This window comes from Sphingomonas flavalba (assembly GCF_047553045.1).
Lineage (GTDB): Bacteria > Pseudomonadota > Alphaproteobacteria > Sphingomonadales > Sphingomonadaceae > Sphingomonas_L > Sphingomonas_L flavalba_A.
Window position 1 is genome coordinate 731,868 of sequence record NZ_CP180208.1, and the last position, 56,727, is coordinate 788,594.

The following is a 56,727-nucleotide window of genomic DNA, read 5'->3' on the forward strand; positions in this document are numbered from 1 at the left end:
GAAGCGCGATTGCGCCGGCCGGATGGGGGGCGGCTGCACCGGCTTTGGCATCTATGGCACGCCGAAGCTTAGCCTGAAGACCAACCTGACCTACAATAGCGGCCCGCTGACCTTGCGCGGAAGCATGCGGCGGGTCGGTGTGCTGAAACTGTATCCGGGGGTCACCGCGGCGGTGCAACGGACCAGTCCGCAATACTATTTCGATCTGTCGTCGCAGTTCCGGATCACCAGTTTTGCCGAAGTGGTGGCTGGCGTCGACAACATCTTCAACAAGAAACCGCCGATCATGGGGACCGTTCTGGCCGGGGACGCCAATACCGACCCGTCTCTCTATGACGTCATTGGTAGCCGTTATTTCCTTGGGGTGCGCTTCAAATTCTGAATTTTGCCGAAACGCATCCGGGCATTGGACTATTTGATCTAGGAGAGACGAATATGCGTAGCGAAAAAAGCCGCATACGGGGGGTAAAGATCGCGCTGTTGTCGATGATGGCGTCGGTCGCCTTTGGTGGCGCAGCCGCCATTGCGGCCGATCCGCCGGGCGCGATGCAGGCGGACCCGATCCCCAACCGCACCGAGGGCGTCGGCCCCTACAACCGCGTCATCCTGCGCAACGTCTATTACATCGACGGCACCGGGGCGCCGGCGCAGGGGCCTGCCGACATCGTTCTGTCCGGCGACAAGATCGCCGAGATCAAGACGATCGGCGCGCCGGGGGCGATCAATCCCAACGCCCGCGCCGCCAAAGGTGACTATGAGGTCGACCTGACCGGACATTACGTGATGCCCGGTTTCGTCGACGCCCATGTCCACCTGCACACGCTGAGCCAGGGTCAGAACGTCCCGTCCGAATATATTCTGAAACTGTGGATGGGGCATGGCATCACCACCGCGCGCGATCTGGGCAGCGGCGGCCCGATCGAGTGGCTGAAAGCGATCAAGGAACGCAGCGCCCGCAACGAGATCGTCGCGCCGCGCCTGCACATCTATCCGTTCTTCCACGACATCCGCCGCGGCCAGTTGATCAATGACGCGACCACCGCGCGCGCCACCATTCAGGAAGCGAAGCGGCGCGGCGCCGACGGCATCAAGTTCATCGGCGGCGCGAAGGACGTGTTGTTCGCCGCGATCGACGAAGCGAACAAGATCGATCTGCGGACAACAATGCACCACGCCCAGCCGGTCGTCGCCTATGCCAATGTGCTCGACACCTCGGCGCAGGGGCTGGAGTCGATGGAGCACTGGTATGGGCTGCCGGAGGCGATGTTCACCGACAAGCGGCTGCAGGCCTTCCCCAACGACTTCATCAACAATGACGAAATGATGCGCTTCGGTGAAGCCGGGCGGCTGTGGGAGCAGGCGGCCAGGCCCGGATCCGACAAGTGGAATGAGGTGATGGACAAGCTGCTCGAGCGTGACTTCGCGCTCGTGCCGACCATGACCGCTTATCTGACTGGCCGCGATTTCATGCGGATGAGCCGCGCGGAATGGCATGCCGAGTACACCATGCCCGCGCTGTGGGATTTCTACCGCCCTAGCCGCATCAACCACGGCGCCTACTGGTTCGACTGGACCAGCGATCATGAAATGGCGTGGAAGAAAAATTATCAGCTCTGGATGAAATTCCTGAATGATTACAAAAATAAGGGCGGCAAGGTCGCGGTCGGCAGCGACAGCGGTTACATCTACAACCTCTACGGCTTTGGCTACATCCAGGAGATGATGCTGCTGCTCGAGGCCGGTTTCAGCTCGCTGGAGGTGATCCACGCGGCAACCCAGGTCGGCGCGCAGGTGCTGGGCGTCGAGGATCAGGTCGGCACGATCCGCGTCGGCCGCAAGGCGGATCTGGTGGTGGTGAAGGGCAATCCGCTCGCCAACTTGAAACTGCTGTTCGGCACCGGGACGATCAAGCTGAACGACGACACCGGCAAGGTCGACAAGGTCGGCGGCGTTTCGCTGACGATCAAGGACGGCATCATCTACGATGCGGCCAAGCTGCGCGCCGATGTGCGTGAAATGGTCGCCCGCCAGAAGACCGAACGCGGCATGCCGCAAGGCGTGATGACCATCCACAACGGCGCGGAACTGCCCTGACGGCACCCTCGCCCCCACTTGCTCCACGATGACGCTGGAAAGGACCAATGGCGATGAAGACGTTTCGTCTATCCCCCTCTCTGCTCGCCATTGCCCTTTGCGGCGCCGTCGTGGGGCATCCCGCCGCGGCCGAGACGGTGGTCCAGCCGGCGGCCGGCGCCGGCCCGATCCCGCTGGGCACCACCAAGCCGGTGACCGGCAAGCGCATGATCGTGCGCGGCGGCATCATGGTAACCGGACGCGGCACGCCGGCCAGCGGCCGGGCCGTGCCGCCGGAAGGCCCGGTCGACATCATCATCGAACAGGGGCGGATCGTCGACATCGTGCCGTTCGACGCGGTGTCGGCCCGTTCCGGGCTGGCGACCCGGCCGACCGGCGACGTCATCATCGACGCCACCGGCAAATATGTGCTGCCCGGTCTGTTCGACCTGCACGCCCATATCCCCGATACCCGGCAGGCCGGCGCGCAATCCTATGCTTACGCGTTCCGCCTGTGGCTGGGGCATGGCTTCACCACCCTGCGCGATGCCGGAGCAAGCAATTTCCCGGCACTGGTCGAACAGAAACGATTGTCCGATGCGCACGGTATCATCGCGCCGCGCATCCAGATCTATAAGCGTTGGCCGAACACGGCGCGCACCCGCGACAAGGGGCATACCCCCGACGAAGCCCGCGCACTGGTTCGCCAGTATCGGTCGCAGGGGGCGGATGGCATCAAGATCAGCCACGGTCCTGGCACCTATCCGGACGTGATCGCCGCGATCACGGACGAGGCGGCCAAGCTGGGCATGGGCGGCGTGATGGTCGATCTGAAAGTATCGGAAGCCGATGCGCGGGTCGCGTCGCAGGCCAGCGTGACCAGCATCGAGCACTGGTACGGCGTGCCCGACGCCGCCCTGCCGGGCACTCAGAATTTCCCCTACGATTATAACTATCTCGACGAATTGCAGCGTTTCCGTCAGGCCGGCTATCTGTGGAAGGAGGCCGACGCCCACCCGGATGGGCTGGAAGCGATCATCGACGAAATGATCGCCAACCGGACGGCGTGGGTGCCGACCTTCGCGATTTACGAAGCGTCGACCGATTTCATGCGGGTGGTAACGTTGCCCTGGCGCGAAACGCTGGTCCATCCGACGATGTTGGACCAGTGGCGCCCGCGCGCGGATGTGCATGCGTCGTTCCACACCGACTGGAAGACGTCGGACGAGATCGCCTGGAAAGACAATTATCAACGCTGGATGCGCTGGCTGCACCGTTTCTGGGCGAAGGGCGGTCTGGTCGGGCTGGGCAGCGACAGCGGGTCGCAGCAGTCGCTCTACGGTTTCGGGGCGGTGCGCGAGTTCGAACTGATGCAGCAGGCCGGAATCCACCCGCTCGATGTGGTGAAGATCGCGACGACCGGTTCGGCGGCGATCGCCGGGCTGGACAAGGGGCTATGCGGCATCCGGCAGGGTTGCATCGCCGACCTGGTCGTCGTCGACGGCAATCCGCTCGACAATTTCAAGCTGCTCTACGGCGCCGGCTTTGCCCATTACGGCACGGACCGGAGCGGCGGCGGCGTCACCTGGACGATCAAGGAGGGGCAGGCTTACGACGCGCAGGCGCTGCTGCGCGAAGCGCAGTGGTATGTCGCACAGGAAAAGGCGGCCGCCGGCGCCAGCGATTGAGCGGCGTGCCGGCCGCGGCGATCCGGCGAAACGAACCCGCTGAATCGAGGCCGGGAAATAGCGGTTGTATCGCGCACGGTAAAATCGTATACTATATCCAGTACGGAAGTCAGCTACCCATGCAAGGACGGCCGGCACGGCTCTTGAACAAGGACATGAAATGAACGCGAGTGATTTTGAAGGCGTATTCCCGGCCATCACCACCAAGATGGATGCCGCGGAGGACGTTGATATCCAGGCGGTGCGGGCTGATGTCCGCTTTCAGATCGACGCCGGCGTCGACGGCGTTATCGTTTGCGGGTCGCTCGGTGAGGCGAGCAGCCTGAACGCCGACGAGAAGGTCGCGATCGCCGAGGCCGCCGTCGCCGAAGCGGCGGGCGGCAGCCCGATCATCATGACCATTGCGGAAGATTCGACGCGGGCGGCGATCGACCTGGTGCGCCGGGTCGAGAAGGCGGGGGTCAATGGCCTGATGGTCCTGCCGGCGATGCGCTACCTCTCCGACCCGCGCGAGACGATGGGGTATTTCCGCACGATCGCGGCGAATACCGAACTGCCGATCATCCTGTACAACAACCCGGTCGCCTACACCGTCGATCTGCTGCCGGAGCATTTCCAGCAGCTCGCCGACGAGAAGAAATTCGTTGCCGTCAAGGAGTCCTCGGCCGACACCCGCCGGATCAACCAGATCATCGACCTGGTCGGCGATCGTTACAAGCTGCTGATCGGCGTCGACGATCTGGCGCTGGAGAGTCTGGTGCTGGGCTGCGTCGGCTGGATCGCCGGCCTTGTGGTCGCCTTCCCGCGAGAGACGGTCGCGATCTACCGTTTGGTGCGGGAAGGTCGCGTGGCCGAGGCGATGGAAATCTACCGCTGGTTCCTGCCGCTGCTCAGCCTCGATATCGGGCCGAAATTTGTCCAGAAGATCAAGCTGGCCGAACACGCCGTGCGCGGCACGTCCCCCGTGGTTCGCGCCCCCCGCTACCCGCTGGTCGGGGACGAGGAAGCGCAGGCGCTCGCCATTATCAAGCGCGGTCTGGAGAACCGCCCGGACCTGACGAAATACGGTTTCTGACTGGTCTTTCGTCCCGGCGCCAGCCGCCGGGACGAAACAATTTTCCAGCGAACGGACGGGCACTGCCTTTGTAGCGCCCGGCCGAATGAAACTTCTTTTGTGTCGTTACACCCGCGCGACATGATCACGCGCGGAATATGAAAGGCGAGTTCCAGTAATGCGCAAGTAAAACCTTTCAACATGACTGAAACGGGGAGAGTGGCTATGCAGCGTCGTCAATTCATTGGAGGGCTGGGCCTGGGCGTTGTCGCCGGCGGCGCGGCGGGCGCGGCCGTCGCGAACCGGCTTGCCGACAAGGGCGGGCTGCCGACGGGCGATGAATCGGCGAAGCTTTTTCTGCCCCCCGATGATCTGGAAACGGCGACGGTCGACCGTTTGCCGCTCAGTTGGAGCAAGGAACGCACGCAGATATTGCAGCAACGGCTGGCGGCGGCCGGGCTGGACGGTATCCTGCTGACCAACCAGTGGAACGTCATCTACTTCACCGGCCTGTTCCACACGACGACGGAGCGGATGATCCACTGCTTCATCCCGACCAAGGGCAGCCATCCGATCTGGTTCTATCCGGCGCTGGACCGCGACCTGATCCAGGATTGGTGGTATGAAGACGGCGACATGTATTTCGACTGGCTCGACGTCGCCGGGACGATGCCGAACGAAGGCATATTGAAGAAGGGGCCGCAGAACGACCTGTGGCGCTGGATGCTGGAAGGGCTGAAGAAGCGCGGTTTTGCCGGCAAGAAGCTGGCCGCCGATCGCGAGCTGCTGGGGTCGGAACAGAAGACGGTGGCGGACGTGCTGGGCGGGCCGATGGCGTCGGCGGCCGGCGACTGCATGTATCTGCGCCAGCGCAAGACGCCGCTGGAAATCGCGCTGACCCGCCGCGCCTACGGCTATTTCGACCGGATTCACGCCTTTGCGCGCGATCTTATCATGACCCACGGCACCGATCTGACCGATTTCGAAGTGGCGCATGCCGCGCGGAAATTCGGTACCGAACTGATCCTGGCCGACATCAAGCGGGACGGAAAGCCGCATAACGCCGTCGGTATCCATGTGAATATCGGCTGCCGCATCGGTCAGGCGACCGGCTATCCGCATCCCAACCAGTTCTTTTATAACAAGATAGAGCGCGGCAAGGCGTTGCAGGTGTCCGGCGTTGTCCGCATCGGCGGTTGCGGCGGCGAATTGTACCGCCCCTACATGATCGCGCCGCGCACCGACCATATGGACAAGGTGTGGAAGACCGCGCGCGATGGCTGCCTGATGCAGCTCGATCTGTCGCGCAAGGGAACACCGTGTTCCGACGTCGCCTATGCGATCCACAAGATGCAGATCGACCGGGGGATGCAGAAATACATCTACCACCGGCCCGCCCATGGCGAGGGGATGGAAGGGCACCAGCCGCCCTATCTGTCGCTGGGCGACCACACGCTGCTCGACACCGGCATGATGTTCTCGGTCGAACCGGGCATGTTCGATCCCGAAACCGGCACCGGCGCGAACTTCTCCGACGGGTTCATCGTCAAGGATGACGGGCCGTCGCGGCAGATGTCGCGGCTGCCCTGGTCCGAGGAGTGGGCGTTCATCGACATCTGACGATGAACGCAGGGCAGGGGCCGGGCCGACGTCAATGCCATGCGCGTCGGTCCGGCCCCTGTTTTTGCAGCTTCGAGGCCGCCTAGAATGCCAGGCGCAGCGTCGCGCCGATCGTGCGGGGCGCCCCCCAGTTGCGAAACAGCGTGCCGAAGAAGTCGCGGTCGCGGTTGACCGTGTATTTGTCGTTCAGCGCATTCTCCACCCAGCCCTCTATCGCCCAGTGCGCGCCGGGGCCTTCGATGCCCAGCCGCAGGTTCAGCAGGTGGCGCCGGTCGAGCGCCTGCCGCGCCAGATTTTCCGCGCCGGAAAAGCTGCGCCCGCGCTGGCTGTATTCCGCGAACCCGGTCAGGCTGACGCCGCCGTCGCTCAGCGTCGCGCGGAAACCGCCGAAGAACGCGCCGGTGAAGCGCGGCGCCTGCGGCAAACGCGCGCCGTCGAGGTCGACGCCCGGCCCGCCGCCGTTGGGGAAGGATTTGAACGTCGCGTCGACATAGGCAAGGTTCGCGCCCAGCGTCAGCCCGGCAACCGGCTCGGCCAGCGCCTCCAGCTCGGCGCCGCGAATGTGGACGGTCGCGGCGTTGCGCAGCTGGACGACGGTCTGGCCGTTGCCGAGGTCGACGAACTGGTTGATCTGGTAGTTCTGGAAATCGGTGCGGTAGACCGACAGGTTGACCCGCGCCCGCCGGTCAAAGAGTTCGGACTTGATCCCGGCTTCGTAATTATTGGCGGTTTCGGCGGCGAAGCGGATGCCGTCCTGCACCTGGCTGCTGTTCAGGAAATCGATGTTGAAGCCGCCGCTTTTGAAACCGCGGCTGTATTTGACATACAGGTTCACATCCGCCGCGACCGCGTATGTCAGCGCCACCGTCGGGTCGAGACGGCTGGTCGAAACCTTGTCCGTCAGGCCCGCGACGGTGGCGATGTTGAGCGCCGGCGCCGCCGATCCGTCCAGGTCGTAATGGGCCAGCCGCACGCTCTCGTCGGTGAAGCGCAGGCCCAGGTTCAGTGTCAGCCCGTTGGCCAGCCTGACGTCGGCATTGCCGAACGCGGCGAAGGAGCGGGTGGTGACGGCGGCGTCGACGGTGACCGACCGCCCCGGCTGCAACCCGAAGGGCAGGGCGCCGATCTGGCTGCCGAACAGCACGGCGCGGTCGGTCCGGGCGCGGTCGTTCAGGTAATAGAGGCCGGCGACATAGCTGACCGGCCCGTCGCCGCCCGAAGCCAGCCGCACCTCCTGGGAGAATTGGCGGAACTTGTCGTTATAATCGGTGCTGAGCAGGTCCAGCGGCGAATAGTCGAGGTCGTTGGCGCGCGCCCAGTCCAGCTTGCGCAGCGCGCTGATCGCGGTCAGCGTCGCGCCGCCGGGCAGCCGGTACTCGATCGTTCCCGACGCGCCGTAGAACTTGCTTTCCCATACCGGCGTCGTGCTGAACGCGACGTCGAACCGTCCCGGCAGCGCGCTCGGCCCGGTGCCGGTCAGGTTGGTCTCGTCCTCGCCGATCAGGCGGCGGCCGTTATCCTCGTTATAGTCGCCGGCAAGGGTGATGGTCAGCGCCGGCGCCGCGTCCCAGCGCAACTGGCCGCGCGCCGATTTGCGGTCGATATTGTCGAGGTCCTGCCCGTTCAGCACGTTGGTGGTGAAGCCGTGGCGCCTGGCGAGCGCGCCGGACAGGCGCAGCGCCAGTTGCTGGTCGGCGATCGGCAGGTTGACGGAGGCGCGCGCCTTGCGGTCGCCATGGTCGCCGCCTTCCAGCGTCGCCGCGGCGGCCAGGGTATAGCCCGGCTGGCGGGTGACGACGTTGATCGCGCCGGCCACGCTGTTGCGGCCGAACAGCGTGCCCTGCGGGCCGCGCAATATCTCGACCCGGTCGATGTCCGACGTCGACTGGTTGATCGACGCGAACTGGCCGACATAGACGCCGTCGACATAGATGCCGGCGCGGGTGCCGAAGCCGATGTTGCGGCCGCCGCCGCCGACGCCACGGATGAACACGGTGCCGATGCCGCCGGATGTCTCGATCGCCAGACCGGCGGCGCTCTGCGCCATGTCGTCCAGGCTGGCGATACCGCGCTGGTCAAGCCCGGCGCTGTTCAACACGCCGATCGACGCGGGCACGTCCTGCAGGCTTTCCAGCCGCCGCCGCGCCGTCACGACGATATCGTCCAGCGCCGATACGGCCGGGGCGGCGGGCGGCGGCGTTTCCGCCGGTGCCGATTGCGCCATCGCCGGCGCGCCGATCGCGGCGCCCCCCAGCATCACCAGCCACGTCCTGCCGCCCCGCATGTCCGTTTCCCCTCCGTCGTTATTTAAATGCGATACTGATCTGTATCGAAAATATTGTCAAGACGACGTCATGGCGCCGACCAGCGCCGCTGGAATGCACTAGTGTCGGAATGGCGAAGAAGGCATGAACGCCTGCTCACGCAGGCGTGCGGATCGGCCTCAGCCGCTGGGCTGGAGGACGGACGCGATCAACCCGTCGATGACCGCGTCGGTCAGCGGCGTCTGGGCGACCAGCGCGCGGAAATAGAGCGCGCCGGCCAGCGCGTCGGCCAGATATTCGTCGGTTTGTCCGGACGGCAGGCTGCCGTCCGCCCGCGCCTGGGTCAGCGCGATCAGCAACGGCGTCCGCCGCTCCTGCTCCAGCCTGGCGCCGAGCGCGGCCAGCGCCGGGCGGCTCGCCGCTTCGGACAGGACGGCGGCGATCACCCGGCGCTTGAACGGGTCGCTCAGCCGTTCGGCGGTGCGGGTGAGCATCTGGCGGATCGCGGGGATGCCGGTTCCGGTGATGTCGGCGCCATCGCGCGCCTCCGCGCGCAGCATTTCGCCGATCGCGTGGATGACCAGGTCTTCCTTCGACCGCCAGCGGCGATAGATCGACGCGCGCGATACCTTGGCCTTGGCCGCGACCTTCTCGAACGACGCGCCTTCGTAGCCGTGCTTCGCCAGCATCCGCAGCATCGCGTCGGCGATCAGCGCGTCCTTGCCGGCGTCGCGCGGGCGGCCGGCCTTCTTTTCCTGCATCGTGCCCGTCATTCCGGCGGTCCTGCCCTGCGTGCCATTCCTATGCCGCCGGCTGCCAACGCGCCAGCCCGGTGAGCGCGGCGTCGAGCACCGCGCAACCGCGTGTCGTCACCGCCGTCCGCCAGTCCGCCGCCGGCGGCGCGAAGGCTTCCACCATCTCCGCCCGCAGCGCGTCCCGCCAGCCGGCATCCTCCTGCCCGAAGCGGAGCCAGCGATCAATCATCAGCGCGCGGGCGACGCGGGGCAGGGGGTAGGTGCCGAATTCGATCACCGATCCGCAGATCTCCGCGTCCGGCAGGATCCACCGGCGCAGCCCGTCCCACAGCAGCCCCTGCCAATCCGGTTCGGCGCCGATGCCGAACGCGTCGGCGTTGCGGTTCATCGGTCCCCACCAGCTTTCGACGCGGTCGCGCTCGGCCGACCCTTCCGGGTGCAGGCAGACGAAGAACGGCTGGCCGAACGCGCCGAACCCGGTGTGGAAATCGACATAGGCGATCCGGCGCGCATGGCTCAGCCAGCGCCCGCACACATCCTCGAACACCCGCCGCGACCAGCTGGTGCCGTCGCCGCCGAAGCTCAGCCCGTCGGGATGGTCATATTGCCCGCCGGTCAGCCCGGTCAGCGCCTCTCGCGGGCCGTGGGCGGTCGTCAGCTGCGCGATCGCCTGGTAGAGCCGCTCCTCGGTGTTGTCCTGCCATTCGGCCGCGGTCAGCAGCGGGTGGATTTCGCCGTAATAGGGGTTGGCCGGCGGCGCGCTCCAATCGGCGATGAAGTTGCGCGACAGGTCGACGAAATCCTCGTTGGCGCGCGACCGCCAGGCAAAGCCGTACGGGTTCAGGCAATGGACGATCAGCGCGCCGGTCCCCGCCGGAAACGCCGGGCGCCCCTCCAGAAACCGCGTCTGCGCCGCGGAGCCGGAACAGGCCTCCAGCCCGTGGGTGCCGCTGATCGACAGCAGCATGCGCGGGGCGTGGCGTTCGCCCAGCGCGGCGACGACGATGTCCAGCGGCGCATCGTCCGGTGCGCGCGCGGCCGGGTGGGCGTGCCGCTCGATCGTCGCGCCCGCCGCCTCCGCCGCCGCCACGAAGGCGGCGGTCGCCGCGCCATAATTGTCCGGATACGCCACGCCGTTCCACTCCGCTGCCTGATCTAATTACAATACGAAACATATTCGTATCGTAATATGTGTCAAGCGCGGCGGGAAACGCGGCCGGTCAGTCGCCTTGGGCCAGCTTCGACACCGCGTCGGTCTGTTGTTCCGGGCCGATCGCGGTATAGCCGCCGTCGACGGCAAGGTCGGTGCCGGTGATGAACGATGCGTCGTCGGAACACAGGAACAGCACGGCGCGGGCCACTTCCTCCGGGTCACCGACGCGGCCGAGCAGGTGGAACGGCGCGGCGACGCGGTCGGCCTTCTCGCGCCGGTCGCCGGTCAGCTCGACCATCACGTTCGACCATGTCCAGCCCGGCGACACCGAATTGACCCGGATATGGTCGCCGGCCAGCGCCATCGCCGCGGCGCGGGTCATGTGGAGGATGCCGGCCTTCGACGTGGCGTAGAGCATGCGGTCGGGCTGGGCGCGCTTGCCGCTGATGCTGGCGATGTTGACCACGGCGCCGCGCGCCGCCTTCAGCAGCGGCCGCGCCTTCTGGATGAACAGCGCGCCGCTGACCAGATTGACGTCGAGCGCGCGCAGCCACTGCGTCCGTGTCGAATCGATGCCGCTGTCGTCATAGGTGCAGGCAAGGTTGACCAGCATATCGACGCCGCCGAACCGTTCCGTCGCGGTGGCGAGGCAGCGGTCGATCACCGCGTCGTCGGTCACGTCGCCATGCAGGAACACCGCGCGCGGCCCGAGTTCGGCGGCAAGCGCGGCACCCGCGGCGTCGGCGATGTCGAGCATCACCACATTGGCACCGGCGGCGTGGAACGCCTCGACGATCCTGCGGCCCATCAACGTCGACGCGCCGGTGACGATCGCGGTCTTGTCGGTGAAGTTCGGCATCGGCCTCTCCCTATGGTATTCTGTCGTTTATTTTGAAAAATCTATGATATTCAAAAGGTTGTTCATCACAGCCTTGTACCCGCCCAGGTCGCGATTGGCGCGGGATATGATCATCGCTCCCTCGATCGCGGAGAAGATCATGTGCGCGGTTTCCACCGCCGCCGTGTTGTCGATGGTGTCCTCGTCCGTGTCGGGGGCGGCGAGGATCGTGCGGATCGACTGGATGTTGCGGCTGTAGAAATCGCGGACGATGTCGCAGGTCTTGTCGTCAAGACTATGGATCTCGGCGCCAAGCATTCCGAACAGGCAGATCGAACCGCCCTTGCCGTCGTTGAACGCTTTTTCGAACAGGCCGAAATAGCGGCGCATCTTCGTTCGCGCGTCGGCGCCGCCATCCTCGACGATGGCGCGGACGTCATCGAGGAAGATCTGGCTCTGATAGGCAACGAGTTCCCGGATCAGGTCGTCCTTGGTCGGGAAATAGTAATGGATGCTCGCCTTGCGGATGTTCACCCGCGAACTGATGTGCGCGTAACTGATTCCGTTCATGCCAAGCTCGCGAATCAGGCTGTTCGCCTCATCCAGAATCCTGACCTTCGTCACGTTGTCCGTCATCGTCCGCCGTTTCCGTTGGTGGGCCGCCGGCGGGCCGGCTGCCGCCTATCCCGCTGATACCCGTACAGGAGCGGGGGGTTTTTTCAATCTATCATTTAGTAGGTAGACAGATATTTTTTTGCTGATACTCTTGCAGGCGATCCGGCGGCAGACCGGGATTCGGTGACCCGTTTCGCCACGGGCGGAACAGGCGCCGCGCCTTTTATGAACGGCAATGCAGGGAGAGACGTGGTGGGAGACGACCGCGCGTTCCGCCTTGGGGCGGGACTGGACAGTGTGGCCGGCGGGCCGATCAGCGTCGCGCCGTTCGTGTCGGACGGGTATTTCGAGCGTGAAAAGGCGCTGTGGCGGGAATCCTGGCTGGCCGTCGGCCGTGAGGCCGACGTTGCGAAGCCGAACAGCTATTTCACCGCCGACATCGATGTCGTCCATGCCTCGATCATCGTCGTGCGCGGCAAGGACGGCGGGTTGCGCGCGTTCCACAATGTTTGCACCCACCGCGCCGGCCGCATCCTGTGCGACACCGCGAAGAAGGGGCGGGCCCCCTTTCTGACCTGCCCGTTCCACGGCTGGGTGTTCGATACCGACGGCGAATTGCGCAACATCCCGAAAGAAGGGATCTTTACTCAGGGCTGCGACAAGGCGGCGCTGGCGCTGAAGCCGGTGCACGTCGCGACCTGGGGCGGCTTCGTCTTCGTCAACCTGGCGGAAACGCCGGCGCATTCGCTGGAACAGCACATGGCCGGGGTGCCCGCCAATCTGGAGCCGTATCTGCGCGACCGGCCGTGGACCTGGTATGCGGGATACCGGCATGTGTTCGACGCCAACTGGAAGGACCTGATGAACATCCAGCACGAGGGCTATCACGCCAGCGTGCTGCATGCCGACACGCTGGCGGTCGATTTCGCGCCGCAGGACTGCGCCAACACGCTGTTCCCCGACAGCCCCGGCGTCAGCTCGCTGCTGACCGTGTCGCGCCCGGTGCCGCCGCCCGGCGCCACCTGGACGCCGACGCCGATCCAGGACGTCGCGCAGCGTAACGGTCGCACCTCCAACTGGGTGGACAACGACACGTCGGTCGCGTCCCGCGACTTCCCCGGCGCGGTCAACCACGAACAGTCGGATCGCTGGGTGTTCGACTGCTACACGATCTTTCCCAACCTGCTGATCTTCGTCGGCGCGTCGGTGGTCAGCGTGATGCGGGTGCTGCCGATTTCGGCGCACCAGACCATCTGGGACTGGGACTGGTATTTCGATCATGCGCCGGAAACCTTCGGCGAGAAATTCAACCTGGAACACGGGCGGATCGCGACCCGCAACGCGCTGGCGCAGGACTGGGGGATCATCGACCTCGTCCATGCCAACATGCGCGCCGGCGTCGTCGATACCATCCACATCGCCAACGAGATGGAAGCGACGGTGGCGGCGCTCTACGAGCGCGTGGTCAAGGCGGTTCCGCTGCAGGAGGGCCGCTGACATGGCGCCGGACAATTTCGACGCGATCGCCGATCTGGTCGCCGAATGGGGGCTGTCGACGCCGCACGCCCGCTTCGTCAAGCGGGCGCGCAGTTCGATGGCGGAAATACAGGCGTTTCACCGGCGCATAGAGCCGCTGGTCGGCGCGATCGTCGCCTTTCTCAACCAGTATCCGCTCGACCAGATACCGGATGAGCATTTGCCGCTGTCCTATACGGCTCTGGCGGCGATCGAAGTCGATGATGCGGTGAATATCTGGAAGAACGCGTCGCCGAAATACGCCGACGACATTGCGAAGTGGGAAACGAAGTCCAGTTTTTACGCGTAGAAGACACAGAAACTATTCAATCAATATCAGGGAGGATGTGGTGCGCCATTATACCGATGGCGGCAAACGGTGCCGCTTTGCCTATTTCCTTGCCTCCTGCGCGCTGGTCGCCGGGGGTGTCGCAACCGAAGGCGCGCTGGCGCAGGGCGGGGCGCCGGCGGCCGATGCCCCCGCTATCGCGTCCGATGACATTGTCGTCACCGCGCGCAAGCGGGCGGAATCGCTGCAGGACGTGCCGATCTCCATCTCGGCGTTCAGCGGCCAGGACCTTGAGGACCGGCAGGTGGGGTCGATCGACCGCATCGCCGCCTTCACCCCCAACCTGTCGTTCAATCCTTCTGCGTCGGTCTCCGGCAGCAATTCGGCCGCGGCGATCTTCATTCGCGGCATCGGTCAGGGCGATTTCTCGCTGAACGCCGATCCCGGCGTCGGCGTCTATGTCGACGGCGTATTCTACGCGCGCTCGATCGGCTCGGTGATCGACGCGCTCGACCTCGAACGGGTGGAGGTGCTGCGCGGGCCGCAGGGCACGCTGTTCGGCCGCAACACGATCGGCGGCGCGATCAACCTGACCTCGCAGCGCCCCGGCACCAGCTTCGGCGGCAAGATCGAAGCGGCGACAGGCACTGACAATCTGGTCAAGCTGCGCGGCTCGGTCGACCTGCCGCTGGGCGAAGGGCTGCTGACCCGCATTTCCGCCATGTATGCGAATCAGGACGGCTATGTCCGCAAGGTGCTGACCGGCGACCGGCTCGGCGACACCAATTCGTTCAACATCCGCGGCCGGCTGGTCGCGACGCTGGCCGACAATGTCGAACTGGACATTTCCGCCGACTATGCGCGCGAGCGGGAAAATGGCGCGCCGCTGACGCTGGTCGACAACAACGAAAATGGCGCCTTCCCGGCCTTCCACAACGCCGGGGTCGGCGCGCCCTGCTTCCCGGCGCCGGGCAGCTTGCAGGACCCACGCTGCTACAACGGCCAGTGGCTGCCGTCGAACCCGTTCGTTACCTACGCCACCGGGCGGACCAAGTCCGACCTCGATGCGTTCGGGATCAGCGGCACGCTGAGCGTCGACCTGGGCGACTATCTGATCAAGGCGATCACCGCCTATCGCAAGATCGACGCGCAGTTCGGCCGCGACGAGGACCATTCGCCGATCATGATCGCCGAAACCTTCAACTCGCCGTTCAAGCACCGCCAGTTCTCACAGGAAATCCAGTTCAACGGCTCCGCCTTCGACGACGCGTTGAGCTGGGTCACCGGCCTCTATTATTTCGAGGAAAGCGGTCGCGATAACGACAATGTGACGTTCAATCTCGTCGCGTTGCAGAGCGGCGGGCGGATCGACAACAAGAGCTATGCGGCGTTCGGCGAATTCGACTATCGCCTCGCCCCCGGCCTGACCGCGACACTCGGCCTGCGTTATTCCAAGGACATCAAGCACTGGGCGCCCGACCAGTTCGTCAAGAACTCCGCGATCGGCATCCCGCCGGGCACGCTGGTCCAGCCGCTGACCGTCGCGCGTATCTCGACCGGCGAGGCGACACCGCACGCGGTGCTGAAATACGAGGCGGCGAGCAACTTCACCACCTATGTCAGCTACGCGCGCGGCTTCAAGAGCGGCGGCTTTTCCCAGCGCATCTTCCCGCAGCGCCCCGACATTCCGTCTTTCCAGCCGGAATACGCAACGGTCTACGAAGGCGGGTTCAAATTCCATACCCTCGACAATGTGTTCCGGCTGAACGCGGCGCTGTTCCATACCGACTACAAGAACATGCAGGTGTTCGTCAGCCCGCCGGGCACGCCGGGCACGATCACCGCCAACGCCGCGCGCGCGACGATCGACGGCGCGGAGGTGGAACTGTTCCTGCGCCCGACGCCCGGCCTGACGCTGCAGGGCGGCATCGGCTATCTCGATGCCGGCTACAAGACGCTCGGCGCCTTCGTCGTCGGCATCACCCCGGACTCGCGGCTGCCCTACACGCCGAAATGGGCGCTGAACGCCGCCTTGTCCTATGAACACGACGCCTGGTCGGCGGGCAGCCTCAACGCCCGTATCGACTGGTCCTATACCAGCGCGACCTACACCGACGCGGCCAACACCGCTGCGTTGCGTCAGGCCGGCTATCATGTCGTCAACGCCAATATCGGTTTCCGCCCGGCCGGCAGCACCGTTGAACTCTATGCTGCCGTGCAGAACCTGTTCGACCAGACCTACTTCACCGGCGGCTATGCCGACCTGAACGATCTGGGCATCGCCGAAGCCGCCTTCGCGCGGCCGCGCAACTGGACGGTCGGCGTCAAGATGCAGTTCTGAACCACTGGCCCATCCCCTTGTAAGAGAAAGATTCTGGACATGATCAACGGAATAAACGTCGACGCGCTGCATAGGATGGTCGGCGATGTCGCCGCCGACGCGGCGAAAGGCGAGGTGGAGTTCGAGGTCCGCTCGCGCTGGGCCGGCGGCACCCGGTCGGAGGCGCGGGTCGACCGCTGGCGGCTCGGCGGCGCGGAAGGGCCTCGCGACTTCACCATCGTCGTCGACGAACCGGAAGAACTGCTCGGCGAAAATCAGGCGCCGAACCCGCAGGAAATGCTGATGGCCGCGTTCAACGCTTGCATGATGGTCGGCTATGTCGCCGGCTGCTCGATCCGCGGCATCGCGCTGGAGAAGGTAGAGATCCACACTCGTGGCATGCTCGACCTGCGCGGCTTCCTCGGCCTCGATAAGACGGTGAAGCCGGGGTATGACGAGATCGAATATACCGTCGTCATCAAGGGCGACGGCACGCAGGCGCAGTTCGAGGACGTGCACCGCACGGTGATCGAGACATCGCCGAACCGGTGGAACATCGCCAACCCGATCCGGCTGGTCTCCAGCCTGGTGGTCGAGGGCTGAGGCAGGGAAGGGGGGCGGCCGACGATGCGGACGGAGCAACTGTTTGCGGCCGAAAGCCTGGAGGATGGCGAAATCCGCCGTCACGAGATCGACGGCTACGGCCCGGTTTCGGTCTGTCGCATCGGGGCGGAATATTTCTGCTTCGACGACACCTGCACGCATGAGGACGCGTCGCTGGCCGACGGCGAGATCGACGGGGACGAGGTGATCTGCCCGTTCCACATGGGCTCGTTCAACGTCCGCACCGGCGACGCGGTCCGTGCCCCCTGTTTCCACCCGCTGAAGGTCCACGACACCGCCGTCGTCGACGGCGTCCTCGTCATCACCCTGCGCTGAGGCGGAACCCCGGCCGATGCGCAAAGCCGTCGCGTTCGCGCGCGTCGCGTTCGCGCTGACGCTGGTCATGGCGCTGTGGTTCAGCGCCGCCGCCGGCCGCGTCTCGCTGGAACGCGCCCATGGCTGGACCGGCGTTCAGGCCGGGCTGACCGCCAGCGCCACCGCGCTCGGCTTCGTCGCCGGGTGCCTGCTCAGCGCGTTGCTCGGCCTCGCTGACCGCCATGCCCCGCAGCGGACGTTCCTCGCCTGCGCCTGGGCAGCGGCGGCGGCCAACCTGCTGCTGCTCGCCATGCCGCCCGGCGGCGCCGGCTGGTACGCCTGCCTGTTCCTCGCCGGCCTGTTCCTCGCGGGGGTCTACCCGGTGGCGATCGCGCTGGTCGCGTCGTGGGACGAAGGCGATATCGGCATGCTGCTCGGCCTGATCGTCGCGGCGCTGACGCTGGGTTCGGCCAGCCCGCATCTGGTCGGCAGCTTCGTCGCGCTCGACTGGCGGCTGATCGTCGGCGCGACGAGCGTGCTGGCGGTGGCGGGCGGGGCGATCGCGGCGACGGTCGCCAGCGGCCCGGCGGCGGTCCCGCCACGCCGCGTCGACCGGCGTTACCTGCGCCTTGCCTTCGCCGATCGCCGCATCCGCTACGCCAATCTCGGCTATCTCGGCCATATGTGGGAACTCTACCCGATGTGGGCGTGGATGCCTGCCTATCTGGCGTCGAGCGCAACGCTCGCCGGTGCCGGGCCGCTGCCGCCGGCGACGCTCGGCCTGTCCGCCTTCGCGGTGATCGGCGCGGGCGCGGCGGGGTGCATCCTCGCCGGCTGGGCTGCCGGGCGCGTTGGCAACGGCCGCGCCGCGCTGTGGGCGCTGGCCGGGAGCGGCAGTTGTGGGCTGCTCGCCGCGCTGACCTATGGCGGGCCACCAGCGCTGGTCCTCGGCATCGCGCTGCTGTGGGGCGTGACGATCATCGCCGATTCCGCCCAGTTTTCCGCCTGCGTCGTCCGCTTCGCCCCGCCGGAAGCGCGCGGCACGCTGGTCACGCTTCAGCTGTGCATGGGCTTCCTGCTGACCACCGCCAACATCGCGCTGATGCCGCTGGTGATCGACGCTGCCGGCTGGCGCGCCGCCTGCCTTTATCTGGCGATCGGCCCGTGGTTCGGCGTCTGGGCGATGCGGCGGCTGGCGGCGCCTGGCTGAGCCGCCTTACCCGATCGCCTGCGCGACCAGATGGCCGGATACGCCGCCAAGCCCCGGCCCCGGGTGGGTGGAGGCGCCGATCTGGTAGAGCTGCCGCACCGGCGGCGCATGGCCGCGCGCGGCGGCGAACGGGCGCAGCAGGTGGAACTGGTCGACCGAACAGACGCCGGAATAGGGGTCGCCGCCGACAAGGTTGATGTTGTGCGCCTCCAGCGTATGCGGCCCCAGCACCGTCATGCCCAGCATCGCCGTGTCGAGGTTGCCGATATGGGCGCCGAGCCGGGCGACGATCCGCCGCGCATAGGCGTCGGCGATCGCGTCGGTCCAGCGCCCGTCCGCCGGCGCGGCGATCTCTCCGCTCGCGTCGCCGCGAATGACGCGGGGCAGCTCCTGCAACTGGATCCACAGCAGCGAAGTGCCGGGCGGGCAGCGCGACGGGTCGGCATCGGCGGGCTGGCCGACAACGATCGTCGCCTCCGCCGGCAGCAGGCCGCGTTCCGCCTCGTTCACCGCGCGCGACACCCCGTCCAGCCCCGGTGTCAGGTGCAGCAGGCCGACACGGCCCAGTTCCGGGTCCGCCCAGCGCGGCGCCTCCGACAGGGCAATATGGATCTGCATGCAGCCCCGGCCGTAGCGATAGGCCGCCGCCTGCCGGCGGATGTCCGGCGCAACCACGTGGTCCGCCAGCAGCCGTTCGTAAAGCTGGGTCGGCGTGACGTTGCAGACGACGGCGCGCGACGCGGCGAAGCGGCGGCCGTCTGCAGTGACGACGCCGCGCGCCCGGCCGCGCTCCACAGTGATGCCGGTGACGTCGGCATCGGTCAGCACCGCGCCGCCGCCTGCCTCGATGATCCGGCGGAACGCGGAGACAATGTTGGCGCTGCCGCCCTCGACGAACGGAATGCCGACCATTTCCAGCGTGAACATCACCACCTTGGCCATCAGCGCGGAGAAGCTGCTTTCCGGCCCCAGCCCGACATGCAGCACCCACGGCGCGATCAGCGCGCGGACAAGGTCGGAGCCGAAGGATTGCTCCAGCCAGTCGCGCACCGGCAACAAGCCGCCAGCACTGAACCCCGCCATGCCGTCGACCCCGCGCCGGAACAGCTGCCCGCCGAGCAGCTTCAGCGTCGCGGCGGAACGCGGTTCCTGCCCCAGCAAACCGAAGATCAGAGGCGCGTCGCGCTCAATTTCCGCCATCGCGGCGGCATGGGCGGCGCCGTCACCCGGGTGGAGCGTGTCGAACGCGGCGATATTCTCCGCCCGCGCCTGCCGCAGCAGCAGCGACCTGCCGTCGGGCAGCAGCACGCCGGTCGGCACCGCCGCCTGTACCATCCGCACCCCTTCCGCCTCCAGCCGGGGCTTCAGCGCCGGGTAAAAGGGGGTGGTGACGAACAGCGGGTAGGACATGGAGAACAGGTCGTGGCGATAGCCGGGCACCGTCACCTCTTCGGTGCGGATGCAGCCGCCGGCCACCGCCGCCCGCTCCAGCACCAGCACGCGCCGTCCCCGCGCGGTCAGTTCGGCGGCGCAGACCAGCGAGTTGATGCCGCTGCCGACGATCACCACGTCATAATCGCTCATTCGTCCGCCTCCTCAAACCCGGCTTCCTCGAACCACGCCGCCGGCGATCGCCCCTGGTCCGGCCCCAGCATGGTGAAACCGCCGTCGACGGCGATGTCGGTGCCGGTGATGAACCCGGCCATGTCGGAACAGGCGAACACCACCGCGTCGGCCACGTCGCCGCCGCGCCCGGCCCGGCCGAGCGGGTGGAGCCGCGCGGCGACGCGGTCGGCGCGGGCCTCGCTGCCGGCGCGAGACGCCAGCGCTGGCGACCATGTCCACGCCGGGGTCACCGACAGCACGCGGATGCCGCGCGGCGCCAGTGTCGCGGCGGCGTTGCGGGTGAACTGGGCCAGCGCCGCCTTGGATGCGGGGTAGAGCGCGCGCCCGGCGGCGCCGTATCGTCCGCCGACGCTGGTGATGTTGACGATCACGCCGCGCCCGTTGGGCAGGTGGGCCATAACCGCGCGGGTCAGCATCGCCGCGCCGACCAGATTGACGTTCAGCGTCGCCAGCCATTGCTCGCGGGTCGAATCCAGTCCGGCATCGGCATAGATGCAGGCGTTGTTGACCAGTGTATCGACATGGCCGAAGCGGGCGATGGCAGCGGCGACGGCGGCGTCGATATCGGCGTCGCTGGTCAGGTCCGTCCGCACGAACAGCGCGCCTTCGCCCAGCTCGGCGGCGACCGCCTCGCCCTCCGCCATGCTGCGGCCGAGCAGGACGACGCTGGCACCGGCGCCGTGCAGCCGCCGGGCAATGTCGGCGCCCAGCCCCTGCGTCGCGCCGCTGACGATTGCGACGCGGCCGTGCAGGGCAATCATGCCGCCTCCGGGGGAAACAGGCTGTCCACCGTCGCAACATCGCCGATCAATGCGATGTTGAACAGCGCCGCGTCGTGGACGTCTTGGCGGGCGGCCGAGCAGGCGTCGGCGGCGACGACAACCTCATAGCCCATGTCGGCGCCGTGGCGGGCGCTGTGTTCGACCACCGAATTGGTGGCGACGCCGGCCATTACCAGCCGGGTCGCGCCCAGATCGCGCAGCACCGATTCCAGCGGGGAATCGAAAAACGCGTTGACCCGGTTGTGGGTGACGACCGCTTCGCCGGCCAGCGGCTCCAGCCCGGCGTGCCAGCCGACGCCCCAGCTCCCTTCCTCCATCGCGCCTGCGGCAACGACATTGCGAAAGATCGGCGCGTTGGTCCGTACGCCCGCGTGCCCGGCGGGAAAGGCGATGCGGACGTGGACGATCGGCACGCCGGCCCGCCGGGCGCCGGCCAGCAGCCGCTCCGCCGCCGCGATCACCGCGCCGCGCCGGTCGCTGCCCTCGGCGACGCCCAGCCGGATGCGCCCGTCCGGGTGCAGCACCTCGTTCTGGTAATGCAGCGCCAGCAGCACGGTGCCGCCGGTCACAGAAACGCTTCCAGCGTCGCGTGCACCTCCTCGCTGTCGATCAGGTCGATCCGCTTCTCGACGATGGCGAAGCCACCGCCGCGCGGCACCAGCCGGTGGGTGTAGAAGCCGGAAAGCAGCCGCTGCGGCAGCGACAGCCGGCTTTCCGCCATCAGGAAGGTGGAATGGACGACGGTTTCGCCCGCCACCGTCGCGGTGCCGAGGCGGATGTTGCCGACTATGCGCGCGGCGTGGACCTGCGGCTGCTGCGACCAGGCGCGCTTCTCCTCCAGCCGGCGGGCGCGGACCTCGCGCATCATCGCGTCCTCGTAGAACAGCGAGACGTGGTTGATCGGGTCCGGCTGGTCGGGGCGGAGCGGCGCCCAGTACATGCCGTCGGGGGTGAACAGCTCCAGCCAGTCGAACCAGCGCCGCTGGTCGAGCAGCGCCGCCTCCTCGAACAGGAAGGCGGTCACGGCGGCAAGGGTGTCGGCCGGGGATGCGGTTGTGGTGGCGGTGGCGTTCATCTCAGGCCTCCTCGCCCATATATTCGGCCCAGGCGCGGAACTGGTTCCGCATCGGCAGCTCGCTCAGCCCGCCGCCGGTGTAGCGCCCGTTGCCGTCGCCCTGCTCGCGCCCCGCCTCGCGGTGCAGGCTGACCCAGTCGCCACCGTCGGTCGCCAGCCCTTCCTGAACCCGGGCATAGACCTCGATGTCGTCGGGCATGACGTTGGACGACGGCGAATTGACGATGTTGGCGTAGGTGATCGAACGCTGGAAATAGTCCTCCGGCGCGCCCTTCAGACGGAATGTGTATATCTCGACCAGCGTCCGGTCGACCGCGACCGGCCGGATGACGCGCAGCTGCTGGAACGAGGTGTGCGGCGCGCAGCTCGGGTAGATGATCGAATTATGGCGCTGGACGGACAATATCTCGTGCGTCTTTTCCGGCCCGTGCACCGCTTCCAGCGCCGCCTGGTGGCCCAGCGACACCGGGTCGGTCGGAGGGGTGAAGATCGCGCCCATGTAGCTGTGGCCGCGGTCGTAGGCGACCATCTCCAGCCCGGCCCAGAAGTCATAAGGCTCGCCATTGCCTTCGATGATGTGGAGCTGGAACGGCATCTGGCCGCCGTCGCCGCGATGCTGGTATTCGGCGCGGGCGGCGTTGACCGCGCTTTCGTGCGTGACCATCGGGTGTGACGTATCATTCAGATTTTCAAAGAAAATCTTCCAGTTCGACCGCTGCCAGACGCGGAACACGCCCCCGGCAACCTCGACTTCCCCTTCCGGCGCGCGGTCGCAGAAATTGTCCAGTGTCAGCCGGATGTCGCCTAGGAACTCCTCCAGCGACGGTCCAGATTCCGCAAGCCTCGCGAAGACAAAACCCCGATAACTTTGCTGGCAGGCAACCCGCCGCACGGAGAATGCCGGGTCGCGCAGGTCGAACCGCGTATCCTCATACCCCTCCCGCGCCGGCACCGACAGCAACCGGCCGTCGCAGCGGAAATTCCAGCCGTGGAACGGGCACCGCAGGAACCGCCCGGCATTGCCGCACGGCTGGGCGAGCAGCTTGGCGCCCTTGTGCGGGCAGCGGTTGTAGAGGACGTGCGGCTTGCCGTCCTCCCCGCGCACCATCACCACCGCCTCGCGCCCGATCAGCGCCTGATGATAGTCGCCGACATTGGGGATCTGGCTCTCATGGCCGACATAGACCCAGGCGTGGCCGAAGATGCGGTCCATCTCCAGCTCGAACAGATCGGGGTCGACATAGACCGATTTGTGGACGCGGTCTGGTTCGACCAGCGTATCGATGGCAGGCGGTTGGCGGGTCATCCTATCCTCCAGCAAGGTATCAGGCATCGAGCACCAGACGCTCGCCCTTGGCGCGCGACACACAGGTGCAGATCAGTTTTCCGGCGCGTTTCTCGCGCTCGCTCAGGTTCATATCGCGGTGGTCCGGCTCGCCCTCGATCACGTCGGTGACGCAGATGCCGCATTCGCCGCGCCGGCAGTCGAACAGCGGATCGAGGCCGATCGCCTCCATCACCTCCAGTATTGTGCGGCCGACCGGCACCTCCGCCGTCTTGCCGCTGCGCGCGAAGACGGCGGTGAACGGGCGGTCGCCGGCCTGCGGGTCGTCGGCGCCGAACAGCTCGAAATGCAGGCGCGCGTCCGGCCAGCCCGCCGCCCTCGCCGCCGCCAGCGTCGCCGCGATCAGCGGGCGTGGCCCGCAGACATAGAGGTGCCGGCCCTCGCGCGGCCCGGCGACCAGCGCCTGCAGGTCCAGCCCCTTGGCCGGATCGCCGCCGTCGCACACCAGCCGCGCGCCGGGCATCGCCGCTACCTCGTCGGCATAGGCCATCGCCGCGCGGTGGCGGCCGGCATAGTGGATCTCCGCCCCGCGCCCGCCCAGCGCGCGCGCCATCGCCAGGATCGGCGTGATGCCGATGCCGCCGGCGATCAGCAGGCTCTCCGTCGCCGTCGTGACCAGCGGAAAGTCGTTGCGCGGGCTGCCGACGCGGATCGTGTCACCGACGCCGAGGCCATGCATGAAGCGTGATCCGCCCCGTCCATTGCCGCTCAGCGCCACCGCGATCCGGTAGGCGTCGATCTCGCCCGGCGCATTGACCAGCGAATAGGCGCGCATGCCGGATCGGCCATCGGGCAGGCGCACCTCGCACTCGACATGCGCGCCGGCGGCGAAGCCGTCGAGGTGGCGCCCATCGGCCGGGGCGAGCGCGAACTCGCGCACCGCTTCCGCGCGCTGAACTGCCTCCACCACCTGCATCGGCCTCAACACGCACGGCACCTCTGTCGTCGGGCGGCGGGCGCCCGTGATCTGCTTCCGCGAGTATCATTCGCTGTCCGGCGGCGGCGGACAACGCCGCCGGCTGGTCAATTCATGCAGGGGCTATCCAGAAACGGAAGCAATCCGACAGGCGCGGTGCGCCCGCTCAGGCGGGGGGACTGCGGCGCGCCCGATCCAGCGTCGCGTGCGGCGGTTCTCCGAAACGGTCGCGGTAGAGGCTGGAGAAGCGGCCGGGGTGACGGAAGCCGACGCAGGCGGCGACATGCGCGACGGTGACGGCGTGCCCGCTGGTCAGCCGCGTCCGGGCTTCGTCGAGACGGGTCTGGCGCAGCCATTCGATCGGGCTGGTCCCGCGGAAACGCCGGAAAGCGGCGTGGAGGGTGCGGGCGCTGACCCCTGCCGCCGCCGCAATACCCTCCATATCGATATCGTCGCCCAGATGGCGGCGCATGAAATCCTCTGCCCGGCGCAGGTGATAGGGCACGGCCGGCCCAACGGGTGCAGCGGGTGCGCCATCGGCGTGGTTGAGCAACAGATGGTGTGCCAGCATCTCCATCGCCAGCGCCCCGGTTGCATCGCGAGCGGCGGAACCGGCCGCCGGGTGGGCGATCAGATAGCGGGCCAGTGCGGTCATCGACAGGCCGGTGGCGCTGTCCAGCGCAAAGGTCGTGTCGAACGCGAAACGCGCCGGAGCCGGCCGGCCGGTCAGCGTCTCTGCCGCGCGAGCCAACGTCGCCCGCTGGATCGGGATGATCAGCTGTTCGCAGTCCGCTGACCAGCGCAGGCTGCGCTGGTCCAGTGATTCCAGGATCAGTCCATGGTCCGCCGGGCAGATCGTGATGCCGCCGGCATGTTCGACCTGGATCCAGCCGGACAGCACCAGTTGCAGCATGACGAAGCCGGAGGACGGTTCCGGCCTGACCGCGACTTCCGATCCGTAGCGCAGCTTGACCAGCGACAGGCCGCCGACTGGCATACGGCTAAGGCTGGCGTCGCAGCGGCGGCTGGGGGCGGCCAGTTCCATCTCGTGCGGGCACAGCACGCTGGCAACGCCGGAACATATCGCGCTGGGCGTGTGGCCGGCGAACACCTGAAAGGCGTCAAGCCGGCCCGCTTCCAGCCGCAATGCCGACAGCGCCGCCGTCATGGGGAGGCGCGCTGTCGGGGTGGGGTATAAAGCGGCATCCTTATCCTCTTATGCGGCGAGCTCTGCCGGTCGTCGGTCGTGCATTAGGCGGGCAGGGCGGCGCGCGTGTCAAGGCCGTGGCAGTGCCGCCTGCCGTGCCCTATCGCCGCAGGGTGCTGGGCGGGACGCCGAACCGGCGCCTGAACAGCCGGGTGAAATGGCTGCTGTCGTTGAAGCCTGCGGCATAAGCGATCTGGCCGATCGAACGATAGTCGTCGCGCGCGCCGAGCCAGCGGTGCGCCTGATCGAGCCGCAGGTCGCACAACCAGTGACCCGGCGTGGTGCCGGCTTCCGCGAACAGGCGGTAGAGGCTGCGGCGAGAGAGGCCGAAATGCGCGGCGATCGCCTCTACATCCAGCTCCGGGTCGCCGACCCGCGTTTCCGCCCAGGCGCGCATGCGGGCAATGGCGGCGTCGGCCCGGGCGCGCGACAGGCTCCTGTCGGCCGGGCGGTCCTCCAGCGCGCGGTCGAGCATCGCCATGGTTACAGACAGGGTGACGGCGCTGTCGCGCGCGTCGCAGGCGGCGCCGCCGGTGGTGAAGGTGCGGATCATCGCCGACAGCATCCGCCCGACGCCGTGCTGGCCGGAAATCGGCAAGCCGTAGAGCCGGTCGACGTCGGCGCGTAGCTGGTTGACCAGCTCGCGCGGCGCGCCGAGCACGACGGAGCGGTTGCGGGTCGGCGCGTCGATGATGCACGGCGCGCGCGAATCCATCAGCACCATGTCGCCGCCGGTCAGCGCGACCTTGCGATCGTAATGGTCGACGACAAGGTCGCCAGCGAGTGGCATGAGGATGAAGGCGCGGGCAGCCCATTGTTCGGTGAGGGCGGGGCGGATGCTCCTCACCGCGCGCGCGCGGATCAGAAAGCCGTCGAACGGGCCGAGAGCAACCGGAGCGAGCCCCCCGGCGGCCTGCCCGTCGGTGGTCGTTGGTTCGGTCTCGAACGCGCCATAAACTGCCTTCAGCGAACGGGCGAAGCCAGCAAGGCCCGTCGCCTGTGACCTGGATTCCATCCTCCACTCCGCCGTTTGAAGAGAGGCAAAGGCCGTCATCGACCGGGCGAACAGCGCGGCATTGTCCGGGCGAATTGGATCGATTTCAAGTAAATTCGGTGGCTGACCGAGCAGGGCGCCGGGCTGGCACCCAGAGACCGGAGATTGGCACGGACGGACAGGACAGCGCGCCCGGCGGCGTGGCACAGCCCTGAGCAGCCGACCGTACGAAACGGGTCGGCGCGATAACAGAGCGAAGGGCCGCGGCGGACTGCCGACACCCTTCACGCAAGAGGGGATGGCATGTGAGGACCCGTTACGCCCTGATCCTGTGCAGCGGCCTGACCGCACTGGCCGCGCCGGTGCTGGCCCAGGCGAATGCCGATGCGGATTCGATGGATATCGTCGTCACCGCGCAGAAACGTGCCCAGTCTGTGCAGGACATCGGCATCAGCATCACCGCGATCGGCGAGGACGAACTGCGGCGAAGCCAGGCGACCGACATCGGCACGCTGGCCAACCAGATATCGAACGTCGTTGCGACGACCAGCTCGAACCTGCCCGCCTTCACCGTGCGCGGCATCGGCCTCAACGAATTCGCGTCGAACTTCGACTCCCCGGTCGCCGTCCATGTCGACGAGGTGTACAAGAGCAAGCCCTACATGGCGACGGTGCCGTTCTACGACATCCAGCGGGTCGAGGCGCTGAAAGGGCCGCAGGGCACGCTGTTCGGCCGCAACACCACCGGCGGATCGGTCAACTATTACACCGTCGAGCCGCAGTTCGATTCCTCTGGCGGGATGAACCTGTCGATCGACAATCACGGTCGCGGGCGGATCGACGGTTTCGTCAACACGATGCTCGGCGAGCAGACGGCGGTGCGCGGTTCCTACTTCGTCTCGCAGGGCCATGGCGGGCCGTATCGCAACCTGCTGACCGATAGCCGCTGGGGCAGCCCCAACCAACTGGCCGGGCGGCTTCAGGTGAAATGGCAGGGGGAGGGCACCACCATCCGCCTGATGGGCTACGGCTTTCGCGACAAGAGCGAGTTGGCGCCATACAAGAGTCCCGGCCTGTTCAATCCGGACGGGACGCTGTGCCCGCAGGTGTTTACCGGAGAGATCCGGCGTCGCCGCGACGCCTGCCTGAAATTCGGCCCGTTCGTGCCGGGGCCCAGCCTGCTCGGCCTGCGGGAATCGCAGAGCATCCGCACCTTCGCCGCCGACACGCCGTGGAAGGCCGACAACAGCGCCTATGGCGGCTATGCCCGGGTCGAGCAGGAAGCGGGGCCGCTGACCCTGACGTCGATCACCGCGTTCGACTATTTCAAGCGCGACCAGGTCGACGACCCGGACGATACGCCCTACGTCACCACCAACCAGAACCTCTACAGCCGGATCAGGCAGTTCTCGCAGGAGTTGCGGGCGACCGGCACGTTCGGGCGGCTGAATGTTCTGGTCGGCGGCTTCTACGAACATGACTCGATCCGCGATGTGGCGAGCGCCAATGTGGGAGAAAATCCGCTGGTCGGCCTGCCGCCTTTCGCGCCGCGCCTGGCCGCCGCCTTCACCCAGAAGGTGCGCTCGCTGGCGGTGTTCACCAACAACGAGCTGGCGCTGACCGATACGCTGTCGATCGTCGCAGGCCTGCGCTACACCAATGACAAGACCTCGCTCGACGCGAGCAGCTATCTGGGCGCCGACGATCCGACCGGGCCGACGCATATCGTCTCGCCGGCGATCCCGGTGTCCGACCTTGTCGACAGCCGGACGGACGGCACGACGTCCTTCCGCCTCGGCCTCAACTGGAAAGCGTCGGCGGACCAGCTGTTCTACGCGTCGATCTCGCGCGGCTTCCGCAGCGGCGGCTACAGCGTGCCGTTCGGCGGCGTCATCACCAGCTTCGATCCCGAAAAGCTGACCGCCTACGAGATCGGGTCGAAATCGCGGCTGGCGGGGCGGACGCTTGACCTGAACCTGTCGGCCTTCTTCTACGACTATAAGGACTTGCAGACCAACGTCGACGATCCGCTGTCGCCGCTGGTGCCGATTACCCGCAACATCGGCGGATCGCGGACCTACGGCGCCGAGGCGGACCTGACGTGGCGGCCGACGCCGACGACGCTGCTGCGTGTCGGCGGCAGCTATCTCGACGCGAAATACCGCAACACCAGCGCGGTCATCACCACCTATGCTGGGTCGATCGCGCTTGACGGTAAGCGGCCGGTCAACACGCCGAAATGGTCGGCGCAGGGCCTGTTGCAGCAGAGCGTGCCGGTCGGGCCGGACCTGGACCTGATCGGCAGCACCGATTTCAAGTATATCGGTGCGCGCTTCCTGGAATCGACCGGCCAGATCTTCGATCGCGCGCCGGCCTATTGGGTGCAGAATGCCCGGCTGGCGCTGTCGAGCCGGACCGGCGGCTGGGAAGTGGCGCTGTGGGGCAAGAACATCTTCAACAAGGAATATCTGACCTACATCAACAATGTCAGCTTCTTCCGTATCGAAATCTACGGCGAGCCGGTGTCCTACGGGCTTTCCGCGTCGTTCAAATTCTGATGCCGGCAGGGAGCCAAGCCGCATGACCACCGGTTTCTACACCAGCGAGCGGACGTTCTGGCACTGTGTCGGCATGCAGGCGCTGTTCCTGCCGATCGGCGGCTGGGTGCAGCCGCCGTCCGGGGTGGCGGGGGCGGACACGCCGGATTCCAAGCGTCGGCTGCTGTCGCTGATCCAGGCGAGCGGGCTGATCGACCAGTTGAAGGTCGGCGGCCCGGCAGCGATCGGTGACGCCGACCTGCTGCGCGTTCATACCGTCCGCTATATCGAGGAGTTCAAGGCAGTCAGCGCCGCGGGCGGCGGCGACATCGGCGATTTCGCGCCATTCAGCGCCGGCGGTTTCGACATTGCCTGCCTGTCCGCCGGGCTGGCCGTCGCGGCGGTCGACGACGTGCTGTCGGGCCGGGTCGACAATGCCTATGCGCTGTGCCGCCCGGCCGGGCACCATTGCCTTGCCGACCGATCGATGGGCTTCTGCGTCCTCGCCAACATCCCGATCGCGCTGGAGGCCGCGCGGGCGCGACATGGAGCATTGCGCGCGGCGGTCATCGACTGGGACGTGCATCATGGCAACGGTACCCAGGCGATATACTACGACCGTGCCGATACGCTGACCATCTCGCTGCATCAGGAGAATTGCTTTCCGCCCGGATACAGTGGCGCCGACGATCGCGGCAAGGGCGCGGGGGAGGGATATAATCTGAACATCCCGCTTGTCGCCGGTGGCGGCGACGATGCCTATCGTTACGCACTGGACACGCTGGTCGTGCCTGCTGTCGAACAGTTCCGCCCCGACCTGATCGTGATTGCCAGTGGCCTCGACGCCGGTGCGGCCGATCCGATGGCGCGGATGCTGGCCCATAGCGAGACGTTTCGCGCGATGACCGAAACCGTGCTGGCCTTGGCCGCAAGGCTGTGCGGCGGGCGGGTCGCGGTGGTCCATGAAGGAGGATATTCGGAAGCGCTGGTCCCGTTCCTCGGCCTGGCGATTGTCGAGGCGCTGAGCGGGTGCCGAACGACCGTTGCCGATCCGACACTGCCCATCTGCATTCCGCAGCAACCGGGCGCAACCGCAACGGCTTTCCATCGGGCGGTAATTGACGGAATTGCCAGGAACTGGCGGGAATGGATCGAGAATAAAGGATGATTGCAAAAAGGCGGATCGTTGGTGGCTAATCTCTAATAGTTGAATATTCATGTTGACAGCGCGATTGATTGTCCCACACACTCTCCACAACACGGCAAACGTGATACTGAGGGGAGATGGGTGATGCGAACGAATAGGGCGGCTGCCAGCCTGCGCGTTCTGGCCTTGGCGGGCCTTTTCCAGTTTGCGAGTCCGGCGTTGGCGCAGGATGCGTCTGCACCCGCTGCGAGCAGCGGCGACGGTGATATTGTCGTCACCGCGCAGAAGCGCGAGCAGAGTATCCAGTCCGTCGGCCTCGCGATCAGCGCGATGGGCCAGCAAAGCCTGGCCGAGATGGGGCGGCAGGATATGTCCGCCCTGGCGGCAAAGGTGCCCAGCCTGCAGGTGCTCGCCTATAGCCCGACGCTGACCGTGTTCAACATCCGGGGCGTATCGCAGAACGACTTCGCGGATTCGCAGGAGGCGCCGATCGCCTTCTACAATGACGAGGTTTACATCAGCGCGCTCGGCGCGATCGCCGGCCAGACCTACGATCTGGAACGTGTGGAAATGCTGCGCGGCCCGCAGGGCACGCTGTTCGGCCGCAATGCCACCGGCGGCCTGGTTCAGATCGTTTCGGCCAAGCCGACCCGCGAGCTGGACGGTTTCCTGACGTTGACCGGGGGCAGCTACGGCCAGTTCGCGACCGAAGGGGCGATCAGCGGGCCGTTGAGTGACCGGTTGCGCGCGCGCTTGTCCTTCAGCAGCGACCATCACGGCGGCTATATCGACAATGCCGCGGGCAAGAATCTGGGCAGTTCGAAATTCTACGCCGGGCGTATCCAGATCGCCGGCGACGTTGGCGACAGCGGTGAATTTACCCTGAAAGTGCAGGGCCTGCGCAACGACAATGAGCGGAGCGGCGGCCTCTACAGTCACCGCACCGCCATCCCCAATGCCGATGGGCTAGGCGAGTATGTCGCGCGCACCGACGACCCTTACGGCACCTGCACGGGCTGCGACCTGTTCGGCTACATTCAGCCGGGGACCGATCCGTTCAAGGTCGCGTTCAACGGCCCGAACTATTTCAACCGTAGCTACTGGAGCGCGACGCTGCGCTATGTGCAGGATCTGGGCGGCGTCACCCTGACGTCGATCTCCGACTATCAGCACCTGAAAAAGCGCTATGCCGAGGACGCCGACATGTCGCCGGCACCGATTTTCCAGTATTATACCGCGCAGAACCTTGACCAGTATTCGCAGGAATTACGCCTGTCGGGCAACGATGACCGCATGAACTGGGTGGTCGGCGGCTATGCGATCAAGATCAAGAGTCGCAACGCCTATAATACCGATCTGACCAGCATCGGCCTGGGCGAAATTTACGGCGGCACCCTGGACACCGTGTCGTTCGCGGGCTTTGGCCAGCTTGAGTATGCGTTGACCGATCAGGTCAGCCTGATCGGTGGCATCCGTTATTCCGCTGATCGCAAGACCTACGACTTCACCCATGCCGAAAACGGGGTGACCGACTTCACCTTCAACCGCGCCAGCGTCGGCAAGCTCGCGCGCCAGCATTTCAAGGATTATTCCGGCAAGATCGGCGTGAATTTCAAGCCGAGCGACGACGCGCTGCTGTATCTGAGCGTCAATCGCGGCATCAAGGGCGGAGGGTTCGGCACTCCGGCCTTCCATCCTGGCGATCTGTCGACGATCCCGTTCAAGGAAGAGGTGCTGACCGACTATGAAGGCGGCGTGAAACTGACGCTGGGCGGTACGTCCCACCTGAACCTGTCCGCCTTCTATTACGACTATAAGGATTACCAGGCATTCGAACTGGTCGGCATTTCGCTGGCGATCCGCAACAAGGACGCGACGATCAAGGGGCTGGAGTTCGAATTCAACACCCGGCCGGTGCCGGGGTTGTTCCTCCAGACCTTCGCGACCCTGCTCGACAGCAAGGTTAAGGGGGTTGTCCTGCCGTCGGGCCGGGTCGCCGACACGCGCATGCCGCAGGCGCCGAAATTGAGCGTTGGCGCACTTGGGCGCTACGAGTTCGATCTTGGTACCGGTAAGCTGGCGCTGCAGACCGACTGGAAATACGACAGCACGCTGTATTTCTCGACATTCAACGCACCGGTTGACCGCCAGAGCGGACGCATCGTCGGCAATGTCCGCGCATCCTATGCATTCAACGACCGGTGGGAAGTCGCGTTGTTCGCCAACAACGTAACCGACAAGGCGTATCGCCTCTATAATCTCGATCTGTCCGGCCCGTTCGGCTTCACCCAGCAATCCTACGCGCGGCCGCGCTGGATTGGCGGGAGCCTGACCTATCGTTTAGGAAGCTAGGGCAGGGATGGTTGTGGTTCGTATCGTAAGGAGTAGGGCTATGGCGATGACGGCAGGGCGTATTTTTCCTGTCATTCGGCTGGTGGTGGTCGGTGTTGCGCTGTGCGGCGTGACGCCGGCGGCGGCGCAGGACGCGGCGGCCGGCACGGCTTTGTTCAAGCGCTGCGCGATCTGCCATTCGGTCACCCCCGGCAAGGGCGTGACGCTTGGTCCCAACCTGGCTGGCATCTTTGGGCGCAAGGCGGGCGCGCAGCCGGGCTTTACTTATTCCAAGGCGATGGCTGCGGCGCCGTTCAAATGGGATCAGGCGAAGCTCGACGCGTTTCTGGCGCGGCCGCAGGCGGTGGTGCCGGGTAACCGCATGGCCTTTGCCGGCATGTCCAATGCCGCGGAACGGGCGCAGTTGATCGCCTATATGAAATCTTTGGGGAAGTAAGCGGCCGTTCGGTGGCCACGGGAGGAATGTGATGAACGTCTGGCGCATTGCAACTTCCGCGGCCCTGGCCGCCGCCATGGTGCCGTCGGCGGCGCCCGCGCAAACGGAAGAGCTGAAAAGCGAGGAGATGTATCAGGTCGAGTTGGCCGAGCAGATGCGCCCCCACTGGGTGTGGGTGAACGATGTGTCCTTCACCCGCCCGCTCGACGGCCGCGCCTATCTGCTCGACGCGGACAGCGGCCAGTTCCTTGGCATGGTGAGCGGCGGCTACGCGCAAGGGCCGCTGCAGATTGCACGCGACGGCAAGCGTTTCTCGATGGTTTCCACCTACTACTCGCGCGGGACGCGGGGCGAACGCACGGATGTCGCGACCTTCTATGACATCAAGACCTTAGACCAGACGGGTGAGGTGGTGATCCCGCCCAAGCATTTCATCAGCCTGCCGATCCTGTCGACCGCGCGCCTGAGCGATGACGACCGCTTCCTACTGGTCTACAACTTCACCCCGGAACAGTCGGTGTCGGTTGTCGACGTCGCCGCCAGCAAGCTGGTCGGCGAAACCGCGACACCGGGTTGCGCACTGGTCTATCCGGTCGCGCCGCGCCGTTTCTTCATGCAGTGCAGCGACAGCGCGCTGCAGGCGGTATCGATATCCGAGGCCGGCGCGCTGTCGCTTGAGGCGACGACGACCAAGCTGTTTTCCGACGATGATCCAGCCAACGAAAAGCCGGTGCGGATCGCCCCGGCGGAGTGGCTGTTCATTACCCGCGACAGTGAAGTGCGGATCGTCGACGGGGCCGGGGCGGTGCCGAAGGTCAAGGCGAAGTGGAGCCTGCTCGACAAGGATACCGCCGAATGGCGGATCGGGGGATTGCAGCCGTCGGCCTATCACGCCGGTTCCGGGCGCCTTTATACGCTGATGCACGTCGGCGACCGCGACACACACAAGGACCCGGGCACGGAAGTGTGGGTTTATGACGTCGCGGCCGGCAAGCGGGTGCAGCGGATTAAGCTCGACGGACCGGCGACGGCACTGGCGGTCAGCGAGGACGCCGAGCCGCTGCTCTATACTGTGATGTTCGGGGTCGACGAACTGGCTATCTACGATGCGCGTGACGGGACCAGGCGGCGTGGGATCACCGGCCTCGGCAATTCGCTGAGCGTGATCCAGCCAGCGCCGGTCGCGCCGTGAGCGGATGATGCTGGATCCCTTCCTTCTGCTTCTTGCGCGGGCTGCTCTGGGCGGTTTGATGCTGGCGGCGGCGCTGCACAAAATCGGTGACCCGGTGCGCTTTGCCGGCGCGGTCGACGGCTATCGGCTGGTGCCGGCGCCGCTGGTCCGGCCAACGGCGTGGACGATCATGCTGGCCGAACTGGCGGCGGCGCTGGCGGTGCTCTGGCCCTTTGGCATCGCATGGCGGACGGGGCTGGGCGGCGTCGCGATGCTGATGTCGCTCTATACCGCCGCGATCGCGATCAACCTGCTGCGCGGGCGCGGCAACGTCGACTGTGGCTGTATGGGCTTTGGCGCCGGCAAGCGCATCCGGTGGGCAATGGTGTGGCGGGGCGGGGGACTGGCGGCGGTGTCCGCGCTGGCCGCTCTGGCGCCGGTCGCCGCGCGGCGGCTGCTGTGGATCGACTGGTTCGGCGTCGGCGCCGGCCTGCTGTGCCTCGTGTTGCTCTATCTGGCCTTTGACGCGATCATCGCGACGCCTTTGCGGGAGAATACCCGGTGATGACCGCTCTTGTCATTGCGGTATGTGTCCAGTGGGTGCTGCTGGCTGTGCTGTGCGTCGGCCTCGTGGTTTTGCTGCGCCAGGTCGGGATGCTGCACGAACGGCTTGGCCCGGTTGGCGCCCTGACCCTGCCGGGCGGGCCGAAGGCGGGCGATGCCGCGCCACAGATGGCGGTGCGCGCGATGGATGGCAGGACGGTGACCGTCGGCGGCGCCCATGCGGCTGGGCGGTCGACCCTGCTGTTCTTCCTGTCGCCGACCTGTTCGGTCTGCAAGACGCTGATCCCGGTGGTGAAGGGTATCGCGCATGAAGAGCGCGAGACGCTGGACGTTGTGCTGGCCAGCGACGGCGATGAGCCGCTGCAGCAACGCATGGTCAGCGAGCAGGGACTGGCGGCTTTCCCGCTGCTGCTGTCGACCGACCTTGGCCTTGCCTATCATGTGTCGAAGCTGCCCTATGCAGTGCTGATCGCGCCGGACGGCACGGTTGCTGCCAAGGGGCTGGTCAACAATCGTGAGCATCTTGAAAGCCTGTTCGAGGCGCGCCGGCAGGGGGTCGCGTCGCTGCAGCAATATCTCAATCGCGAACGGGCTATCCCTGAGGGGATCGAAACGAGGACGGTAGCATGAACAGACTGGACCGGATCACCGAAGCGCTTGCCCGGTCGGCCGCGCGGCACCTGTCTCGGCGCAGTTTCTTCGGGCGCCTGGGTGCGGCGATGACGGTGGCGACGGTACCGCTGCTTCCGGTCAGCCGTGCCGCGGCGGAGCGCGGGCCGCAACCGCCCCAGCCGCAGGAAAAAGGTGATCCGGCCAATTGCGACTATTGGCGTTATTGCGCGATCGACGGCTTCCTCTGCTCGTGCTGCGGCGGGTCGATGTCGTCCTGCCCGCCGGGCACGGAGCCGTCGCCGATCACCTGGGTCGGCACCTGCCGCAACCCGGTTGACAACAAGGACTATGTGATCTCGTACAACGATTGCTGCGGCAAGAGCGCGTGCGGCCGCTGCGAGTGCAACCGCAACGAGCGCGACACGCCGGTCTATCAGCCTGCCGGATCGAACGACATCAACTGGTGCCTCGGCACGCAGAGCGGCGTCGTCTACAACTGCTCGACCGCCGTCGTGCTCGGCGCCGCCAGCTAGCGCCGATGCGCGGTCGCCCCGCCGTGCCGTGGATCGCCGCCCCGCTACTGGCGGTGGCGGGCGCGGTGCTGGTGACCGGTGCGACCGCGCCGCAGGATCGCTCGCCGCGAACGAATTACGCGCTGCACTGTCAGGGGTGCCACCTGCCGGATGGAAGCGGCAAGCCCGGTGCGGTACCCGACATGCGTGGTGAGCTGGGGCGGCTGGCCGCCGTTCCGGGCGGGCGCGAGTTCATCGTCCAGGTGCCGGGCACCGCCAGCGCCAAGCTGGATGATGTTCAGGTCACCGCGCTGCTCAACTGGCTGGTCCCGGCGATGGGGCCGCCGGTGCCGGGCGGGTTCAGGCCCTATACCGTCGAGGAGGTCGGCCGGCTGCGGCGCCAGCGGTTGAAGCAGGTCGAGCCGCTGCGTTCCGAATTGCGCCGGGCGATCGCCGCGCAGCCTAGCTAGGGCTGTTTTTCGACGATCTTGTCGAAGAAGGTCATGCCGACATTGGCGATCAGCGATCCGCCGTCGACCGCCAGAACCGCGCCATTGACGAAGGAAGCAGCGGGGCTGAGCAGCCAGGCGATCGCTTCCGCCGCCTCGTTCGCATGGCCGGCGCGGCGTTGAGGGACATATTCGCTGACCTTGGCGTAGGCGTCTTCCAGATCGTCGGCGATGTGCATCGTCGCCATTTCCTCGTCGCCCATCTCGGTGCGGATCCAGCCGGGCGCGACGATGTTGGCGCGCAGCCCGTCACGCGCATGTTCGTAGGCGATCGCCTGGGTCATCAGGGTCAGGCCCGCTTTCGACGCGGAGTAGGCGGCGAGTCCCGGACCGGTCTGCACCGCGCCGACCGAAGTGATCGAGACGATTGCGCCCTTGACCGCCAGCAGATGCGGCAGCGCCGCCTGGGCGAGGACGAACGGCCCGGTCAGGTTGATCGCCAGTTGCGCATCCCAATCCTCCAGCCGCATTTCCGCGAAGGGGACGGTGATGACGATGCCGGCGTTCAGCACCAGTCCGTCGAGCCGGCCGTAATGGGCGACGACATCCGCGATCAGTTTGCGGGCGGCGTCCGGTTTGCCGATGTCGGCGACGAATGGGGTGATACCACCTGTCGCCGCCACCGCCTCCAGCGCGGCAAGCCGTCGCCCGCAGATCGCAACCTGATAGTCGCGGGCCAGCCGACGCGCGGTGGCGGCGCCGATGCCGCTACCGCCGCCGGTTACCAGAACGACCGGCTTTTCCCGGTTGGCCCCGTGTTGGCTCATCTTCGCCTCTCCCTGCTTGTGAATAGGAACGTATTCGAGTTAAACACATGTGTCGAGCGCAATTCCGTGGACAAGCTTTCTATCCTCCGATAAAACTCGAATACATTCGAGATAATAATGGTAGGAGAGGTATGCGCGCGGGAGATATCGCGCCGCTGATCGGCGGCACCTTTCTGGCCATGTATCCAATGATGACGACGCCGATCCTCGTCGGCGGGCTGGTCGATTGGGCGGGGCTGTCCGGCGAGCAGGCCGGGTGGATCGGCACGCTCTCGATCGGCGCGGTGGCGCTGGCGTCGATGCTGCTGCCGCGCCTGCTGCACCGCCACCCCGGCCGGGCGCTGCCCTTCCTGTTCGCGGCGATGCTGGCGGTTGGCTATGCCGGCTATTCGCTTGTGGCCGGTTTCCCGGCCTTCGTCGCGCTGGCGCTGGTCACCGGTATCGGCTCTGGCGGGCTGCTGGCGGCGATGGCGATGCGGATCGCCAAGACCGCGCAGCCGGACCGCATTTACGGCATCATCTACGCGACCGCATCGATCGTGTTCGCGGCGCTGCTGTTCGCGCTGCCGCCGCTCGGTGAAGCCTGGGGCGTTCCGGCGGAGTTCCGGCTGCTGGCGCTGATCGCCGTCGGCGTGATGCCGGTGCTCGCCTGGCTGAAGGCCGATGTCGCGTCTGTGGGCGGGGAAGGCGGCGGCGTAGCCCGGCGACCGTGGGCGATGATCTGGACGGTGGTGCTGGTGATGACCATCGCCTTTCCACTTTACGGCGGCGTTTACGCCTTTTCGGAACGGCGCGCGGTCGACATCGGCCTTGGCGCGGCGGCGATCGGCGGGGCGCTGGCGGCGGCGACAGTGATGACCGTCGTCGGCGCGTTGCTTGTCGCATGGGTCGGCACCCGCCCGGGCCGCACGCTGCCGACGATGGTGACGATGGCGGTGGCGACATTGTCCTACGGCCTGGTGCTGGGGGCCGCCACGCCGCCGCTGTTCCTGGCCGGGATGCTGGCGTTCGGGCTAATGCAGATGGCGCTCAATTCCTATTTCTTCGGCCTTGCCTCCACCCTTGACCGCGAGGGGCATGTCGCGGCGGCGCTGCAGGGTTATTCCCTCATCCCCTACGCGCTGGGCGCCGGGTTGTTCGGCAGCCTGGCGGGGGACGGGGACATGCGCCTGCTGGCCTGGCCGGCGGTGGCGATCAGCATCTTCGCCGCGCTGATCCTGCTGCCAATGCTGATCCGGCTCGACCGGCAGGGCGAGGCAGCGGCGTGAGCGCGGAACTCGCCCGCGCGGCAATCGGCTGGCGGCAGATCGCCGGCCTTGGCGTCGCGCTGGTCGTCGCCGGCCAGTTTACCGGCTGGAATTACGGGCTCGCGGTGGGCGGTTGGGCCAACATGGTGGCGGCGACGCTGCTGATGGCGGTGTTGTGTTTCGGCCTGGCGCTGTGCGTTGCCGAACTGTCCGCCGCCCGGCCGAGCGCCGGCGGCCTCTATGTCTATTGCGAGGCGGCGTTCGGCCCTTTCGCTGGTTATGCCGTGGGCTTCGCGGTGTTCGCGGCGCTGTCGATCAGTACGGGCGCGGCGGTGCAGTTCGTGTCCGCTTACTGCCAGCACGCCTTCGGCTTTGGCGGCTGGCCGCTGAAGCTGGCGCTGTTCGCCGCGATCATCGCGCTCCACGCCCGTGGGGTGGGGGAGGCGATGCGCTGGATGGTCGGCGCCGGGGTGCTGGCGGTCGCGGCGATCGTACTGTTCGACCTGACGATGCTGCCCTATTTCGATCCGGCCAAGCTGTCCGTCGGCGGCCGTCCGTTATCCATTGATCCGCGCGGTGTGGTCGCCTGTATCCCGTTCGCGATCTGGCTGTTCATTTCGGTCGAACAGACCGCCGCCGCATCGGAAGAAGTGCGCGACCCGGCCCATGCGATGCCGCGCGGGATCATTGCCGCGATCGTCATCCTGCTGTTGTCGGCGCTGAGCGTGCTGGTGCTGGCGGCCGGCGGCGGCGGTGTCGTGCAAGTCGGCGCCGCCGACGATCCGATGCTGGCGGCGATGACCAGCCCGCTGGCGGGCGGCGGATCGGGGTTGATGGTTGCGCTGGTCGGTACCGGCGGGATGTTGGGGCTGGTCGCGACACTGTTCTCGCTGATCTATTCCGCCTCGCGCCAGCTGTTCGCGCTTGCCCGCGACGGCCATCTGCCGGCGGTGCTGGCGCAGACCAACCGGCGCGGGGCGCCGCACGTCGCGCTGCTGCTGGTCGGTGCGATCGGCATAGCGATGGCGTCTGTCCGCCCTGAAAGCATATTGCTTGCCGTCGTGCTGCTGCTCAGCGCCTCCTATGTCGTGCTGCTCGCCGCGTTCATCCGCCTGCGCCGTAGTCAGGCCGATCTGCACCGTCCGTTCCGCGCCTGGGGCGGGCAGGTGACCGCTGCGCTGTGCCTGTGCCTGGCACTGCTGGTCTGCGCCGCCTGTTTCCAGGTCGAGATGCCGGTGCTGGTTGCGCTGGGGATGCTGCTGGGCGCCGCCGGGCTTTGTTATCTGCAAAGCCGCCGCCACCGCGCCGCCGCTTCTCCCGTCTTTGTTTCGCCGATGGAAAGGTCGTCCGATGTCTGATGATGCTGCGCTGCTGGAGCGGCGATTCCGGGTCATGGGGCGCAACGCGCCGCTGTTCTACGACCGGCCGGTGCATCTGGTGCGCGGCCATGGCGTATGGGTGGAGGATGCCGACGGCCGGCGCTATCTGGATGTCTATAACAACGTGCCGCATGTCGGCCATTGCCACCCGCATGTCGTGGAAGCGATCGCCCGACAGGCGGCGACGCTGAACCTGCACACCCGTTATCTGCACGAAACCGTCGTCGCCTATGCAGAGCGGCTGACCGCGACCTTCGCCGAGCCGCTCGATGCGGCGGTTTTCACCTGTTCCGGCACCGAATCCAACGAACTGGCGCTGCGGCTGGCCCGCTATCGCAGCGGCGGGCGCGGCATCATCGTCAGCGATTTCAGCTATCACGGCAATTCGGAGACGCTGGCGGCGGTGACCACCTGCTTCCCGGTGCCGGAGCCGTTCCCCGTCTTTGCCCGCAAGGTGCCGGTGCCCGACCCCTATCGCGACCGGCAGGGGCGGGACGACGGGGCGCTCGGCGACCTGTTCGCGGCGAAGATCGCCGAGGCGGTGCGGTCGCTGAAGGCGGAAGGGATCCCGCTCGCCGCGCTGCTGATCGACACGCTGTTCGCCAACGAGGGGTTGCCGGAGCCGGTGCCCGGCTATGTCGCCAAGGCGGTCGCCATCGTCCACGAGGCTGGCGGCCAGTTCATCTGCGACGAGGTGCAGGCCGGCTTCGGCCGCACCGGCGACGCGATGTGGGGCCACCAGCTGAGCGGCGTCACGCCGGATATCGTCACGCTCGGCAAGCCGATGGGCAACGGCCACCCGCTCGCCGGGGTGATCGCACCGGCGGAGTTGATCGATTCCTTCGGCAAGGCGGCGACCTATTTCAACACCTTCGGTGGCAATCCGGTGTCGGCCGCCGCCGGCATGGCGGTGCTCGACGTGATCGAAGATGAAGGGTTGCTGGAGAACAGCCGCCGGGTCGGCGCCCATGTCCGTGCCGGGCTGGAGCGGCTGATGGCGCGGTACCCGATCATCGGCAATGTCCGGGGCAGGGGGCTGTTCTTCGGCATCGAGATCATCGCCGACGCGGGCGAAAAGACACCGGACCCGGCGCTGACCAAGCGGCTGGTCAACATGATGCGCGACCGGGGCGTGCTGCTCAGCCGGATCGGGCGGTACGACAATATCCTGAAGATGCGGCCGCCGATGGTGTTCACCACCGCCGACGCCGATCTGCTGCTGGCGACGCTCGACAACGCGCTGGCGGCGCTGTGAAAGGCCCGGCGATGCCCGATTTCTATGCCTTGGCGGACGATGCGCAGGCGGTTCTGCTGACCGGCCTCGCCAGCGCGGCGCTGGCCCGCTGGGATGGCGCATTCGGTGCGCCGGAACTGGTCAAGTATCGCGAGAATGCGGTGTTCTCCGTCCGCCGTGCCGATGGGGTGCGCGTGGCGCTGCGCGTTCACCGCCACGGCTATCATTCCGACGCAGCGCTGCATTCGGAATTGCACTGGATGCAGGCGCTGGGCACGTGCGGTGTCGCGGTGCCGCCGATCGTCCCGGCTGCGTGCGGCAGCATGTTCGTAACCGTCGCCGCGCCCGACATTCCCGAACCGCGCCAGGTCGACATGCTCGGCTGGATGGCGGGCGCGCCGGTCGGCTCCGCCGAGGACGGGCTGGTGCTCGACGCGGCGGCGGCGGAGCGGCTGTATTTCGACGCCGGGGCACTGGCCGCGACGGTGCACCGGGAGACGCGGGCAATGCGGCTGCCCGACGGCTTCGTCCGCCATGCCTGGGACGAGGCCGGGCTGATCGGCGACAATCCGCTGTGGGGGCGTTTCTGGGAACTGGCGATGCTGACCGATGCCGACCGCGCGCTGCTGGCCGAGGCGCGGGCGCGGGCGGCGCGGGACCTGACCGCTTTCGGCCGGACGGCGGAGAATTACGGGCTGATCCATGCCGATTTCGTGCCGGAGAATTTGCTCAGCGAGGCAGGGCGGCTGAAGCTGATCGATTTCGATGATTCGGGTTTCGGCTGGCACATGTTCGAACTGGCGACCGCGCTCTATTTCAACATCGACGAGCCGTTCTACCCGGCGATCGAGCGGGCGCTGTTTGCCGGTTATCGCTCGGTGCGGCCGTTGCCCGCGGCAGAGGAATCGCTGTTGCCGCTGTTCCTTTTCCTGCGCGGCACAACCTATCTCGGGTGGATCCAGACCCGGCCGGAAACCCAGACCGCGCGTGAGCTTGGCCCGATGCTGATCGCGCGGATCAGGCAGGTGGCGCACGCCTATCTTGCCTCGCCCCCGGCCGCACCGGCATAGGGCGCGCGCCATGAACGCGGGACGACCAGCAAACACTCAGGCACGGGGACGCAAGCGGCGGGACGCGCTGCTTGGCGCCGCGCGGCAATTGCTCGCCGAGCGCGAGAGCGATCAGATCACCCTGGTCGATGTCGCCGCGCGTGCGGGCATCCCGAAAAGCTCCGCCTATCACTTCTACGCGGACGTGCTGGAACTCTACAACGAACTGGTCACGGTGCTCGATGCGGAACTCCAGCAATCGATTGTCCGCCCGATCGGCCCGGTCGAGGGGTGGGAGGCGCTGATCGGTGTCGTGATCGACCGCGCCGCGCTGTACTTCGCCGAGCATCCGGCGGCGCAGCAACTGATGCTCGCCTCGCAGACGCCGCCGGCGGTCAAGCGGTCCAGCCGGCGCGCCGACATCATGACCAGCGGCCTGATCGAGCAGCATATCGACGCGCAGTTCGTGATGCCCGACATTCCCGATCGCAGCCGCATCTTCTTTCACGCGGTCGAGGCGGCGGACCTGATGTTCGGCCTGTCGCTGTTCCAGTACGGGGCGCTGAAACCCTCGATGGTCGAGGAGGCGAAGAAAATGTCCTGCGCCTATCTTGGCCTGTACATCCCGCGCTTCCTGCCGCGGCGCTGATCAGCGGCCGGCGAGGATGCGCCGGGCCTGATCCTCGTCGACGACCTCGGCATATTTGGCCTGAAGATCGAACAGATTGGCATCGTGCTGGGCGGCGCCGCGATCGGCGCAACCGTCGCGCGCGACGAACGGGGCAAAGCCATGCTGCAAGGCGTCAAGCGCGCTGGCGCGGACGCAGCCGGAGGTGGAAAAGCCGGTGATGACCAACGTGTCGACGCCAAGGGTGGTCAGCATCGGCGCGAGCGCGGTGCCAAAGAAGGCGGAGGCATATTGCTTGGTAACGACGATGTCGTCCGCCGCCGGGGTCAGCACCGGCGGGAAGGCGCCGAGCGGCGACCCCGCCTGAAATTGGGCGAGCGCCGGGACCTTGCGATAGAACAGCCCGCCGTCCACCCCGCCGGGCGCGTAGACGACCCGGGTGAAGATGACGGGGGCCGAGGCGGCCCGAGCCGCCGCCGCCAGCCGCGCGGTTGCCGCCACCGCCGCTTCGCCGTCCAGAAACAGCGAGGATGTGGGGTCGAGATAGGCCATGACCATGTCGACGATCAGCAGGGCCGGGCGGGCGCCGGGTGCGAGCATCCCGCTGAACGGATCGGCTGAGCCGGGGGATGCCATCTTCAGATCGCGCCCTGTGCTTCGAGGGCGGCGAGCGCGGCGGCGTCCAGCCCGAGGAGCCTGCCGTACACCTCTGCATTGTCCTGCCCGACGCGCTCCGGCGCGGGGGTGCGGATGCGGCCCGGCGTTTCCGAAAATTTCGGGAAGCTGTTCTGCATCATCACCTTGCCCCAGCGCGGCGTGTCGACCTCAACCAGCGCCTCGCGCGCGGCGAAGTGCGGGTCGGCGATCATTTCCGGTGCGCGGTACATGCGGCCGGCGGGAATGCTGTGGGCGATCATCGCCGCTTCGACTTCGTCGACGCTGCGGGCGCTTGTCCAATCCTCGATCAGCGCATCAAGCTCTGCCTGGTGGCGCCCGCGCGAGACATGGTCGACATAGCGCGGATCGGTGGCCAGTTCCGGGCGGCCTATCGCCTGGCATAGCCGGGCGAATACCGCGTCCTGATTGGCGCCGATCAGGTAATCGCCGTCGCGGCACTTATAGACGTTGGATGGCGCGATGCCGGGCAGCACCGAGCCGGAACGTTCACGGATATAGCCGGATTTCTGGTATTCTGGGACCAGGCTTTCCATCACCTGCAACACCGCCTCGTACAGCGCGGAATCGATCACCTGCCCGCGGCCGGTGCGTTCGCGGGCGTGGAGCGCGGCAAGCGCGCCCATGCAGCCATAGGTTGCCGCCAGACTGTCGCCGATCGATACGCCCATGCGCGACGCCGGCCGGTCCGGGTCGCCAACGATATGGCGCCAGCCGCCCATCGCCTCACCGATGCCGCCGAAGCCGGCGCGCCCGGAATAGGGGCCGGACTGGCCGTAGCCAGAGACGCGCACGATGATCAGCCGCGGGTTGACCGCGTGAAGAACGTCGGGGCCAAGGCCCCATTTTTCCATGGTGCCGGGTTTGAAATTCTCGATCAGGATGTCGGCGGTCGCCGCCAGCTTGCGCGCCAGTTCCTGCCCCTCCGGCATGCGCAGATTGGCCGACACCGCCTTCTTGTTGCGGGACACGACTTCCCACCACAGTTTCTGGTCACCGCGCCCCCAGTTGCGCATCGGGTCGCCGGCGCCCGGCGGCTCGATCTTGATGACCTCCGCGCCCATGTCGCCCAGCAACTGGCCGCAGAATGGACCGGCGATCAACTGGCCCAGTTCCACCACCCGGATGCCGTGCAGTGCCCCGTGCTTTTCCTCCATCTTCCTTTCTCCTAACCCGCCGTCGCCGATTGCGGCCGCCATGTCGGCTGCCGTGGCGCGGGGAGGCCCGTTTCCGCTTCGCACCGGGCGCGCAGCGTGTCGATGTCGGGGCCGAAATCGAATATCGGCAGCGGACCGCTGCGCCCGGCTCGCATTTCGGCGCGCAAGGCGGCGGTGGCGGTTTCGTCCACCACCCCATCGGCAAGCACGACGCCGTAATCCCGCGCCCCGTCTGCGCTCACCAGCCCCTGGCGGAATTCGCGCGCGACCAGCGCCGGGTCGCGATCCAGCGGGTCGCCCCAGCCGCCGCCGCCCCAGGTGATGTAGTGCAACTGGTCGCCGGCCTCGACCTGAAGCTGTTCCAGCTTGTTGCCGACAATGGTCCGCGTGCCGTCCGCTTTCTCCAGAATCTTGCGGGCGCGGGCCCCCGGCGCGCCGCCGTTGACGCCCCAAGGCGGCACGAACCAACGGTCGTCGTGGATCGCGATAACCCCCGGCTCCAAAAAGCGGTACGTCATATGGATGCCATTGCCGCCCCGGTGCAGCCCGGCGCCCCCCGAATCCGGCGCGGTTTCATAACGCTCGATCCGCAGCGGGAAATAGCGTTCCAGGAATTCGTTGGGCACATTGGTGAAGCCGGGCCACAGCGAGTGGCCATCCGGCCCGTCCCCCAGCGGGCGCCCCGGAATCCCGCCGAAGCCGATCTGGAACAGCTGGAACCACTGTCCGCCGGCATCGACCCCGGAATAGAACAGGTGCGGGCTGGACGAGAAGCCGGCGGCGTTCAGGAATTCCGGTGTCTTCTGCCCCAGCAGGCCGCCCAGTATGTCGAAGATGCGGCCGAGCGCATGGGTCCGCCCCGACAGCGCCGCCGGGAAGCGCGGTTTCAGCAGCGAACCTTCCGGGATGCGGACCTCGATCAGATCGTAGAAGCCGTCGTTGAACAGAATCTGCGGGTCGAACACCATGATCATGTAGATGCCGAAGAACATCTTGAACATGTTCTCGTTCAGGTAGAAATTGATCGACGCGTCCGATTGCGGATCGGTCCCGTCGAAATCCAGGATCACCCGGTCGCCTTCGCGCCGCATCGTGCATTTGATCCGGTACGGGCCATAACCCATGCCGTCGTCGCAGATGTAATCTTCGAAACTGGCGGGCTCCTCGCTGATCGAGCTGGCGATCAACTGCTTCATCGCGCGGTGGTTGCGCTGAAGCAGTTCCTGCGTTGCCGACACGTACAGATCGTCGCCGAACCGGTCGCTCAGTTCCAGCAGGCGCCGCGCCGCGACCCGGCACGACGCGATCAGCGCGTTCAGGTCGGCCATGCACCAGTCCGGCTTGCGCGTCTGGTGCATGACCAGCCGGACAAGATCGGCGTTATATTCGCCCTTGCGCCAGATTTTTACCGGTGGGATGCGCACGCCTTCCTCGAAGATCGAATGCGCGTCGATCGGCATCGATCCGGCGACCTTGCCGCCGATGTCCGACTGGTGGCCGAACATCGCGGTGTAGGCGAGCAGGCGGCCGTTCTTGAACACCGGCAGCAGCACCAGCCAGTCGTTCGAGTGGCTGATCGCGCCCTCGACCGAATAAGGGTCGGACAGCAGGAACAGGTCGCCATCCTCGACCGTGCCGTCATAGCCGGCGAGGAAGCCGCCGATGAACGAGCCGAACTGGCCGACGATCATCCGCCCCTGATGGTCGGCGATCAGCGGAAACGCATCGCCCTGTTCGCGGATGCCGGGCGACATCGCGGTGCGGACAAGGGTGGCGTCCATCTCGATCCGCGCATTGCGGAGGGCGTTTTCGATGATGTCGAGGGTGACCGGATCGATCTCGATGCCGGCGAAGGGCGTGGGGTTTGACTGGACGATGGTCGCGGGCATGGTCGCGCTCCCTTCAGGCCGGGTTGATCAGGATATTGCCGACATGGTCGACCCGGCCGATGTGGCCGGATTCGATCAGCGTCGTCGAATCCATCTCGACGATGATGGCAGGGCCGGGGATGCCGTCTCCGGCGCGGAGCCTGGCGCGGTCGTAAATCACCGCCGGCTGGGTGCGGCCGTCCATCCACAGTTCGTGGTCGCGCAGCTTCGCGCCCGACGGATCGCCGTCGCCCTCCGGAATCTCCGGGGCGGGCAGGGCGAGCGGCGGCCCCATCGCCACCGCGCGCAGGTTCACCAGTTCGTGCGCAGTATCCATGTTGAAGGTGAACAGCCGGCGGTGTTCCTCGTCGAACCGGCGGGTGATGCCGGCCAGTCCGTCGCGCCGCAACGTATCGGCGTCGATCGCCAGCGGCACCTCGAACGCCTGGCCTTCGTAGCGTACGTCAATTTCGAACAGGCTGGTAATCGCGGTGTTATCGATGCCCTCGGCGGTCAGCTCTGCGCGGGTCTGTGCCGCCATTTCGTCGAGCAGGGCAAGCACCTCCGCCTCCCGCGTGTCGGCGAAGCGGCGGGAGAAGCTGCGCGCGGTTTCGGTCCGCATCCGCGTCGTCGCGTCGCCGAGTGCGCACAGCACGCCGGGGGACACCGGCGCTACCGCCGGCCAGCTTCCCATCAGCCGCGCCACCGCGTTGACGTGGAGCGGCCCGGCGCCGCCGAAGCCCATCAGCGCGAAGTCGCGCGGGTCATAGCCCTGCTGCACGGAAATCATCCGCAGCGCGCCGAACATGTTCTCGTTGACGATGTCGATGATGCCGCGCGCCGCTTCGAACAGGCCGATGCCAAGCGCGTCGGCGATCGTCTGCACCGCGGTGCGGGCGCCGTCGCGGTCGAGCTTGAATGTGCCGCCGAGCAATGCCTCCGGCAGGTAGCCAAGCACGACATTGGCGTCGGTGACCGTCGGCAGCGTGCCGCCCCGGCCATAGGCGACAGGGCCGGGGGCGGCCCCGGCCGATTGCGGACCGACACGCAGCGCACCGGTCAGCTCCGGCACATAGGCGATCGACCCGCCACCGGCGCCGACGGTCTTCACGTCCAGCGACGAAGCGCGGACCGACAGGTGGCCGACCTCCGTCGTTCGCACCCGGCGCGGCTCCAGATTCTCGATCAGCGCGACATCGGTCGATGTGCCGCCGACGTCGAGGGTCAGGATGTTGTTCAACCCGGCGTGGCGGCCGACCCACAGCGCGCCGGTGACGCCGCCGGCCGGACCGGACATCAGCAGGGAGACCGGGTGTTCTTCCGCCTTTTCCGACGACATAAGCCCGCCATCGGAGCGGAGCAGGGACAGGGTGCCGGCAACCCCGGCGTCGCGCAGCCGGCCGCGCAGATTGTGAACGTAGCGACCGACGACCGGGCGCACCGCAGCGTTGGCGACGGTGGTCAGCGTGCGCTCATACTCCTGCATCTCGGGCAGGACCTCGTGGCTGAGCGAGATCGGGATGTCGGGCATCACCTCTCGCGCGATTTCCGCCACACGGCGTTCATGGGCGCCGTTCAGATAGGCGTTGATTAGCGACACGGTGAGCGCGGTCACGCCTTGCGCCTTCAGCGCTTCGAGGCCGGCGCGGATGTCGGCGTCGTTGACCGGGCGGACCTCGTTGCCCTGCGCGTCCATCCGGCCTTTGACTTCGACCGTATCTTCCAGCGCGGCGAGCGGCTCCGGCTTCGGCCAGACGATCCACCCCGCCAGACCGCCGGGCACATAGCTGCGCGCGATCTGGAGGATCTGGCGATAGCCCTCCGTCGTCACCAGCCCGACGCGCGCGCCTTTGCCTTCCAGCATCGCGTTGGTCGCGACGGTGGTGCCGTGCAGGAAGGTGCGGACGGCACTGGGCGCGATGCCGGCGGCGGCGCAAACCGCCTCGACCCCGGTCAATATGCCTTCCGAACTGTCGTGCGGTGTCGACAGGGTCTTATGTCGCCAGAACGCGCCGCTGCCTTCGTCGAGCAGCAGAAGGTCGGTGAATGTCCCGCCGACATCGACGCCCAGACGATAGGCCATGGACTATATCCTCTCTCTTATGGGGTGGCGGGGCGTGGGAATGCCCCGGCCTTGCCAACCATGCCCGGCAACGGCTTGCCGATCACGCCGGTGAACCAGTCAGCCGTGCCGATCAGCCGGTCGAGCCCCAGCCCGGTGCCGACGCCTGACCGTTCCAGCATATAAACGACATCTTCGGTCGCGACGTTGCCCGCCGCGCCGGGGGCGAAGGGGCAACCGCCCAACCCGCCGAGCGACGCGTCGACAATGCCGGCGCCGGCATTCACCGCTGCCCAGACATTGGCGATGCCGGTGTTGCGGGTGTTGTGGAAATGAACGCGCACCGGCACCGGCGCGATCGCGCGCACCACCCTGTCGACCAGCCGCGCGACGGCATCGGGCACCGCGACGCCGATCGTGTCGGCCAACGCCACTTCCCGTGGGCCGGCACGGGCGGCCTTCTCCGCCATAGCGACGACATGGTCCTCGTCGACTTCGCCTTCGAACGGGCAGCCGAATGCCGCGCCGATGGTAATCTGGCTCGAACGCCCCGCCGCATGCGCCGCCGCGACGATCTGTGACGCGACGTTGAGCGACTCCGCGCTGGTCTGGCCCTGATTGCGCATGGCGAAGCCGTCGGTGGCGACGCAGACCGCCCCCAGTTCGTCGATGCGGGTGGCAAGCGCTCGTTCGGCGCCGCGCATATTGAGGACCAGGCCGATATAGGTGGCGTCCGGGCGTTCCGGCAGCGCCGCCGCCACCGCTTCCGCGTCGGCCATCTGCGGCACCCGACGCGGGTTGACGAAGCTTGCCACCTCTATCCGCCGCACTCCGGCGGCGAGCATCCGCTCGATCAATGCGACCTTGTCGGCAGTCGCGACCAGTGCCGCCTCATTCTGCAAGCCGTCGCGCGGCCCGACCTCAACGATCTCGACTGTGGCGGGGGGCTGGCGCGCGCTGGGCATTCGGCGGGTCTGGTCCACGATTAATTGCTGCGTTGTTTGTATACAAATCGTCCGCGCGGCGGGTCAAGCGCCGACCGGGGCGTCGGTCACCGCTTGCCCGGCCGCTGATGGAAAGCGTCGTGATAGGCATGGAAGGCGCGGCGGATATGTGAAGTCATCACCGCGCGCGCCCAATCCGGGTCGCGACGCCGAAAGGCGATGATCAGCTCGTCATGTTCGGCGCGCGATTGCTGAATCTGGCCACGGTCATATTGCCGCGCGGTGCGTGCAACCACCGGCTGCTCGACAATCCCGGCCAGCAGATCGGCCAGGCGTTCGGAACCGGCGCCTTCGACGACGATCGCGTGAAAGGCGCGGTTGTGGTCCAGGAATGCGGGCACATCCGGCGGATTTGCCTGTGCGGCGGTATCGATTGCGCGATTATGGCTGCACAGCTGTTCGATTGCGGCTTCGCTGATGTGCAGGGCGGCACGCGCCGCGGCGTGGCCTTCCAGCATACTGCGCAGCACAAACCCTTCCTCGATCTCGTCAAGCGACCATTCGGCGACGAAGGTGCGCTGCGATTCGTTACGGCGGACGTAATGCTCGCCCTCCAGCCGGCGCAGGGCGTCGCGAACCGGCGTCCGCGAAACGCCGCAGGCGGCGGCAAGCTGTTCCTCGCGTAGCTGGGCGCCGGGAACCAGCGAGCCGTCGAGGATCGCGCCGCGTATATATTGATAGGCCCGGTCGGACGCCTTCGTCATGCTGCCCTCCACGCTCCCCCATGCGATGCCATCACGGACGCTTGACGATGGCTGTTTGTATACAATACTGTTCCGCCTGACAGACGCAAGGCTATGGAGCACGCGCGCAACCCGGCGTTCACGCCGGGGCCATCGGAGGGGGAGGCATGATGTCGATCAACGGGCCTGGATTCTTTCTTGCTGGTGTTTCGCTGCTTGCCGCTGCCGCTCCGGCGATGGCGCAGGGAGAGTCGGCCGGTGCCGCGGTCGCCGACAGTGGCGAGATTGTCGTCACCGCCCGCCGCGTATCCGAAACCCTGTCGCAGGTGCCGGCGTCGATCACGGTGTTGACGACCGACACGCTGACCCGCGCGAATATCCAGAAGGGCGAGGATTTCGTAAAGCTGACCCCCGGCGTCACCATTGTCACCAACACCGCCGACGCCGGTGACACGCAAATCAATATTCGCGGTATCAACGGTGCGCGCGACGCGGAAAGCTCGGTGGCGCTGGTCGTTGACGGCGTGCTGAAAACCAATACCGCCCAGCTCAACCAGGACCAGGGCACGCTGCGTCAGGTCGAGATACTGAAGGGCCCGCAGGGTGCGCTTTATGGCCGCAACGCGGCGGCCGGCGCGATCGTTATCCAGACCGTCAGACCGACAGACCAGTTCAGCGGCGCTTTTCAGGCCAGCTACGCGAACGAGAAGACGGTCAGCGCGAGCGGGCATATAGCGGGGCCTCTTGGCTCCGGCATCGGCTTCGTCCTGTCGGGCGACTACCGGACGACGGACGGCTTCTACCGCAATCTGCTTCTCGACCGGAAAGTGGTCGACGATCAGGAGGCGTGGAACGTCGACGGACGGATTCTCGCCGAAGTCGGCGATGCGACAACGATCGACCTGAAAGCGCGTTACGGCGAGCTTCACGGCGCGTCGATCAACTTCAATTCGTCGTTCCATATCCCTGCTCTGGGCGGCGCCTTCTATGAGGATGTCAACGCCCATCCGTTCCGCTTCTATTCGAACATCCGCCCGACCAACAATCAGAAGACGGTCGAGGCGTCGATCAAACTCGATCATGATTTCGGGCCGATGACGCTGAGCGCCTGGGTGCTGTACAGTAACATTAAGAACAATCTGACCGCCGATGGCACGTCCGCCGACTTCGCCCGCTACATCGCCGCCGCGAGCGCGGATGGCGCGGCGGCGGTCAACAGTTGCTTCGCGTCGACCGCGGCGCTGACCGGTTTTCCGGTCAATCCGCCCGGCATGATCGGTCAGATTCCGGTGCCGTTCATCTTCGCGCCGGCGAATGGTTCGGTATTCGGCGCCTTTTCGCCGACTACCTGCGACGGCACCCAGTACCAGCAGCGCGACCAGCGCGACATCAGCGGCGAAATCCGCCTGGCATCGAACGGCGACAACCAGTTCAACTGGCAGCTTGGCGGCTATTATCTGCATATCAACCGCACGACTGCGGTCAGCCTGGGTGGCGATACGGGGCAGGGGATGATCCCCGGATTCTATAACCCGCCCGGCTCGATCAATCCGACATCGCAGCTGTTCGCCGACAAGTTCCGTACCAACGTCTATGCCGCCTTTGCGTCTGGCCAGTTCAAGTTCAGCGACACCGCGAACCTCGGTGTCGCTGTCCGCTATGACATCGAGCAGCGTCATGCCCGCAATCTGGTGCCGATGGAGATCGATCCGTTCACCGGCGGGCCGATCAACCCGGGGCAGGTGAATGGTCCGATCGGGCCGAAAAGCACCACCTTCAAGCAACTTGAACCCAAGATCACCTTCCGCTGGGCGATGGCGCCGCAGGCGAACTTCTTTGCCAACTGGGGCGTTGGTTTCAAATCGGGCGGTTTCAACAACCAGGGATCGGCGGCGATCGTCGATCAGAATTTCAACGTGGCGCCGATCAACGCCGGGGTGCTGATCAACGATCAGTTCCGCAAGGAACGCTCAAGCGCTTTCGAAGCCGGTTTCAAGGGCCGGATTGGGCCGGTTAACTACAACCTTGCCGGTTACTACACTCGCGTCCGCGACATGCAGTTCTTCGAATTTTTCGTCGGCAGCTTCGGTCTGCTCCGTGTTGTGTCGAATATCGACCGGGTTGACATCAAGGGCGCGGAACTGAACGTTGATGCGAAGCTGGTCGACGGCTGGACGGTTTTCGGCGCGTTCAACGTCACCGATTCCGAAATCAAGAAGAACCAGTCGCGCCCGGATACCGTCGGCAACAAATCACCCTACACGTCGACCTACACGATTAACCTCGGCACCCAGATGGTCGCGCCGGTGCGTGACGATCTCGATCTGGTGTTCCGCGCCGACTACCGTATTACCGGCCCAACCTGGTTCCACACTGTCCAGAATCAGGAAAAGGCAACGATCTTCAGCGCGTTGCTGCCGATTTCCGCACTGCAGTTGCCGGCGGAGGTGGGTAACGCGGTGTACGATGTCAACCGGCGCGCGGCGTTCGGGGTGCTCGATCTGCGCTTCGGGCTGGAAGGCCGCAACTGGCGCGCGACGGTGTTCGCCAACAATTTCCTCAACCGAAAATATCTGAACGAGGTCATCCCGGCGATCGAATTCGGTGGCTCTTTCATCTCGCCCGGTTCGCGCCGGCTATGGGGGCTGGAAGTCGGGTATAAATTCTAGGCTAAAAAAGGGGGCGGCGGCGTCGGGTTTCGGTGCCGCTATCGCCCCTCCATCCCGGCGCAGGCCGCCGCCATCGTCCGGGTGTAGTTCGCGTCCCGGCCCAGCGTTTCTCCCAGAATACGCAGACCGGCGGCGCAATCGGTCCGCGCTTCCGCCGTGCGCCCGGCGCGTTGGAGAATCGTCGCGCGGTTGACCAGCAGGTCACCGTGGTTGGCGTGGAGCCTGCCGTAGCTGACATCGTAATTATGCCGGGCGTCGTCGAGAATGCGGAGCGCCGCGTCGGTGCGCCCGCGTTCGGATTCGACCAGCGCCAGATACACCTCGGCGATGCCGATCAGGTAATGCGGGCGGCCAAAGGCGCGGCGGTAGATCGCGATCGCCTGATCCAGCGATTGCCGCGCTTCCGCCAGCCGCTTCTGCCCGTGAAAGATCTGCCCCTGCATCGACAGCGCGTCAGCGATCGTTCGATTGTCCGGGTCGAGGACGGCGCGCTCTATCGCAAGGGCGTTGGTGATATAGCCGCCCGCTTCGTCCAGCTTGCCTGCCATGAAGGCGTTCTGCGCCAGGCTGAACCAGCTTTGCCCGGTCGCCAGATGCCGCGGGCCGAGCGCCTGCTGGTTAATCGCCAGCGCGGCGCGCAGCGAGCGCTCCGCAGCGTCGAACTGGCCGTCGTCGGCAAGCAGCAGTCCCCGGTTCTGCAGCGTCGTCGAAATCTTCGCCGGCGGGGTGTCGGGCGTGGCGCGGTATAGCGCGAGCGCCTGGTCGAAGGCGGCGACGCCGCGCCGCGTGTCCCCGCCGGCGGTGTGGATCATGCCTTCGATCACGGCGGCGCGCGCGGTCTGGTCCGCGTCGCGCGCGGGCGCGTTGGCCAGTGCGGTGCGCGCCTGCGCAACCGCGGTCCGCGCCGCGTCCAGCTGGCCCAGTTGAAGATATGTGGTGGCAAGTGTCAGGCGAGCGCTGGCCCCGTCGGCGCCCGCCCGTTGGATCGCGGGCATCGAGCGCTGGATCGTTCCGCGCGCCTCCTCGAACAGGCCAAGATTATTGTAGGCCTGCCCCAGCGTCGACACCAGCCGCGCCTGCACCACCGGCTGGCCCACCAATTCGCGCCGCGCTCGCGCCGCGCCGCGATCGAGGATGGTGAGGGCGGATATCGTGCGCGGGTTCTCGGTCGCCGGATTCGACAGGGTGAAGGTGTCGATCAGATAGTCGGACGCAGCACGGGCGGTGGCTGCCTCGCGCTCCGCCACTAGCCGTTGCTCGTTCGCCTCGATCCGCCGGTTATTGGCGTAGAGTGCAAGCGCCGAGGTCAGCAGCATGCCGGCGCTCGCCGCGCCGGCGGCGATCATCAGCCGCCGCATCCGCCGCTGGGTTTCGCGCTGGACCAGATCGTCGAGCGACAGGCCGGTCAGCCCGGCGATCAGCTTGAGCGCCGCCAGCCGCTTGCCGTCCGCTTCGGCGCGCAGATCGGCGGCAATCGGCTCGGTCGGTTGATCCGACACCACGCCGTCGATGAGCCTGAAGCGCAGGGCGGGCGGAAAACACTCCTGCGCGGCGGTGTCCGGCGCGGCGGAGGCATAGGGTTCGCCGGCCACGATCAGCGCCAGAACGCGTTGTTCGCCGTGCATGCGCTTGAAGGTGGCGATTTCCTCGTTGACCCAGGGCGAGCGCGCCGAGGCCGGCGAGCAGATGACGATTAAGAACAGCGATTGTGTCAGCGCGGCTGTGATCGCCTCGCCCAGATCCGCCGCCGCCGACAATTCGTCGCGGTCGCGGAAGATCGGCGCCAGCCGCGCCGGGACCGGGCCGGCCGCCGTCACCCGGCCAACCAGCTTTGACGGGACGCGATAGGTTTCAAGCCTGCGGTGAAGCCAGGCCGCAACGCGCTTGTCGCGATGACTGTAGCTCAGGAACGCGCGGTAGCGTGGCACCGCGGACGATCAGGTGGCGAGGGCCGCGCGCCGCCTGCGCATGGCGCCGATCATTCCGAAGCCGGCGATCAGCATCGCCCAGCTCGCCGGTTCCGGCACGCCGGAGGCCAGTTGATAGGACAGCACGCCGTTCTTGAAGCTGGGCAGTTCGAAGGCGAAGCTGCCAAAGTCGAGCGAGCCGTTGTCGCTGGCATCGAGCGTGCTGAAACTGCGCATCATCGCGGGATTGGTACCGCCGCCGCGCCCGATCGGGTCACCGAAGGAACTATACGCGATGATGCAGGCGGTGGTCAGTTGCTCAAAGCATTGCGAACGGGAGAAGCTTGTCACCTCCGTCTCGTAGGTGAGGGTGGAGGATTGGCCGGGCTGGAGCAGGACGCTGTCAGGGAAGGCGACCAGAATATTCGTCGTGTCCCAGGCGAAGCCGAAATGCTTGTCGCTGCCCGGGGCCGACGTCATCTGAAAGCCGCTCAGCGCCAGCGCCGCGGCGTCGAGGTCGCTGACCAGAACATTGGCGCCCGAAGCCGTATCATGGACCAGCGCCACGCTGCCGGACAGCTCGTAGATTGTCGCACCCTCGCCGGTTATCCGGAAGGAAAAGGACGCTCCGGCCAGAACGTCGCCGACCGGATCGCGGCCGTCGACGACGAAATCCTGAAAGGTACGGAAATCGCCAGGAAAACTCCCGCCGGGGCCACAGCCATTCAGGTTCTGCAGGCAGTCGGCGCCGACGAACACGCCCAGCCCCGCCGGGGTGATCGTCGAGTACAGTTCCGGCCGCACTGCGGTGCTGCCGTCATTTGTGAAGCTGATGTCGATGATGGTGCGCGATTTTGCATAAGTATAGCTGCCGCCCGCGGCATTGCCGTTCTGGAATTCGACGACACCCACGCCGACATTTGCGGTCGAGGCAAAGCTTGCGCCTGAACCGAATCCGAGACTGCCACTTTGTTCGCCGATCTTGTGGCCAGTATACTGACGAATGTCGGGATTGCCCTCGACATCCGGTCGGAACTGCAAGGTTGCGCTGGCTTCGGTAATCACGCCGGTGACTTGTGCGGATAGTGGCGCCGGCGCGGCGATACCGCCGAACAGACAAGACGCAACGATAACCGTTGACGCGCGCATGACGAAGTCCCCCTGGGCGGGAGAGGTTATAGGAAACCACCTGTTAATCAAGGTGTGAATGCTGGCCGCTGATCGGCCGTTTTCCCACCGAGGGACAGTATCACTTCAGGCGGATCGTTCGCTTGCTCCGGGTCAGGCCGGCAGGTCGGTGTCGCCTTTCTTCCGGGTGCCCGCCGCCTCCGCCGCGACCTGTTCCTCGCGGTCGCGATAGAGCGCTGCGCGGGCGAGCAGCATCAGCGTGACCGGCGTCGTCGCGGTGACGAACAGCGCGATCAGTATCTCGTGCAGCACCGGGCGCGCCTGGAGCACCGAAAAGCATAGCGCGGAGGCGACAAGGATGCAGGCCATGCCGGCGGTGGTCCCCAGCGTCGGCGCGTGGGCGCGCTGGTAGAAAGTACCAAGCCGTAGCAGGCCGACCGATCCGGTCAGGGTGATGGCCGCGCCGAGCAGGACGAGAGTGCCGACAATGATCGCCGCCCATGCAGGCAGGTCGGGCGCCTGGATCATTCGATAACCTCCCCGCGCATCAGGAATTTCGCCAGCGCCACCGTGCTGGCGAACCCAAGCAGCGCGATCACCAGCGCCGCTTCGAAATAGAGGGGGCGTCCGGTCTGGATGCCGAAGGTCAGCAAAAGCAGCATCGCGTTGACGTAAAGCGCGTCCAGCCCAAGGACCCGGTCCTGCGCGCGCGGCCCCTGCGCCAGTCGCCATGCGGCGCAGGCCATGGCGAAGCCGAGCAGCACCTGCGCGGCGGTGATGGCGAGGGCGAGTAACAGGCCGGTCATTCGAAAATGTCCATCAGCAGACGTTCGTAGCGGTTCTTGATCAGCGTAATCAGCGCATCCTCGTCGATCAGGTCGAGGACGTGGATCAGCACGCTGCGCTGGGCGGGGTCATAACGCATCCACAGCGTCCCCGGCGTTGCGGTGATGATGATCGCCAGCATGGCCAGCCCGTAACGGTTGCGCATGTCGAGCGGCAGGTTGATGAAACCGGAAGCGCGCGGCCTGGTCGTCTGGAACAGGACGATCCGCGCGACCGCAAGGTTGGACCGGACGATGTCGACGAGCACGATCACCGCCAGCCGCGGAATGGCGCTCGACAGACGGATCCGCAACGGCAGCGGGCGCAGTGCTGACAGCCCCTTGGCGG

The 56,727-nt window shown here is 66.5% G+C and carries 50 protein-coding genes and 1 pseudogene (2 of these 51 running past the window's edge); 26 read left to right on the forward strand and 25 right to left on the reverse strand.

Features of this window, described 5'->3' with window-relative positions; genetic code table 11:
- The 5 genes from ACMT1E_RS03365 to ACMT1E_RS03385 all read left to right on the forward strand — a co-directional run.
- Positions 1-382: the 3' end of a TonB-dependent receptor plug domain-containing protein gene (locus tag ACMT1E_RS03365; protein WP_414902269.1), read on the forward strand. It extends 2,549 nt beyond the left edge of the window; the window shows 382 of its 2,931 coding nt (coding positions 2,550-2,931); the start codon falls outside the window, past its left edge; the stop codon is at positions 380-382.
- Between the two features lie 53 nt (positions 383-435).
- Complete coding sequence (locus tag ACMT1E_RS03370; RefSeq protein ID WP_414902271.1) at positions 436-2,094, forward strand: amidohydrolase family protein; 1,659 nt, start codon at positions 436-438, stop codon at positions 2,092-2,094.
- 53 nt (positions 2,095-2,147) lie between these two features.
- Positions 2,148-3,761 (forward strand): amidohydrolase family protein, encoded by a 1,614-nt coding sequence (locus ACMT1E_RS03375; protein ID WP_414902272.1) that lies wholly within the window; start codon positions 2,148-2,150, stop codon positions 3,759-3,761.
- A gap of 160 nt (positions 3,762-3,921) precedes the next feature.
- Entirely contained in the window at positions 3,922-4,836 is a 915-nt protein-coding gene (locus tag ACMT1E_RS03380) for a dihydrodipicolinate synthase family protein (protein WP_414902273.1), read from the forward strand.
- 204 nt (positions 4,837-5,040) lie between these two features.
- Complete coding sequence (locus ACMT1E_RS03385; RefSeq protein ID WP_414902274.1) at positions 5,041-6,435, forward strand: M24 family metallopeptidase; 1,395 nt, start codon at positions 5,041-5,043, stop codon at positions 6,433-6,435.
- An 82-nt stretch (positions 6,436-6,517) separates the two neighbouring features.
- On the opposite strand, the gene ACMT1E_RS03390 is transcribed toward ACMT1E_RS03385, so the two are convergent.
- The 5 genes from ACMT1E_RS03390 to ACMT1E_RS03410 form a co-directional block, all read right to left on the reverse strand.
- Positions 6,518-8,719 carry a TonB-dependent receptor gene (locus ACMT1E_RS03390; RefSeq protein ID WP_414902276.1) on the reverse strand — a complete coding sequence of 734 codons (2,202 nt, stop codon included), beginning with the start codon at positions 8,717-8,719 and terminating at the stop codon, positions 6,518-6,520.
- A 159-nt stretch (positions 8,720-8,878) separates the two neighbouring features.
- Entirely contained in the window at positions 8,879-9,472 is a 594-nt protein-coding gene (locus ACMT1E_RS03395) for a TetR/AcrR family transcriptional regulator (protein ID WP_414902277.1), read from the reverse strand.
- Positions 9,473-9,500: 28 nt separating this feature from the next.
- A complete protein-coding gene (locus ACMT1E_RS03400) occupies positions 9,501-10,586 on the reverse strand; it encodes a DUF2817 domain-containing protein (protein ID WP_414902278.1) in 1,086 nt (361 codons plus the stop codon).
- Between the two features lie 88 nt (positions 10,587-10,674).
- Positions 10,675-11,466: an SDR family oxidoreductase gene (locus ACMT1E_RS03405; protein ID WP_414902279.1), complete on the reverse strand. Its 792-nt coding sequence runs from the start codon at positions 11,464-11,466 to the stop codon at positions 10,675-10,677.
- A gap of 27 nt (positions 11,467-11,493) precedes the next feature.
- A complete protein-coding gene (locus ACMT1E_RS03410) occupies positions 11,494-12,081 on the reverse strand; it encodes a TetR/AcrR family transcriptional regulator (protein WP_414902280.1) in 588 nt (195 codons plus the stop codon).
- Between the two features lie 231 nt (positions 12,082-12,312).
- On the opposite strand from ACMT1E_RS03410, the gene ACMT1E_RS03415 reads away from it, so the two are divergent.
- Genes ACMT1E_RS03415 through ACMT1E_RS03440 form a run of 6 tightly spaced genes read left to right on the forward strand, consistent with a single transcriptional unit; the run spans position 12,313 to position 18,312 of the window.
- On the forward strand, positions 12,313-13,557 hold the full coding sequence (locus ACMT1E_RS03415; protein ID WP_414902281.1) for an aromatic ring-hydroxylating oxygenase subunit alpha: 1,245 nt from the start codon (positions 12,313-12,315) through the stop codon (positions 13,555-13,557).
- Position 13,558: 1 nt separating this feature from the next.
- Positions 13,559-13,885 carry a hypothetical protein gene (locus ACMT1E_RS03420; RefSeq protein WP_414902282.1) on the forward strand — a complete coding sequence of 109 codons (327 nt, stop codon included), beginning with the start codon at positions 13,559-13,561 and terminating at the stop codon, positions 13,883-13,885.
- A gap of 40 nt (positions 13,886-13,925) precedes the next feature.
- On the forward strand, positions 13,926-16,205 hold the full coding sequence (locus tag ACMT1E_RS03425) for a TonB-dependent receptor (RefSeq protein WP_414902283.1): 2,280 nt from the start codon (positions 13,926-13,928) through the stop codon (positions 16,203-16,205).
- Between the two features lie 39 nt (positions 16,206-16,244).
- Positions 16,245-16,787 (forward strand): OsmC family protein, encoded by a 543-nt coding sequence (locus tag ACMT1E_RS03430; RefSeq protein ID WP_414902284.1) that lies wholly within the window; start codon positions 16,245-16,247, stop codon positions 16,785-16,787.
- Between the two features lie 24 nt (positions 16,788-16,811).
- Positions 16,812-17,123, forward strand: a complete 312-nt coding sequence (locus tag ACMT1E_RS03435) for a non-heme iron oxygenase ferredoxin subunit (protein ID WP_414902285.1) — start codon at positions 16,812-16,814, stop codon at positions 17,121-17,123.
- Positions 17,124-17,139: 16 nt separating this feature from the next.
- Positions 17,140-18,312: an MFS transporter gene (locus ACMT1E_RS03440; protein WP_414902286.1), complete on the forward strand. Its 1,173-nt coding sequence runs from the start codon at positions 17,140-17,142 to the stop codon at positions 18,310-18,312.
- A gap of 6 nt (positions 18,313-18,318) precedes the next feature.
- On the opposite strand, the gene ACMT1E_RS03445 is transcribed toward ACMT1E_RS03440, so the two are convergent.
- From ACMT1E_RS03445 to ACMT1E_RS03480, 8 genes are all read right to left on the reverse strand, one after another.
- A complete protein-coding gene (locus tag ACMT1E_RS03445; protein WP_414902288.1) occupies positions 18,319-19,896 on the reverse strand; it encodes a phytoene desaturase family protein in 1,578 nt (525 codons plus the stop codon).
- Positions 19,893-20,699 (reverse strand): SDR family oxidoreductase, encoded by an 807-nt coding sequence (locus ACMT1E_RS03450; RefSeq protein WP_414902289.1) that lies wholly within the window; start codon positions 20,697-20,699, stop codon positions 19,893-19,895. The genes ACMT1E_RS03445 and ACMT1E_RS03450 overlap by 4 nt, the downstream gene beginning before the upstream one ends.
- Positions 20,696-21,289 carry a cysteine hydrolase family protein gene (locus ACMT1E_RS03455; protein WP_414902291.1) on the reverse strand — a complete coding sequence of 198 codons (594 nt, stop codon included), beginning with the start codon at positions 21,287-21,289 and terminating at the stop codon, positions 20,696-20,698. The genes ACMT1E_RS03450 and ACMT1E_RS03455 overlap by 4 nt, the downstream gene beginning before the upstream one ends.
- Entirely contained in the window at positions 21,286-21,795 is a 510-nt protein-coding gene (locus ACMT1E_RS03460; protein WP_414902292.1) for an aromatic-ring-hydroxylating dioxygenase subunit beta, read from the reverse strand. Before ACMT1E_RS03460 ends, ACMT1E_RS03455 begins: the two co-directional genes overlap by 4 nt.
- Position 21,796: 1 nt before the next feature.
- The gene (locus ACMT1E_RS03465) at positions 21,797-23,101 is read right to left on the reverse strand and encodes an aromatic ring-hydroxylating dioxygenase subunit alpha (RefSeq protein ID WP_414902293.1); all 1,305 of its coding nucleotides are present in this window, start codon (positions 23,099-23,101) and stop codon (positions 21,797-21,799) included.
- A gap of 19 nt (positions 23,102-23,120) precedes the next feature.
- The gene (locus ACMT1E_RS03470) at positions 23,121-24,068 is read right to left on the reverse strand and encodes a PDR/VanB family oxidoreductase (RefSeq protein ID WP_414902295.1); all 948 of its coding nucleotides are present in this window, start codon (positions 24,066-24,068) and stop codon (positions 23,121-23,123) included.
- 154 nt (positions 24,069-24,222) lie between these two features.
- Entirely contained in the window at positions 24,223-25,224 is a 1,002-nt protein-coding gene (locus ACMT1E_RS03475) for an AraC family transcriptional regulator (protein ID WP_414902296.1), read from the reverse strand.
- 139 nt (positions 25,225-25,363) lie between these two features.
- On the reverse strand, positions 25,364-26,278 hold the full coding sequence (locus ACMT1E_RS03480; RefSeq protein WP_414902298.1) for a helix-turn-helix domain-containing protein: 915 nt from the start codon (positions 26,276-26,278) through the stop codon (positions 25,364-25,366).
- A gap of 284 nt (positions 26,279-26,562) precedes the next feature.
- Here ACMT1E_RS03480 and ACMT1E_RS03485 point away from each other — a divergent pair, with 284 nt between their 5' ends.
- The 9 genes from ACMT1E_RS03485 to ACMT1E_RS03525 all read left to right on the forward strand — a co-directional run bounded on the left by ACMT1E_RS03485 (position 26,563) and on the right by ACMT1E_RS03525 (position 36,058).
- Positions 26,563-28,815, forward strand: coding sequence for a TonB-dependent receptor (locus ACMT1E_RS03485; RefSeq protein ID WP_414902300.1), 2,253 nt, complete (start codon positions 26,563-26,565; stop codon positions 28,813-28,815).
- A 22-nt stretch (positions 28,816-28,837) separates the two neighbouring features.
- Positions 28,838-29,962 carry a class II histone deacetylase gene (locus ACMT1E_RS03490; RefSeq protein ID WP_414902301.1) on the forward strand — a complete coding sequence of 375 codons (1,125 nt, stop codon included), beginning with the start codon at positions 28,838-28,840 and terminating at the stop codon, positions 29,960-29,962.
- Between the two features lie 123 nt (positions 29,963-30,085).
- Entirely contained in the window at positions 30,086-32,293 is a 2,208-nt protein-coding gene (locus ACMT1E_RS03495; RefSeq protein ID WP_414902303.1) for a TonB-dependent receptor, read from the forward strand.
- 40 nt (positions 32,294-32,333) lie between these two features.
- Complete coding sequence (locus ACMT1E_RS03500) at positions 32,334-32,729, forward strand: c-type cytochrome (RefSeq protein ID WP_414902304.1); 396 nt, start codon at positions 32,334-32,336, stop codon at positions 32,727-32,729.
- A 31-nt stretch (positions 32,730-32,760) separates the two neighbouring features.
- On the forward strand, positions 32,761-33,921 hold the full coding sequence (locus ACMT1E_RS03505; RefSeq protein WP_414902305.1) for an amine dehydrogenase large subunit: 1,161 nt from the start codon (positions 32,761-32,763) through the stop codon (positions 33,919-33,921).
- A gap of 7 nt (positions 33,922-33,928) precedes the next feature.
- On the forward strand, positions 33,929-34,465 hold the full coding sequence (locus tag ACMT1E_RS03510; protein ID WP_414902306.1) for a MauE/DoxX family redox-associated membrane protein: 537 nt from the start codon (positions 33,929-33,931) through the stop codon (positions 34,463-34,465).
- Positions 34,465-35,094, forward strand: coding sequence for a redoxin family protein (locus ACMT1E_RS03515; protein ID WP_414903261.1), 630 nt, complete (start codon positions 34,465-34,467; stop codon positions 35,092-35,094). The genes ACMT1E_RS03510 and ACMT1E_RS03515 overlap by 1 nt, the downstream gene beginning before the upstream one ends.
- Positions 35,091-35,609 carry a methylamine dehydrogenase light chain gene (locus ACMT1E_RS03520; RefSeq protein WP_414902307.1) on the forward strand — a complete coding sequence of 173 codons (519 nt, stop codon included), beginning with the start codon at positions 35,091-35,093 and terminating at the stop codon, positions 35,607-35,609. The genes ACMT1E_RS03515 and ACMT1E_RS03520 overlap by 4 nt, the downstream gene beginning before the upstream one ends.
- A 5-nt stretch (positions 35,610-35,614) precedes the next feature.
- Positions 35,615-36,058, forward strand: coding sequence for a c-type cytochrome (locus tag ACMT1E_RS03525; protein ID WP_414902308.1), 444 nt, complete (start codon positions 35,615-35,617; stop codon positions 36,056-36,058).
- On the opposite strand, the gene ACMT1E_RS03530 is transcribed toward ACMT1E_RS03525, so the two are convergent.
- Positions 36,055-36,864, reverse strand: a complete 810-nt coding sequence (locus ACMT1E_RS03530; RefSeq protein WP_414902309.1) for an SDR family NAD(P)-dependent oxidoreductase — start codon at positions 36,862-36,864, stop codon at positions 36,055-36,057. The genes ACMT1E_RS03525 and ACMT1E_RS03530 overlap by 4 nt on opposite strands.
- 131 nt (positions 36,865-36,995) lie before the next feature.
- On the opposite strand from ACMT1E_RS03530, the gene ACMT1E_RS03535 reads away from it, so the two are divergent.
- The 5 genes from ACMT1E_RS03535 to ACMT1E_RS03555 are packed head-to-tail and all read left to right on the forward strand — an operon-like array spanning position 36,996 to position 42,422.
- Complete coding sequence (locus ACMT1E_RS03535) at positions 36,996-38,132, forward strand: MFS transporter (protein WP_414902310.1); 1,137 nt, start codon at positions 36,996-36,998, stop codon at positions 38,130-38,132.
- Positions 38,129-39,469, forward strand: coding sequence for an amino acid permease (locus ACMT1E_RS03540; protein ID WP_414902311.1), 1,341 nt, complete (start codon positions 38,129-38,131; stop codon positions 39,467-39,469). The genes ACMT1E_RS03535 and ACMT1E_RS03540 overlap by 4 nt, the downstream gene beginning before the upstream one ends.
- A complete protein-coding gene (locus ACMT1E_RS03545) occupies positions 39,462-40,745 on the forward strand; it encodes an aspartate aminotransferase family protein (protein ID WP_414902312.1) in 1,284 nt (427 codons plus the stop codon). The genes ACMT1E_RS03540 and ACMT1E_RS03545 overlap by 8 nt, the downstream gene beginning before the upstream one ends.
- Before the next feature lie 11 nt (positions 40,746-40,756).
- Positions 40,757-41,794, forward strand: coding sequence for a phosphotransferase enzyme family protein (locus ACMT1E_RS03550; protein ID WP_414902313.1), 1,038 nt, complete (start codon positions 40,757-40,759; stop codon positions 41,792-41,794).
- Between the two features lie 10 nt (positions 41,795-41,804).
- A complete protein-coding gene (locus ACMT1E_RS03555; RefSeq protein WP_414902314.1) occupies positions 41,805-42,422 on the forward strand; it encodes a TetR/AcrR family transcriptional regulator in 618 nt (205 codons plus the stop codon).
- On the opposite strand, the gene ACMT1E_RS03560 is transcribed toward ACMT1E_RS03555, so the two are convergent.
- The 6 genes from ACMT1E_RS03560 to ACMT1E_RS03585 form a co-directional block, all read right to left on the reverse strand.
- The gene (locus tag ACMT1E_RS03560; protein ID WP_414902315.1) at positions 42,423-43,037 is read right to left on the reverse strand and encodes an isochorismatase family protein; all 615 of its coding nucleotides are present in this window, start codon (positions 43,035-43,037) and stop codon (positions 42,423-42,425) included.
- Between the two features lie 2 nt (positions 43,038-43,039).
- Positions 43,040-44,275: a CaiB/BaiF CoA transferase family protein gene (locus ACMT1E_RS03565; protein WP_414902316.1), complete on the reverse strand. Its 1,236-nt coding sequence runs from the start codon at positions 44,273-44,275 to the stop codon at positions 43,040-43,042.
- The gene (locus ACMT1E_RS03570; RefSeq protein ID WP_414902317.1) at positions 44,245-46,122 is read right to left on the reverse strand and encodes a hydantoinase B/oxoprolinase family protein; all 1,878 of its coding nucleotides are present in this window, start codon (positions 46,120-46,122) and stop codon (positions 44,245-44,247) included. The genes ACMT1E_RS03565 and ACMT1E_RS03570 overlap by 31 nt, the downstream gene beginning before the upstream one ends.
- Positions 46,123-46,135: 13 nt before the next feature.
- Positions 46,136-48,184, reverse strand: coding sequence for a hydantoinase/oxoprolinase family protein (locus ACMT1E_RS03575; protein WP_414902318.1), 2,049 nt, complete (start codon positions 48,182-48,184; stop codon positions 46,136-46,138).
- Positions 48,185-48,201: 17 nt separating this feature from the next.
- Positions 48,202-49,128 (reverse strand): hydroxymethylglutaryl-CoA lyase, encoded by a 927-nt coding sequence (locus tag ACMT1E_RS03580; RefSeq protein WP_414902319.1) that lies wholly within the window; start codon positions 49,126-49,128, stop codon positions 48,202-48,204.
- 86 nt (positions 49,129-49,214) lie between these two features.
- Positions 49,215-49,871: a GntR family transcriptional regulator gene (locus ACMT1E_RS03585; RefSeq protein WP_414902320.1), complete on the reverse strand. Its 657-nt coding sequence runs from the start codon at positions 49,869-49,871 to the stop codon at positions 49,215-49,217.
- A gap of 146 nt (positions 49,872-50,017) precedes the next feature.
- On the opposite strand from ACMT1E_RS03585, the gene ACMT1E_RS03590 reads away from it, so the two are divergent.
- Positions 50,018-52,519 carry a TonB-dependent receptor gene (locus ACMT1E_RS03590; protein WP_414902321.1) on the forward strand — a complete coding sequence of 834 codons (2,502 nt, stop codon included), beginning with the start codon at positions 50,018-50,020 and terminating at the stop codon, positions 52,517-52,519.
- Between the two features lie 38 nt (positions 52,520-52,557).
- Here ACMT1E_RS03590 and ACMT1E_RS03595 read toward each other — a convergent pair whose 3' ends face one another.
- The 5 genes and pseudogenes from ACMT1E_RS03595 to ACMT1E_RS03615 all read right to left on the reverse strand — a co-directional run.
- Positions 52,558-54,447, reverse strand: a complete 1,890-nt coding sequence (locus tag ACMT1E_RS03595) for a tetratricopeptide repeat protein (protein WP_414902322.1) — start codon at positions 54,445-54,447, stop codon at positions 52,558-52,560.
- A 9-nt stretch (positions 54,448-54,456) separates the two neighbouring features.
- Positions 54,457-54,552 (reverse strand): annotated as a pseudogene (locus tag ACMT1E_RS03600) (PEPxxWA-CTERM sorting domain-containing protein); the annotation flags it as partial.
- A 1,155-nt stretch (positions 54,553-55,707) separates the two neighbouring features.
- On the reverse strand, positions 55,708-56,082 hold the full coding sequence (gene mnhG / locus ACMT1E_RS03605) for a monovalent cation/H(+) antiporter subunit G (RefSeq protein ID WP_414902323.1): 375 nt from the start codon (positions 56,080-56,082) through the stop codon (positions 55,708-55,710).
- A complete protein-coding gene (locus ACMT1E_RS03610) occupies positions 56,079-56,360 on the reverse strand; it encodes a K+/H+ antiporter subunit F (RefSeq protein WP_414902324.1) in 282 nt (93 codons plus the stop codon). Before ACMT1E_RS03610 ends, mnhG begins: the two co-directional genes overlap by 4 nt.
- Positions 56,357-56,727: the 3' portion of a Na+/H+ antiporter subunit E gene (locus tag ACMT1E_RS03615; RefSeq protein WP_414902325.1), read on the reverse strand. The gene runs 118 nt beyond the window's last position; 371 of the gene's 489 nt are visible here — the last part of the coding sequence; its start codon lies off the right edge, out of view; its stop codon occupies positions 56,357-56,359. Before ACMT1E_RS03615 ends, ACMT1E_RS03610 begins: the two co-directional genes overlap by 4 nt.

What these genes read in the sequence shown, in the direction of transcription:
- ACMT1E_RS03520 (WP_414902307.1), top strand. Translation starts at nt 35,091, where the DNA reads ATGAACAGACTGGACCGGATCACCGAAGCGCTTGCCCGGTCGGCCGCG.
- ACMT1E_RS03395 (WP_414902277.1), bottom strand. Translation starts at nt 9,472, where the DNA reads ATGACGGGCACGATGCAGGAAAAGAAGGCCGGCCGCCCGCGCGACGCC.
- ACMT1E_RS03495 (WP_414902303.1), top strand. Translation starts at nt 30,086, where the DNA reads ATGCGAACGAATAGGGCGGCTGCCAGCCTGCGCGTTCTGGCCTTGGCG.
- ACMT1E_RS03410 (WP_414902280.1), bottom strand. Translation starts at nt 12,081, where the DNA reads ATGACGGACAACGTGACGAAGGTCAGGATTCTGGATGAGGCGAACAGC.
- ACMT1E_RS03550 (WP_414902313.1), top strand. Translation starts at nt 40,757, where the DNA reads ATGCCCGATTTCTATGCCTTGGCGGACGATGCGCAGGCGGTTCTGCTG.
- ACMT1E_RS03530 (WP_414902309.1), bottom strand. Translation starts at nt 36,864, where the DNA reads ATGAGCCAACACGGGGCCAACCGGGAAAAGCCGGTCGTTCTGGTAACC.
- ACMT1E_RS03610 (WP_414902324.1), bottom strand. Translation starts at nt 56,360, where the DNA reads ATGACCGGCCTGTTACTCGCCCTCGCCATCACCGCCGCGCAGGTGCTG.
- ACMT1E_RS03590 (WP_414902321.1), top strand. Translation starts at nt 50,018, where the DNA reads ATGATGTCGATCAACGGGCCTGGATTCTTTCTTGCTGGTGTTTCGCTG.
- ACMT1E_RS03570 (WP_414902317.1), bottom strand. Translation starts at nt 46,122, where the DNA reads ATGCCCGCGACCATCGTCCAGTCAAACCCCACGCCCTTCGCCGGCATC.
- ACMT1E_RS03440 (WP_414902286.1), top strand. Translation starts at nt 17,140, where the DNA reads ATGCGCAAAGCCGTCGCGTTCGCGCGCGTCGCGTTCGCGCTGACGCTG.
- ACMT1E_RS03405 (WP_414902279.1), bottom strand. Translation starts at nt 11,466, where the DNA reads ATGCCGAACTTCACCGACAAGACCGCGATCGTCACCGGCGCGTCGACG.
- mnhG (WP_414902323.1), bottom strand. Translation starts at nt 56,082, where the DNA reads ATGATCCAGGCGCCCGACCTGCCTGCATGGGCGGCGATCATTGTCGGC.
- ACMT1E_RS03585 (WP_414902320.1), bottom strand. Translation starts at nt 49,871, where the DNA reads ATGACGAAGGCGTCCGACCGGGCCTATCAATATATACGCGGCGCGATC.
- ACMT1E_RS03480 (WP_414902298.1), bottom strand. Translation starts at nt 26,278, where the DNA reads ATGGAATCCAGGTCACAGGCGACGGGCCTTGCTGGCTTCGCCCGTTCG.
- ACMT1E_RS03430 (WP_414902284.1), top strand. Translation starts at nt 16,245, where the DNA reads ATGATCAACGGAATAAACGTCGACGCGCTGCATAGGATGGTCGGCGAT.
- ACMT1E_RS03375 (WP_414902272.1), top strand. Translation starts at nt 2,148, where the DNA reads ATGAAGACGTTTCGTCTATCCCCCTCTCTGCTCGCCATTGCCCTTTGC.
- ACMT1E_RS03460 (WP_414902292.1), bottom strand. Translation starts at nt 21,795, where the DNA reads ATGAACGCCACCGCCACCACAACCGCATCCCCGGCCGACACCCTTGCC.
- ACMT1E_RS03535 (WP_414902310.1), top strand. Translation starts at nt 36,996, where the DNA reads ATGCGCGCGGGAGATATCGCGCCGCTGATCGGCGGCACCTTTCTGGCC.
- ACMT1E_RS03475 (WP_414902296.1), bottom strand. Translation starts at nt 25,224, where the DNA reads ATGACGGCGGCGCTGTCGGCATTGCGGCTGGAAGCGGGCCGGCTTGAC.
- ACMT1E_RS03555 (WP_414902314.1), top strand. Translation starts at nt 41,805, where the DNA reads ATGAACGCGGGACGACCAGCAAACACTCAGGCACGGGGACGCAAGCGG.
- ACMT1E_RS03390 (WP_414902276.1), bottom strand. Translation starts at nt 8,719, where the DNA reads ATGCGGGGCGGCAGGACGTGGCTGGTGATGCTGGGGGGCGCCGCGATC.
- ACMT1E_RS03420 (WP_414902282.1), top strand. Translation starts at nt 13,559, where the DNA reads ATGGCGCCGGACAATTTCGACGCGATCGCCGATCTGGTCGCCGAATGG.
- ACMT1E_RS03580 (WP_414902319.1), bottom strand. Translation starts at nt 49,128, where the DNA reads ATGCCCAGCGCGCGCCAGCCCCCCGCCACAGTCGAGATCGTTGAGGTC.
- ACMT1E_RS03435 (WP_414902285.1), top strand. Translation starts at nt 16,812, where the DNA reads ATGCGGACGGAGCAACTGTTTGCGGCCGAAAGCCTGGAGGATGGCGAA.
- ACMT1E_RS03505 (WP_414902305.1), top strand. Translation starts at nt 32,761, where the DNA reads ATGAACGTCTGGCGCATTGCAACTTCCGCGGCCCTGGCCGCCGCCATG.
- ACMT1E_RS03525 (WP_414902308.1), top strand. Translation starts at nt 35,615, where the DNA reads ATGCGCGGTCGCCCCGCCGTGCCGTGGATCGCCGCCCCGCTACTGGCG.
- ACMT1E_RS03500 (WP_414902304.1), top strand. Translation starts at nt 32,334, where the DNA reads ATGGCGATGACGGCAGGGCGTATTTTTCCTGTCATTCGGCTGGTGGTG.
- ACMT1E_RS03510 (WP_414902306.1), top strand. Translation starts at nt 33,929, where the DNA reads ATGCTGGATCCCTTCCTTCTGCTTCTTGCGCGGGCTGCTCTGGGCGGT.
- ACMT1E_RS03545 (WP_414902312.1), top strand. Translation starts at nt 39,462, where the DNA reads ATGTCTGATGATGCTGCGCTGCTGGAGCGGCGATTCCGGGTCATGGGG.
- ACMT1E_RS03380 (WP_414902273.1), top strand. Translation starts at nt 3,922, where the DNA reads ATGAACGCGAGTGATTTTGAAGGCGTATTCCCGGCCATCACCACCAAG.
- ACMT1E_RS03370 (WP_414902271.1), top strand. Translation starts at nt 436, where the DNA reads ATGCGTAGCGAAAAAAGCCGCATACGGGGGGTAAAGATCGCGCTGTTG.
- ACMT1E_RS03465 (WP_414902293.1), bottom strand. Translation starts at nt 23,101, where the DNA reads ATGACCCGCCAACCGCCTGCCATCGATACGCTGGTCGAACCAGACCGC.
- ACMT1E_RS03560 (WP_414902315.1), bottom strand. Translation starts at nt 43,037, where the DNA reads ATGGCATCCCCCGGCTCAGCCGATCCGTTCAGCGGGATGCTCGCACCC.
- ACMT1E_RS03490 (WP_414902301.1), top strand. Translation starts at nt 28,838, where the DNA reads ATGACCACCGGTTTCTACACCAGCGAGCGGACGTTCTGGCACTGTGTC.
- ACMT1E_RS03385 (WP_414902274.1), top strand. Translation starts at nt 5,041, where the DNA reads ATGCAGCGTCGTCAATTCATTGGAGGGCTGGGCCTGGGCGTTGTCGCC.
- ACMT1E_RS03515 (WP_414903261.1), top strand. Translation starts at nt 34,465, where the DNA reads ATGACCGCTCTTGTCATTGCGGTATGTGTCCAGTGGGTGCTGCTGGCT.
- ACMT1E_RS03450 (WP_414902289.1), bottom strand. Translation starts at nt 20,699, where the DNA reads ATGATTGCCCTGCACGGCCGCGTCGCAATCGTCAGCGGCGCGACGCAG.
- ACMT1E_RS03565 (WP_414902316.1), bottom strand. Translation starts at nt 44,275, where the DNA reads ATGGCGGCCGCAATCGGCGACGGCGGGTTAGGAGAAAGGAAGATGGAG.
- ACMT1E_RS03575 (WP_414902318.1), bottom strand. Translation starts at nt 48,184, where the DNA reads ATGGCCTATCGTCTGGGCGTCGATGTCGGCGGGACATTCACCGACCTT.
- ACMT1E_RS03445 (WP_414902288.1), bottom strand. Translation starts at nt 19,896, where the DNA reads ATGAGCGATTATGACGTGGTGATCGTCGGCAGCGGCATCAACTCGCTG.